Consider the following 57,085-nt stretch of genomic DNA (forward strand, 5'->3'; position numbering starts at 1 on the left):
TCTGCCGGGAGTGGCGCCGCTCCGCCAGTCGCAGCGGCGGGGTGGCGGGCATTCCAAGATCGACGGTCACGGTCTCACCTCGCGGGCCGCCGGGGTGGTCCGGCGGCTTCGGTTGAAAGTCGAAGGGCTGGGGGCGCCGCACCGGGCGCCGCGCAGGAGGCGGCCGGGCGCACCGGGACCGGGGGGACCCCCGGTTCTGGGAGAGCGGTGGCGCCGCCGTCCGCATGCGCTGACTAGGCTACCCTCCCCCGCGCGGGTGCGGGGCCACGGCGGCCGGGAGGCCGCGCGCCCGCCGCCCTCCGGTCACCCGCGCGTCACCCGGGGAGGCGCCCCCGGCGGCGTCACCGCGTCACTGCGTCACGCGCAGCGGGTTGACCACGTCGGCGATCAGCAGCATGGCGCTGAACACCAGGAAGCAGGCCACGACGACGTAGGCCACCGGCATCAGCTTGGCGACGTCGAAGGGGCCCGGGTCGGGGCGCTTGAACACCTTGGCGAAGGCGCGGCGCACCGACTCCCACAGGGCGCCGAGGATGTGCCCGCCGTCCAGCGGCAGGATCGGCAGCATGTTGAAGGCGAACAGGAAGAGGTTCACCCCGGCCAGCAGGTTGATCAGGAAGGACGCCCGCTCGACCAGCGGGATGGGCTGGGACAGCACCTCGCCGCCGATGCGGGAGGCCCCGACGATGCCCACCGGCGAGTCCATGGTGCGCTCCTCGCCCAGGAACGCCGCCCGGAAGACGTCGTCGACCTTGGTGGGCAGGGCCACCAGCGCCTCGCCCACGCCGACGATGGTGTCGCCCATGAAGGCGGCGGTCTCGCCCGGGCCCAGCGCCGTGCGCTCGTTCTGGAAGGTGATCCCCAGGAAGGCGGCCTTCTCGGTGTCGGGGATGCGGTAGCCCTGGTCGTCGGTGAGCGGCTCGCCGTCGGGGCCGGTCTTGAACCGGATCTCGCCGTCGGCGTCGCGCGCCACCACCGTGTTCTCGATGAGGTCGGCCTCCAGCTCGACCTCCTCGCCGCCGCGCTCGACGGTGAACGCGGTGGGGCCGGGCGACTCCCGGATGAGCCGGTTGGCGTCGTTCCAGCCGGCCACCCGCTCCCCGCCGACGGCCACGATCACGTCGCCGGGGCGGAACCCGGCCGCGGCGGCGGGCGTGGTCGGCGCGTCCTCGGGGCAGGCCGTGTCGGTGGCGTCGGCGGGGATCACGCACTCGCTCACCGCGTTCACGGTGGTGGAGGGCTGCGGGACGCCGATGCCCATGAGCAGGACGGCGAACAGGCCGACGGCCAGCACGAGGTTCATCGCGGGCCCACCGAACATGACGATGATCCGCTTCCACGGCGCGCGCTGGTAGAACTGGCGGTCCTCGTCGCCCGGCTCCACCTCTACGCTGCTCGCCTCGCGCGCGTCCTCGATCATCGCGCGGATGCGGCCCATCGGGCGCCCGGAGACGTCCGGGGCGGCCGGCGGGATCATGCCGACCATGCGGACGTAGCCGCCCAGCGGCACCCACTTGACGCCGTACTCGGTGTCCCCGATGCGTCTGGACCACACGGTGGGCCCGAAGCCCACCATGTACTGGGTGCAGCGGATGCCGAACATCTTGGCCGTGCCCAGGTGGCCCAGCTCGTGCCAGGCGATGGAGAAGAGGAGTCCCAGGAAGAAAAGGACGATCCCCGCGATCGTGAGCACTGCGGTCATGTACCTCTCCTCAGGCTGCCCGGGCGATCAGCTCCCGGGCGCGGCTCCGTGCCCGTTCGTCGGCCGCGCGGACGTCGTCGGGGGTGAGTTCCTCCGGTTCGTCCGTGCCGTGACGCTCTGAGACTACCTGGGCCACGGTGTCCACGATGGCGGGGAAGGACAGCCGCCCGTTCAGGAAGGCGTCCACGGCCTCCTCGTTGGCGGCGTTGTAGACGGCCGGGGCGGTGCCCCCGGCGGCGCCGACGTCGCAGGCCAGCCGGACGGCGGGAAATGCGTCGTGGTCGAGCGGCTCGAAGGTCCAGCTCTGCGCGCGGGTCCAGTCCACGGGGGGCGCCGCCGCGCCGACCCGGTGCGGCCAGGACATCCCGTAGGCGATCGGGATGCGCATGCTGGGCGGGCTGGCCTGGGCGAGCGTGGAGCCGTCGGTGTACTCGACCATGGAGTGCACGATCGACTGGGGGTGCACGACCACCTCGATGCGCTCCAGCGGGACGTCGAAGAGCAGGTGCGCCTCGATCACCTCCAGGCCCTTGTTGACCAGGGTGGCCGAGTTCACCGTGATCACCGGCCCCATGCTCCAGGTGGGGTGGTTCAGCGCGTCCTGGGGGCCGACCCCGGCCAGCTCGGCGCGGCCGCGGCCGCGGAAGGGGCCGCCGCTGGCGGTGATGACCAGCCGGCGCACGTCCTCGACGCGGGCGTCGACCTGCCCGGTGGCCAGGGCGGTCAGCTCGGCGGCGGGCACCCGCGGGTAGCACTGGGCCAGGGCGAAGTGCTCGGAGTCGACCGGCACGATCTGCCCGGGCTGGGCGGCGGCGCGCACAAGCGGCCCACCGATGATCAGCGACTCCTTGTTGGCCAGCGCCAGCAGGCGCCCGGCGCGCAGCGCGGCCAGGGTGGACTCCAGCCCCAGGGCCCCGGTGATGCCGTTGAGCACCACGTCGCAGTCCCAGGAGGCGGCCTCGGCGACCCCCTCGGGACCGGCGAGCACCTTGGCGCCGCTGCCGCGCTCGGCGAGCAGCCGCGCCACCTCGGCGGCGCGCCCGGCGTCGGCGACGGCGACGGCCTCGGCGCCGGTCTCGGCCGCCTGGTCGGCCAGCAGTGCGGCGCGGCCGCCCCCGGCGGCCAGCGCCCGCACCCGGAAGCGGCCCGGGTTCGCGCGCACGACCTCCATGGCCTGCGTTCCGATGGAGCCGGTGGAGCCGAGGAGGACGACCTCGCGGGTATCGGCGGGCCGGGAGCTCTGCAGGAGTCGTTCAGCGATTCGCACCCGGCCATTGTCGCGCATCGGGCGGGTGTCCACGGGGTACACGGCGCGACTGATCAGGTCCGGGCGGCGGCCCCCTTTACATCCACCCCCGTCGCGTCTAAGTTACCGGCCATGTAAGTTACCTCACAGTAGACTCCCGGTCCGCCGCCCCCGGCGGACCCGGCCCCGACGGGGGTCCGGCCGCCTCTGCGGCCGGGCACGGCGCGACCCCGGACGGGCCCCGCGGCACCGCCGCCGCATCCCCCCGCACCCCCGCACGCGGCCCGCCGAGGGCCGGAAACGAGGACGCCATGCGCCGACTCCGCACACTGTGCACCGCCGTGCTCGCATCGCTACTCATGGTGACCCTGGCCGTACCCCCCGCCCACGCCGAGACGGGCGTCCGGGTCACCGACGAGACGATCCCCGGCCACGGCGGCATCGACCTCCCCGCGAAGGTGATCACCCCCACCGGCCACGACGGGCCCCGTCCGCTGCTGGTCATGCCGACCGCCTGGGCCACCAACAACCTCCTGTACGTGGGTGCCGCCAAGAGGCTCGCCTACGAGTCCGGGTACCAGGTCGTCACCTACACCTCCCGCGGCTTCTGGGACTCCGGCGGCGCGATCGAGGTCGCCGGCCCCGAGGACGTGGGCGACGCCCGCGCCGTCATCGACTGGGCCCTGGAGAACACCGACGCCGACCCCGACCGCATCGGCATGGCCGGGATCTCCTACGGAGCCGGGATCAGCCTGCTCACCGCCGCCGAGGACGACCGGGTCAGGGCCGTGGGGGCGATGAGCGGCTGGGCCGACCTCGCCGAGTCGATCTACTCCCACGAGACGATCAGCTACCAGGCGGTGGAGCTGCTGCTGAACTCCGCCCACCTGACCGGCACGCCCGGCGAGAAACTGCTGGAGATGGAGCGCGAGTACCGCAGGGGCAACGTCCAGCCCGCCCTGGACCTGGCCCCCGAGCGGTCGGTCTCCACCAAGGTGGACGCGATCAACGCCAACGGCACCGCGGTGATGATCGGCCACGCCTGGAACGACGGCATCTTCCCGCCCGGCCAGCTCACCGACTTCTACGGGGAGCTGACCGGGCCCAAGCGCCTGATGCTCTCGGCCGGCGACCACGCCACCCCCGAGGCCTTCGGCGCCGTCGGCCTGCCCAACGAGACCTGGTCGGAGCTGGCCCGCTGGTTCGACCACCACCTCAAGGGCGCCGACAACGGCGTGGACGCCGAGGACCCGGTGCGGGTCAAGCCCAACAACGGCCGCGGCGGCTGGGCGTCCTTCCCCGACTGGGAGTCGGTCTCCGACGGCTCGCTCGACTACGGGCTGGGCGAGCCGGTTCGCTCCTGGGACAACTGGCAGTCCACCGGCGGGCTCGGCGAGGGGCCCGAGACCGGCTGGAGCTACGGCGTGGGCGCCGGGCGCGGGACCGTCGCCGAGAGCGGGACGCTGCTGCTCAGCGGCGCGCTCCAGCAGTTCGCCGACATCCCCACCGGGGTGTCCCTGCCGCTGGTGAACCGGTCCTACGCCGGGGTGTGGACCGGGCCGCGGCTGCCCGACGGCGCCCGGGTGAGCGGGTCGCCGGAGGTGGACCTGGTGGTCACCCCCACCGCCGCCGACCAGTCGCTGTACTTCTACCTGTACGCGGTGGACCGCTACGGCTCCGGTTCGCTGATCACCCACGAGCCCTACACGCTGCGCGGCGCCGAGCCCGGCGAGCCGGTCGAGGTGGGCCTGCGGATGGAGCCGGTGGTCTGGGACGTCGCCCCCGGGCAGCGACTGGCCCTGGTGGTGGACACCGAGGACTCCCGCTACACCGACTCGGGCGACCGCGGCGAGCGGGTGGAGTTCGGCTCCACCGAGGAGGCTCCGGCCGCGCTGTCGGTGCCCACCGGCCCGGCCCCCGGCGGCCGGGCCTGACGGCCGCGTCCTCGGCCTGAGGAACGGGGCCCAGTCGGCGCGCGCCGACCGGGCCCCGATTTTCGGCCCGACACTCCGCGACACGTCGTCCAACCGAAAGTGGGCACACGATCACCCTCCGTGTGGCATGATCGCGTCCCATGACACCGTCCCTCCTGCACGCTCTCGTCGCGCCCCTGGTCGCGGCCGCCGTGGCCGCGGGCGCCACGGGTGCCTCCGCCGCAACCGATCCGGTCGGCCCCGCACCCGCCCCGGGCGGCCCCGGCGCCGTCCGCCACACCTCCTCCGAGGAGCCCTCCTCGGTGCTGGACTACTGGACCGATGAGCGGATGGCCGCCGCCCGCCCGATCGGGCGGCTGCTCGGCGGCGCCGCCGGCGGGCTGCTCGACGCGCCGCCCGGATACGGCGCGACCGGCCGGGAGCACCAGGCCGACGACGGCACCGCGCCCGAGTGGACCGGCGGAGGCGCCGTCACCCGCACCACCGGGCGGGTCTTCCTGAGCATGGACGGGCGCGACTTCACGTGCACCGCGTCGGTCGTGCGCTCCCGCAACGCCTCCACGGTGGTCACCGCGGGCCACTGCATCAAGGACGGCACCGGGGCGTGGGCGTCCAAGTGGGTGTTCGTTCCGGGCTACGACGACGGCGAGGAGCCCTACGGGCGCTACACCGCCCGGGAGATGCTGGTGACGCCCGAGTGGGCGCGGCGCACCGACGACAGCCGCGACTTCGGGGCCGCCGTGCTGCGCGAAGGCGACGGCGGGCCGGTGCAGGAGGCCACCGGTGCCCAGCGCATCTCCTTCTCGGGCGACCACACCGGGCCGGTGCGGTCCTTCGGCTACCCGGCCCGCTCGCCCTACGACGGCCGGACGCTGCGCACCTGCAGCGGCCCCACCCACCCGGACCGGGGCGGCACCAGCGCGCGCGGCATGTCCTGCGACATGACCGAGGGCTCCAGCGGCGGGCCGTGGTTCGCCGGGTTCGACTCCGGGTCCGGCCGCGGCACCGTGGTGTCCGTGGTCAGCTTCAAGTACGCCTCGGACGCGGACACCCAGTACGGCCCGGTCCTGGGCTCCTCCGAGCGCCGCGTCTTCGACGAGGCCCAGAACGCCTGACTCCTGCGCCCCGCGGGACGGCGGGAACGCGTCGAGGGGGGAGGGGCGCCGTCGCCCCTCCCCCCTCGCGCCGTGCGGCCGGTCGTGACGGCCGGCCGGTCGGCCCCGGCTAGGACTCGACCGAAGCGCTCTCCTGGGCCGGGGCGGCGGCCCCGGCCCTGCGCTTGCGTCCGAACACGAACAGGCCCATGTACAGGCTGATCGCCAGGCCCACCGCCATGATGATCAGGAACGGCACCGCGCCCACGTGCGGGCTGATGATCAGCGGAATGGCCGCCGCGGTCACCAGGCCTCCGCCGAAGAACGGCTCGAACACCAGCTGCTTGTAGCCGAAGGCCGGGTAGGCGGGGGTCTTCAGCTCCGGGTCGACGATGCGCATGAGCACCAGGCCGGTGGCGGTGACGCCGAGGGACTGGCCGAAGTCGCCGATGCCGCGCTCGAACCAGTGCGAGGGCATCATCCGCGGGGCCAGGAACAGGAAGGCGCCGACCACCCACAGGATGCCGGCCGCCGCCAGCAGCAGGAACGGCAGCAGGTTCTCGGCGAGCACCTGCAGGGACAGGGTGGCCATGGCCGAGATGATGAGCATGTCCAGGGAGAAGCCCTGCACGCGCTCGATCATCATGGAGTCGACGATCGCGTTCTTGTCGAAGCGGTCGATGAGGATCTGCAGCAGGATGCCGCCGATCATGGCCAGCGGGAACAGCGGCACGTACTCGAAGATCTCGATGGTGTCGGCCCACAGCGCCTGCTCCACGGCCTGCATCCCGGACAGGATCAGCTGGCCGATGAGCACCGCGATGGCGATCAGGCCGAAGTGCAGCGCCAGCGGGTCCAGCGAGGAGGGGTGCACGGTCAGCATCGCGCCGGGGCCCCGCTTCTCGCCGACCAGGAGCCCGGCCTGCTCGGCGTCGGAGATCTCGGCCTTGGAGTCGAGCACGACGGTCTTGCGGCGCCGCACGCCCCAGTTGATCAGGGCGATGCCCAGCAGGATCCCGGCGAGCAGGCCGACGGTGGCCATGCCCACGGCCAGGTCCTGGCCCTCGGGGAACCCGGCCTTGTCGAAGGTGTCGCCGAGCCCGGCCGCGGTGCCGTGGCCGCCGACGAACCCGATCTCGATGAGCGCGCCGGTCAGCGCGGGCAGGTTGAAGACCGGGACCAGCACCAGCAGGGCGAGCAGCAGTCCGATGACGTACTGGCCGGTGCTCAGGGTCAGGCCGAAGGCCAGCTGCGGCCCGGCCAGCCGGGCGGCGTCCTTGAACCTCGGCAGCGGCTTGCCCAGGAACAGCCCGGCGAAGACCACCGAGATGAGCAGGCCCGGGAGCGCGGACCACACCTCGTACACGCCGGCCCCGAAGAGCCCTCCCTCGGTGAAGGAGTCGACGTCGACCAGGGTCATGGCGCGGCCGAAGATGTCCGGTCCCAGGAGCAGCGCGATGCCGCCCCCGATGATCGAGCTCGGCAGGAACAGCTTCTGCGTGAGCTTCCACTTGACCCGGACGAGCTTGGCGACCAGCAGCAACACCCCCAGGAGGAGGAGCGCGAGGCCAATGGTGTCGGGGGACATCTCTTACCTCTCCGTTGAAGCATGAGCGCACCCTCGGGGCGGGAGCGCACCGCGGAGCGGGCCTCGGTCGGGAGGCGGTACTCCGGGGCGCGCCCCCGTCGTCGGGCGCCGTGGCCGTACGGGCGCCGGGCCGCACCGGGCCCGCGCCGGGGCGCTCCGCACCGCGACGCGGCCGGGAATGCACCCAAAAAGCACTCAGACCGGTATAAACCCGGCCTAAGTGATCGTCAACGGAAAGTGTGCCATCGTCCCGATACCGCTAGGTAACCCCCGGGACACCGGACGGGGCGGCGCGCGGCGCCCCGGGGGACCGTCCAGGGGCCCCGTTCAGAAGCGGGTCCCCTGGTGTGCGGCGCTTCTCACGAGAGCCGCACCACTCCGTATGGCCCTGCTCACAGCTGCACGCCGGTGAGAACCATCACCCGCTCGTAGGTCAGGTCGTCCATCGCGGCGCGCACGCCCTCCTTGCCCACGCCGGACCTCTTGACCCCGCCGTAGGGCATCTGGTCGGCGCGGAAGGTCGGCACGTCGCCCACGACCACGCCGCCCACCTCCAGCTCCCGGTGGGCCCGGAAGGCGGTGGCGATGTCGGAGGTGAACACCCCGGCCTGCAGGCCGAAGTCGCTGTCGTTGACCGCGGCGAACGCCTCGTCGGTGCCCTCGACCCGCTGCAGCACCAGCACCGGGCCGAAGACCTCCTCGCGCACCACCTTGGCGTCGGCGGGGACCTCGGCGAGCACGGTCGGCTCCACCGTCACCCCGTCGCGGCCGCCCCCGGTGAGCACCTCGGCCCCGGCCCGCTCGGCCTCGGCGATCCAGCCGTGCACCCGCTCGGCCGCGGCCTCGTCGATCATCGGGCCGACCTGGGTGGCCGGGTCGGCGGGGTCGCCGGTGCCCAGCTCGCCGACGCGCTCGACCAGGCGGGAGGCGAAGTCGTCGTAGACCCGCGCGTCCACCACCACGCGCTGCACCCCGATGCACACCTGCCCGGCCTGGTTGTTGCCGAACAGGGCGATGCGGCGCGCGGCGTGGTCCAGGTCGGCGTCGGCCAGCACCACGGCCGCGGCGTTGCCGCCCAGCTCCAGGGTGACGTGCTTGTGCGGGGCCCGGCGCTGCAGCTCCCAGCCGAACTGGCCGCCGGTGAAGGAGATGACCGGCAGCCGCGGGTCGGTGATCAGGCCCGACGCGCGCTCGTTGGGCATGGGCAGCACGGAGAACGCCCCGCGCGGCAGGTCGGTCTCGGCCAGCACCTCGCCGAGCAGCAGCGCGGTGAGCGGGGTGCCCGGGGCGGGCTTGAGGATGATCGGCGCGCCGACCGCCAGCGCCGGGGCCACCTTGTGGGCGACCAGGTTGAGCGGGAAGTTGAACGGGGCGATGCCCAGGACCGGGCCCTTGGGGACGCGGCGCACCAGGGCGACGCGCCCGGTGCCGCCGGGGTCGGTGTCCAGGCGCTGCAGCTCGCCGCTGTCGCGCCGGGCCTCCTCGGCGGCCAGCCGGAAGACGGACACGGCCCGCCCGGCCTCGGCGCGCGACCAGGCGATGGGCTTGGCGCTCTCGGCGGTGATCAGCGCGGCGAACTCCTCGGCGCGCTCCTCGATGCGCCGCGAGACGTGCATGAGCGCCTCGGCGCGCGCGTGCGCCGGGAGCGCGGCGAGTCCGGCCGCGGCGGCGTCGGCCGCCGCGACCGCCTGCTCGATCTGCTCGGGCGAGGGCACGGCGGCGGACCCCGCGCTCCCACCGGTGTAGGGGTTGGTCACCTGGATCTCGGAGTCGCCGGTCGCGGCTTCCCCGGCCAGCCAGAACGGACGCGTAGACATGCCCGAGACGCTAGTGCCCCGGGCGGTGTGCGGCGTTGTCCGCATTGGCCAGACGGCCGGGGCCCGTTTGGCCATTCCGGCGCGGATGTCCGGTCCTGCGGTCGCGCGTGGGCCCTTTGGACCCTTCAGCCCCTCCGGCGCGCGCGTCGGCCGCTCCCCTGCCACCAGCGCAGCACCCGCACCAGCAGCGGGTCGGAGCCCTCCTCCCGCTCCGGGCCCGAGGACGGCGCGGTGGCCGCGGGCGCGGGCTCGGGATCGGGCAGCGGCTCGGCGGGCTCGAACTCCACCGGAAGCGCGGCCGGGCCCCGGTAGAACAGCGACGGCGCCCACCACAGCTCCTCGGGGGGCAGCGCCAGGCGCAGCCCGCCCAGCCGGGCGCGCAGCCGCTCCACCCCGATCTCCACGATCCGCTCGGCCACCGCCCGCGCCGGGCAGCGGTGCTCCCCGGCGCCCCAGATCAGGTGCGCCCGGTTGTGCCCGGAGGGGACGGCGCCCTCGTCCTGGTGCCCGCGCCGCAGCCGCGGGTCGGCGTGCGCGGCGGCCAGCCCGAACGCCAGCGGCTCGCCCTCGGCCACCCGGGTGCCGCCGACCACCGCCGGGCGGGTGGCGTAGCGGGCGGGCAGCACCTGCACCGGCGGCACCGTCCAGACCACGTGGTCGACGACCTCGTCGAGCAGCAGCCCGCCTCCAGCGAAGTCGCGGGCCAGGTCCTCGTCGGAGAGCAGCTCGCGCAGCACGTTGCCGAGCAGGTTGGCGGTGGGCAGGTGGGCGGCGGCCGCCATGGTCACCAGCTGGTCGGCGGTCTCCTGGCCGGTCGGGCCCGAGGCGTGGCCCAGCATCCAGCTGGTGATGTCCTCCCCCGGCTCGGCGCGCTTGTGCTGGACCAGCCCGGCGAAGTAGTCGCGCAGGCGCGCGCCGGCCTCGGCCGACCGGTCGCCGTCGTGCCCCCACATGGCGGTGGTCAGGTCGCCCAGGGCGTAGCCGAAGGCGTCGTCCAGGCCGAAGAGGCGGTTGAGCACCATGGACGGCAGCAGAGTGCAGTAGTCGGCCATCAGGTCGGCGCCGCCCTGGGCGCAGAAGTCGTCGATGAGGCGGTCGGCGGCCCGGGTGATGTCGGCGCGCACCCGGGTGTCGCTCAGCCGGGCCAGCGCGTCGGTGAGCGGGGCGATGAGGCGGGCGTGCTCGGCGCCGTCGGCGTACAGGGCGCTGCCGCTGTAGCCCATGCCGATGGGCAGGTCGTCGCCGGGCGAGCGCTTGCCGTCGCGCACGTCGCACCAGCGGCGGGTGTCCCGGGAGAAGCCGCCCCAGTCCCGCATGACCTCCAGGTTCTCCTCGTACCCCAGGAGCAGCCACACCGGCAGGCCGGGCTGCAGCTCGACCGGGGCCACCTGGCCGTAGCGTTCGCGCAGCGTCTCCCACACGCGCGCGACCTCGCCGTGCTCGGCGTACTTGTACAGCGGCACGGCGGCATCGTGCAGGGGGCATCCGGGTGCGGTGTCGGGGCGCTCGGTCACGGGTCCACTCGCAGACTGTCAGGGGGCGGTGACTGCGGTTCCACGAGGGTAGCGCCGCGCCCCGCGGGCCACCACCACCGTTCCCGCACCTTGTCGCGCCCGGGCACGGCGGCGGCGCCCGGCGGCGGCGCCCGGTTCCGGCCGCGCCTCTCGAACTCCGGGGGTGTGCCGGGGTAGCCTGCCTACGCACCGTCGCCCGGCCATCACCCGCGATCCCTGATCGCGCGTCGCCCTCCCGACCGACCTCTCCCCCACCCATCCCCCGTCGACCTGGAAGGGGCCCCGACCCGATGGCGATACTCCGACCCCGCGCGCTGCCGCGCGCCCGCCCCCTCGCGTACGCCTGCGCCGCGCCCCTCCTGGCCGCGGGCCTCGTCGCCGCGGCGGCCTCCCCCGCCGCCGCCGACGGCCCCGTGGACGACCTGCGCCGCGACATCGACGCCCTGCTGGAGGACCCTGCCCTGGAGGGGGCGGTGTCCGGGGTGGTGGTGCGCAGCGCCGACACCGGCGAGGAGCTGTACGGCCGCGAAGCGGACACCGCGCTGCTGCCCGCCTCCAACATGAAGCTGCTGACCTCGGCCGCGGCCCTGGAGGTGTTCGGCCCCGGCCACCGCTTCACCACGGGGGTGCGGGCCGACACCGCGCCGAACCGGGGCGGCGTGGTCCGCGGCGACCTGTACCTCGTCGGCGGGGCCGACCCCACGCTGACCGCGGACGCCTACGACGACCTGGCCGAAGAGGTGGCCGACGCCGGGGTCCGCAAGGTCACCGGGGACCTGGTCGCCGACGACACCCTCTTCGACGACGAGCGGCTGCACCCGGACTGGGAGGCCGACGACGAGCCGTACTACTACGCGGCGCAGATCTCCGCCCTGACCGTGGCCGCCAACGAGGACTACGACACCGGCGTCGTCACGGCCTCCGCCGAGCCCGGCGGCGCCGAAGGCGACCCCGTCGAGGTGGGCCTGGAGCCGATGGCCGACAACCTGGAGGTGCGCAACGAGGCCGCCACCGGCGCGCCGGACTCGGCGCCCTCGCTCACGGTCACGCGCGAGCCGGGCACCAACACCTTCACCTTCTCCGGCACACTCCCGGCCGGAGGCGAGGACTACGAGGCGCTGCGCACGGTCGACGACCCCACCGCGCACGCGGCGCACCTGTTCGCCGACGCCCTGGAGGACAACGGGGTCAAGGTGGTCGGCGGCGTCGGGCGCGGGGCCGCCCCCGAGGGCGCCGACGAGGTGGCCCACCGCTCCTCCGACGAGCTGGGCGACCTCCTGGTGCCCTTCATGAAGCTGTCCAACAACGGGCACGCCGAGATGCTGGTCAAGGCGATGGGGGCGGAGCGCGCGGGCTCCGGCTCCTGGAAGGCGGGCACCGCTGTGGTCGAGGAGGCCGCCGGGGACCTGGGGCTCGACACCTCCCTCTACGAGCAGGCGGACGGGTCGGGGCTGGCCCGCACCAACACGATGACCGCGAACGGGGTGGCCGACCTCCTGGAGGCTGCGCGCGGCGCGTCGTGGTGGCCCGAGTACGAGAACGCCCTGCCGCTGGCCGGGGCCGAGGACCGGATGGTCGGCGGGACGCTGCGGAACCGGATGCGCGACACGGCGGCCGAGGAGAACGTGCGGGCCAAGACCGGCACCCTGACCGGAGTGAGCGCGCTGTCGGGCTACGTGACCGGGGCGGACGGCGAGGAGCTGGTGTTCGTGGTGCTGAACAACGAGTACTCGGGGTCGGCGCCGCGCCACGTCCAGGATGCGATCGGCGTACGGCTGGCGGAGTTCTCCCGTGAGGGAACCCAGCGGATGGCGGACGGCGGCGCCCCGGAGGCCGCGCCCGCGGCGCTGGACGCCCCGGCGGCGGCGCTGGACGCCCCGGCGGCGGCGCTGGACGCCCCGGCGGCGGCCGGCGCACCGGCGGTGGGCCCCTCCGACCTGGAGTGCACCTGGGCCGGAACCTGCTGACACCGGACGCGCACGGCGGTGATCCCGACGAAAGTGCTGCCGTTCCGGCGGTTCTGCCGGCATGACCGTCGAGATCACCGCCGGCCTATCGGCCCTGTCCCGCGGCGTCCCGGATCGGGAGGGACGACTGGTGTGCGCGCTCCGGTTGGGCCAGAGTGGGGGACAGAGGCCCGAACACCGGCGCTTCGCAGGCCAGCGTCCGGCCCCCCGCGGGTCCGGCCCGACCGACCGGGAGAGAAGCAAGGGTGTCGCTCGTCTACCGCAGCATCGCCACCGTGGACCTGGACCGCGACATCACCGGCGAGGCCGCCGCCGCTCTCGCGGCCTGGCTGAGCCGCCGCGGTCCGGCCGGCGCGCGGGTGGACTTCTCCCGGTCGGGCTCCTATGAGCTCAGCAAGCGCTCCAGAGCCATGGTGGTGCGCCACGACAACCGCGAGGACCGGATCACCTTCCTCCGGCTCACCACCGAGTCGGACAAGGCCGACGGCCGCTGGCGCACCACCGCCACCATCGTCTCCGACCCCCAGCGCCTCCCCCACGGCTACAGCTGGGTGGACATGACCGCCGACCCCCGGCACGAGCTGTCCGGCACCGACCGGCTGGACATCGTGCCGCCCGACGCGGTGCGGCTGCTGCTGGAGCGGCTGCCCTGCCGGGACGGCGGGCAGCGGCTGGCCTCCGAGCCGGCCATCGTGCGCGGCCGCGACGCCGCCGCGGTCCAGGCGCTGGCCGACGCGATCGCCGACCCCGCCCGCCGCCTGGCCGTCGTCGTGTTCGGGCCCCCGGCCGACATGACCGTCGCGGCCTGGCGGGACGCCATGGCCGCGGTGCTGTCCCGCTCGGCCGGGATGTGCGCCGGGTACGTGCTCGACGCCGCCGCCCACGAGCGGCTGTCGGCGCTGCTCCCCCCGTCCGCGGACGTGCCCGCGGGCGGCGTGCGCACCTTCCTGCCCTGCGTCGACCCCGACGACTGGACCGACGCCCAGCGCCACCCCCGCATGTCGGCGCACACCCTGGACGCGGCCCGCGAGGGGGCGCGGGTGCGGCCGTGGGTGAGCAGGGCGCTGGCGCGGTCGGTGCGCGACACCGCGGTCGACTCGCCGCTGCCCGCCGAGCTGCGCGCCATCGATACCCTCCTCAACGAGGAGGAGCTCGACGCCTACCTGCGCGAGCAGGAGAACGGGGCGGCCGCCGCGCCGGTCGCCCCCGCCACCACCGGGCCGCACGGGACCGACCTCGTCCCGCTGCTCAAATCCCGGCTGGCCGACCAGGCCCGCGACGCCGAGCGGCTGCGCTCGGAGGCCAAGCGGCTCAGCGTGCGCAGCACCGAGCAGGCCAAGGAGCGCGAGCGGCTGGCGGCCGAGCTGGCCGACGCCACCGAGGAGCTGCACGACGCGCGGGCCGCCCTGCACGCGGTCACCGGGGAGCTGAAGTGGCTGCGCGAGCGGCTGCACGAGGAGGGGCTGCACCGGCTGGCCGTGGAGGAGCCCCCGCCGGACCGCCCTCTGGGGCCGCCGCGCACCGTGGAGGAGCTGCTGGAGCGGATCACCGACCGCAGCAACTTCCCGCACCTGTACTTCACCATCGAGGACCGCGACACCGTGCGGGAGCTGACCGGCAGCCGCAAGGAGAAGCTGTGGGTCACGCGCGCGTGGGAGGCGCTGCTGGCCCTGGACGACTACGCGCGCTACCAGCTGGCCAATCCGGGCTCGGGGCTGGGCTTCCACGACTACCTGAGGGAGCCGCCCAACGGCTACCGGGCGGTGCCGGTGAAGCGCCTGGCGTCCCGGGAGAGCGACACGGTGCGCAACCGGGACAAGCTCAGCGACAAGCGGGTGTTCAAGGTGCCCGAGGAGGTCTCCCCCACCCGCGAGGTGCCGATGTACGCGCACATCAAGCTGGACAGCGAGTACGGGATCTGCCCCCGCCTGTACTTCTACAGCGACCTCGGGCCGGGCACCACCAACCGCATCTACATCGGATACCTGGGGCGCCACCTGCCGGTTCAGGGCACCAACTGAGCGCTCGTACCCTCGGAGGCATGCAGACCCCGACGGAAGCGGGCACCCGCGCGCTCCCCGAGCAGGCGCCGCGCGTGCTGCCCGAGGAGGAGTGGCGCAGGCGCGAGGCCCGCCACCACGCGCGCGTGGACGCGCTCGTCTCCGCCCACCTGGAGCGCAGGGCGGCCGGTGTGAAGCACCCCGTCGAGGACTTCCTGTTCACCTACTACAGCCACAAGCCCGCGCAGCTCCGGCGCTGGCACCCGGGGGCAGGGGTGGCGCTCGCCGGAATGGACCCCGGAGGAGAGCGGTGGTACCGCGCCTCAGGGGAGGGCGGCGCCGCCGAGCTGGACGTCCCGGCGTTCCTGGAGAAGAAGGGCGCGACGGTCGCGTTCGTGCTACGGCTGCTGCGCGCCGTGCAGGGCCGCCCGGCCCACCTGGGGTGCTTCGGCCTGCACGAGTGGGCCATGGTGTACCGGCTGGGGCAGGAGCAGGTGCGGCACTCCGCGGTGCCGCTGCGCCTGGGGCGCGAGGGCACGGACGCGGTGGTGGAGTCGCACAGGATCACGTGCTCGCACTATGACGCGTTCCGGTTCTTCACCGACGAGGCGCGGCCCCTGAACCGGCTGCGGCCCACCCGGGAGGGCCAGGCCGACCTGGACCAGCCGGGGTGCCTGCACGCCAACATGGACCTGTACAAGTGGTCGTACAAGCTGTCCCCGCTGGTGCCGTCGGAGTTGGTCGCTGACTGCTTCGTGTTCGCCAAGGACATCCGGGTCCTGGACATGCGGGCGTCCCCGTACGACCTGGAGGCGCACGGGTACACCCCGGTCCGGATCGAGACGGCGGAGGGCAAGGCGGAGTACCTGGAGGCGCAGCGCTCCTTCGCCGAACGCGGCGCCGGGCTGCGGTCCCGCCTGCTGGAGGTGCTCGGAGCGGTCGAGCACCTGCTCCCGGAGGAGCCCCCCGGCGCGCCCCCTCGACGATGAACCCGACGGAGGTGCCCCATGGGGTCCTTCGACTTCGACACGGTAGGCCAGGAGCACTCGGACGGGGTGGCCTTCGGGTTGAACACCCGGCCCCGGCAGACGCCGGGGTGGGACACCCCGGCCCAGCGCCTGGCCGAGCCGGTCGTCCCGGGCCCCGCGCCCGGCCCGTGGTTGCACTCACCGGTCGACACCGCCGGCCGGAATGACGGCACCCTGTCGGGATCATCGCCGGGCCGCCCGTCCGGGCGGGCTCTCAGCCCTGCCCGGCGCGGACCAGGCCCGAGTCGTAGGCGGCGATCACCGCCTGCGTCCGGTCCCGCACGCCCAGCTTGGCCAGGATGTTGGAGACGTGGGTCTTCACCGTCTCCACGCCCACGAACGCCTCGGCCGCGATCTCGGCGTTCGACAGCCCCCGCGCCATCCGCTTCAACGTGTCGGCCTCGCGCTCGGTCAGCCCCGCGACCGCCCGCGCGGCCGGCCCCGCGCCGTCGGCGTGGACGGCCGCGAGGGACCGGATCGCCTCCGGGAACAGCAGCGAGTCGCCGGTGTGCACCACCCGCACCGCCGCCAGGATGTCCTCGGGCCTGCTGCGCTTGAGCAGGAAGCCCGCCGCGCCGGCCCGCAGGGCCCCGTAGACGTAGTCGTCGTTCTCGAAGGTGGTGACCACCAGGACCTTCGGCGGCCGGTCCCGGCGCACCAGCTCCGAGGTCGCCTGGATGCCGTCCAGGCGCGGCATGCGCACGTCCATGAGCACCACGTCCGGGCGGGTGCGCCGCACCAGGTCGAGGGCGGCGTCGCCGTCGTCCGCCTCGCCCGCCACCTCCATGTCGGGCTCGGCCCGTATGAGCGCGCTCAGCCCCGCCCGGACCAGCGCCTCGTCGTCGACCAGCGCAACCGAGATCATCGCCGTCCCGTCCCCCGTCCGTCCTCCGCCGCCCGGCCCTGCCCCGGCCGTCACCGGCCACTCTTCCACGGGATGTCCGCGACCAGCCGCCACACCCCGTCCTCGGCGCCCGCCCGCAGCTCGCCGCCCAGCAGGCGGACCCGCTCCCGGGCGCCCTCCAGCCCCCTGCCGCCTCCGCGGCGGCGCGGCCGGCGCGCGGTGCAGGGGTTGGCGACCTCCACGCGCACCGCGTCGTCGGAGGCGTCCACGCGCACCCGGACCGGGCCGCCCGTCCCGTGGCGCAGCGCGTTGGTGACCCCCTCCTGGCATATCCGGTAGAGCTCGCGCGCGACCACCGGCGGCACCTCCCCCACCGGGCCGCCGGCGGTGTACTCGGCCTCGGTCCCCGCCGCGCGGGCCGCCTCCACCAGGTGCGGGACGTCGGCCAGGGCGCGTTGCGGCGCCCGGTCGCCCGGGTTCTCGCGCAGCAGGCCGAGGACGTGGTCCAGCTCGGCCGTGGCGGTGCGCGCCTGCTCGGCGATGGCCTCCAGGGCGTCGCGGGCGAAGCCGGGGTCGCGGTCGATCACCCGGGAGGCCGCACCGGCCTGCAGCGCGACCACGGACAGGGCGTGGCCGATCGAGTCGTGCAGTTCGGCGGCCAGGCGGTTGCGCTCGCCGAGGTCGGCGGCGCGCGCCCGCACCGCGGCGAGCCGGTCGGCCGCCGAGGCGCCGAGGAGGGGGCGCGCCAGGCGGGCGGCGCCCGCGCCGATCAGCGCCACCGCGTAGATGAACAGCACCAGCAGCCCCGCGCCCGCGAAGGGGGCCGCCCACCGCTCGGCACCCGACGGGTTCCAGTCCACCAGGATGATGCGCTGGCCGAGGTCCGGCGCCTCGCCCAGGAGGGGGATCAGCGCGAGCGACGCCGCGTCGGTGAGCACCACCATGGTCGCGATGGACACGGCCAGCCCGGCCGCGAACAGCAGCGCCAGCCAGCAGGAGCCGCGGGCCCGGGTGCGCCAGTCGGCGCCCGCGAGCCGGGGCTCGTCGGCCAGCGGCCCGCCCAGCAGGCTGCGCGCGATCTGCGCCTGCACCGCGTGCACCCCGGGGACGAAGCCCGTCAGCCCGCCGAGGACCGCGGCCACGGCCGTCCCGATGAACCCCTCGGGGCCGAGGCCGCCCTGGTCCGCGGGCGTCGGCCCCCACGGCGTCACCAGGCTCATCAGGACCAGGACCGCGACGAAGAAGGGCATGAACAGCGCGCCGCCGAGCACCAGGTACACCCAGCGGGTGTAGGTGCGGGCGGAGGCGAGCGGCGCGGCGGCGGCGCGGAGTATCCCCACACCGTGATCGTTGCACGCGGCGGGGGACGGGCGCTTCCCTCGCCAGGGGGACGCGGTTCACCGCGCTGCGGGAGGCCCCGTGCGTGTTCTCCCGGGAGTGTCGGAGGTGGTCGGGGCACGGTGCGCCGGCCGGTGGACCACGGGACGGGGAGACGGCCATGGCGGTGGAGGCGCAGACGAGGAAGAGGGGCGCGGGGAGGTGGGCGTTCCCGGCGGCGCTGGCATGGTCGGCAGGGGTGGCGCTCCTGGCCCTGGCATGGGCGGCGGAGGTGCTCCCGCACCCGTTCTCCCGGGCGGGCGCGGTGAACATCGGGGCGGTGCTCAACGCGTTCGACCCGGTGGTGGGGTCGGCCTTCATGCTTGCGCTGGGGGCGCTCGGCACCGCCTGCGGGGCGGTGCTGGTCCGGGCCCCGGCCGGGGTGGCGGGGCGGGCGGCGTCCGTGACGGCGCTGCTCATCGCGGGGATGATCGTGCTGGTGCCGATGCAGGGCGCACTGCTGACCCTGCTGGGGTACACGCCGGTCGTCATCGTCGCGGGGTGGGCGATCCCCGGGCTCCCCTCGTCGTACGTGGAGTACGTGACGTCGGCGGAGAACCTGTTCCTGGTGTACTGCGCCCTGGGCGCGGTGTTGTGGGGCGTCAGCGGCCTGGTCGGGCTGCGGCTGCAGCGCGACGCCTGCACTTCGTGCGGACGGGCCGAGGGCCGCACCCGGGAGCACGAGGAGCGCGTCCGGGCGGCGGCGCTGCGCACCGGAAGGATCGCGGTGGCGGTGGCCGTGGCGTCGTCGCTGGTCTACCCGTCGATCCGCATCCCGTGGCTGTTCGGGTACTACCCCGGCCTGGGGGGCGAGGAGGGGTTCGCCCCCGACACCGGCACGCTGATCATCGGCATGGGGCTGGCCTCGGGCGCGATGGGCGGCGCGGTCCTGATGCTCGGTCTGGTGCAGCGGTGGGGCGTGCGCTTCCCCCGGTGGATGGTCGGCCTGGCGGGGCGGCGCGTGCCGGTGTCGCTGGCGGTGGTGCCCGCGACCCTGGTGGCACTGGCGCTGGTCTCGCTGGGCAAGGTGGTCCTGGCCGCGTGGCTGACGGGGCGGTTCTACACCGCGAGCGCGCCGGGCGGCGTGGACGCCGTGCACGAGGCGGCGTTCGGGTCGATGCTGGTCTGGGGCGCGGCCCTCGCGGTGGCGACCGGCGCCTACTGGATCCGCCGCCGCGCCGAGTGCACCACCTGCGGAGAGGGGTTCCCCGAGTCGTTCCGGTGAGCACGACCGGAACGCGGACGGGGGTGCGGCGACGCGAAAGGGCCTCGGGGCGGCGGATGGGCCGCTGCCCCGAGGCCCTGCCCGTGCGTGCGGTCAGCCTCTGCGGCCGGGCCCGCCGTTCGCGGTGCGGCGGAGCGTCAGGACCATGATCGCGGCCCCGGCGCACACCAGGGCGATCCCCGCGGCCGTCAGGTCCACACCCGTACCCGTCACCGGGAGGCTGCCGTTCCCGCCTGCGGCTCCGTCGCGTGGGCCGTCGCCGTCGCCATCACCGTTGCCGTTTCCGCCGTTGTCCCCGTTGCCATTGCCGTTGCCGTTGTCCCCGTTGTCTCCATTGTCTCCGTTGCCGTCATCGCCGTTCTCGCAGTCGACCCAGAAGACCTTCTGCTTGGCGTTGCCGTGCTCGCCCTCGAAGTTCCAGAACAGCTTGTAGTGGCCGTCCGGGAGCTCGTACACCTGGGTCTCACCGTTGCCGTCGTCCCCGATCGTCAGCCCGCCGGAGAGGACCTGCGTCCCCTTCTGCCCGCCCGGTGCCCACTCGTCGATCTCCCAGCTCACTTCCTGGGCCCTGTCGAACCCGGACCCGACGAGCTTGAAGGTGCACACATGCGGCTCGTTGGCGTTGCCCGTGGACGGGTCCTCCGGGTCGACCACCTTCACCGTGCCGTTGTCCCCTGGCGGATCGCCGGGGGTGTCCGCCGCGGCAGGGTGCACCGCCGTCCCCAGTGCGGCGATGATGGCCCCCGCCGCGAGCAGGGCGCCGAGGGCGGTACGGGCGGGCTTCGGGTGCGGCTCCGTCGTCAGGGAGATATCCACTGTGACTCCTTGTGATCAAATGTGCACAACAAGTCAAGGGTCCGGGGGACGCCCCTCCGTCACCGTGCTCGGACACGCCGCATGACGAACCCTTGACGGAACACCCCCGTGAAGGAGCACCCGGCGCACGAAGGAGGGGCGGTGCGGACCCCGCTCGGGTCCGCACCGCCCCCCGGCCGACGGATTCGGGCCGGTTACCCCTGGGCGCCTTCCCCGGGCGCGGCGGCCTTGCGCTTGCGCGCCAGGACCATCGCCGCCGCACCGCCGCCCACGGCCACGGCACCGGCGGCGACGATGCCGCCCAGCGCCGCGCCGGTCACCGGCAGACCGCCGGACGAACCGTCGTCACCGCCGGCGGAGGGAGCCGGGCCCTCCTCCTCGGGGGACGGGCTCGGGGCGTCGCCTTCCTCGGCGGGCGGGTTCTGCCGCTCGCCGTCCTCCTCCCCGGGAGCCCCGTCACCGGGCTCCTCGGCGCCGGGGGACTCCTCCGGCGCGGGCTCACCGGGCGTCTCGCCCTCCTCACCGGGGGTCTCCGGCTCCTCTGGGGCCTCCTCGCCCGGCTGCCCGGGCTCCTCGTCCCCGCAGTCGACCCAGAACACCTTCTGCTTGGCCCGGCCGTTCTCGCCGTCGAAGTTCCAGAACAGCTTGTAGTGGCCGTCGGGGAGCTCGTACTCCTCGGTCTCGCCGTGGCCCTCGCCGTCCAGGGCGAGGTCGCCCTCCAGGACGACGGGACGCTCCTTGGAGCCGTCCCCCGGGGGCCAGGTGCGGATCTTCCACCACACCTGCTGCTCGCCGTCGAAGTTGGAGCCGACCAGCGTGAAGGTGCACACGTGCGGCTCGTTGCGCATGTCCTCGGGCGGCGTCTGCGGGTCGTGGACCTTGACCGTGCCGTTGTCCCCGGGCGGGCCCGCGGTCTTCTCCGCCTCCTCGGGGAGGTCCGCCGGGTCAGCCGGGGCCGCGGACGCGGTTCCGGTCAGGGCCAGGGCCGCTCCGGCGAAGAGCAGCGCCCCGGCCGCGAAGCCGCCGACGCGCGTACGCAGAGCATGGTTCATCAGGAGACTCCTGAGAATCGGGGGATGTGGGAGAACGACGAATATAGCGGTTTCCCTGTGATCTGGGCCCTCTTTCGGGGGGCCGGAACGATAACGAATGGGGGACCCAGCGCCCGAAGGGGCCATCGCTACACTTGCCCCGATGGACTCCCTCTTCCCGATGCGCCCCGTTCCCCGGACAGGAGCGGAGCGCCCGATTATCATCGGGGATGAGGGCAGCGCCCCAGCGCCCCAGCGCCCCAGCGCCCCAGCGCCCCAGCGCCCCAGCGCCCCAGGCCGACGGCCGTCCGCTTCTGTGGGACCGGTCCGTTGACGAGATCGAGCGGTGGACCACCTGGAAGGGCCCCGTCCTCCTCGCCGTCGCGCGGACCCTGACCTCCACGGTCCGCCTGCTCGACGCCCTCACCCTGCTGCGCGGCGACCCCCGGGTACTGACCGTCTTCACCTGCGACGAAGGATCCGCCTTCAGCTCCCGCACCGAGCGGCTGCTGGCCGAATCGGGCGCCGCGTACGTCCCCTGGGAACGGGCCCACGGCGTGCCCGCCTCGCTCATCCTGACGGCCAGCGAGAACGTCGACCTCACCCGTCTCGGGGCCCCGGTGGTCGTCCTCCCGCACGGGATCGGCTTCCAGAAGTACGTGCCGGACTCCGAGAGCGGGGAGCGGCGCCTCTCCGGTGTCGTCCGCGAGGAGTTCGCCCACCGCCCGGACATCGTCACCGTGCTCTCCCACCCCTCCCAGCGCGAGCAGCTCCGCAAGGAGAGCGCCGTTCTCGCCGACTCGGCCGAGGCCGTCGGCGACCACGTGCACGACCGTGTGCGGGCGGGAACGCGCCGGCGCCCCCTCTACCGCGCGCGGCTGGGCACCGGCGCAGGCGACCGGCTCGTCGTCCTCACCTCGACCTGGGGCGACCAGGGCCTCCTTGGCAGCGAGCCGGACCTCCCCCGGCGCCTGCTCGCCGAACTCCCCCTGGACCGCTACCGGGTCGCCGCCGTCCTGCACCCCAACATCTGGACCGCACACGGCACCTGGGGCGTGCGGCAGGCGCTCGCCCCCGCGCTCGACGCCGGGTTGCTCCTCCTCCCGCCCGAGCAGGGATGGGAGGCGGCCCTCAGCGCCGCCGACTGCGTGATCGGGGACCACGGGTCCGTCACGCTCTACGCGGCGGCAGCCGACGTGCCCGTAGCGCTCGGCGCCTTCGGCGAGGAGTCCGTGCCGGAGACGGCGATCGGCACGCTGGCCCAGGGCGCGGCGAGGCTCGACCTGTCCAGCGCGCTGCGGCCGCAGGTGGAGGCCGTCATCGACGGTCACACTCCCGGGCTCCATTCCGATGCCGTGGAGCAGGCCTTCGCCTACCGGGGGGCGGCGGCGGACCGGCTCCGCGCGCTCCTGTACCGGGAGATCGGGCTGAGCGTTCCCGATACCCGGCGCGGCGCGCTGCGGGGGCCGGCCGAACCGGAGCCCGAGGCGCGGGAGGTCACGGCGTTCGAGGTGATGACGCATATCGAAGGCGTCGACGCTGCGCGGCCCGAACAGGGCGGGCGTGTCTCGGTGGAGCGCTTCCCTGCGGCGGTGCGCGACCCGGCGGAGCCCCCGGACGGATGGACGCGCCACCTCGCCGTCTCCGAGACCGAGCCCGACGAGGCGCTCGCGCGCTCGGCGTCGGTCATCCTTCGCGCGGACGGTACGCGCGGCACCGGAGACGCCGACGTCCCCGGCGGCCCCGGCGGAGCCGCCCGCTCCCAGACAGCAGATGTCATGTCTCCCGAAGGGTGGGCGACGGACGCGCTCAAGCGCTATCCCGGCGCGCTGATGGCCGTGGCCGACGCCGAGCCGACGGGCGGGTCCGGCGTCGTGGCCTTCCTCCGGGACGGCGGCACCGTGTCCGTCCGCGGCGACCGCCCGATCCCTCTGGAGATCACCGCGGCGCTCGCCTATGCGGTCGTTCGGAGCGCGTCCAAGGGCGGCGCCGCGGAGGACTGCATACCGAACGGCCCGGTCCGTGTGGCCTGCGAGGCCCAGGAGTGGTCGGCACGCGTCGATCGGCGGCGGCAGGCCCTGCCCTAGCGCTCGTGCCCCGCCGCCCCAGGGTCACGTGTCATCAGAAAGCCTCTGCTCCAGGTCCCGGGCTCGCGGAGAGCCTCCCTTCCGGTAGATCTCCAGGGCTCGCCGCAGGTGGCGTTCGGTTTCCGCGTCCAGGTTCAGCGCCGTCGAGGCCGCGGCGAGATCCTCCCTGACCTCGGCCTCGTGATACTCGCTCTGGCATTCCTCCAATGCGTCGGCGGCCTTGGCGAGCGTTCGGAGCGCCTCGGCGTGCCGTTCCGCCTTCAGGTGCAGCCGCCCCAGCGCCGCCTCCGCGCGGGCCGCCATACGCACGTCGGGATTCACCAGCCCGAGGAGCCGGGAATGCGCGTCCTCCAGATCCTTGCGGGCCGTCTCCATCCGCCCCGCATCCAGCCGCGCACGACCGCGGTAGAACGCGGCCAGCGCCGCCCCCCGACGCGCGTTGGCGTCGTCGCCGAGCGAGGCGCACAGATCCTCCGACCGGTTGAAAGCGGTGATCGCGGCGTCGATGTCGGTCTGCTGCAGCAAGCGGCCGTAGAACTCGTAAGCGGAGGCTTCCAGCATCACGTCGCCGACCTCGCGGGCGATCTCGAAGACGCGGTCCAGCTGGCGCAGTGCCTCGTCTCGGCGTCCGAGGTCGGCGAGGGGGCGGGAGACGGCGGTCCGCAGTCGCATCTCCGCGTCGGAACGACCGGCTCGCCCGGCCGCTGCGGCGCCCGCCAGGCCGGTCTCCACCCAGTCCTGGACGAATCGGACGTTCATGTAGAGCGCTGTGGCCATCTCCGCCACCTGCCAGGACACGTCGTCCAGCCCCAGGTCGGAGGACCGCATCACGAGTCCGGTGAGCGTCCGCCGCTCCCCTTCCAACCATTCCAGGGCGCGTGTCCTCGTCCGGCCGCCGTCCTGGAACGGGTCGTTCATCCCCTCGGTCAGCGCCCCGACGTCGGTGACCCGGGTGCGCGTTCCCATCACGGCCACGTCCGCGAAGGCCAGCCTCCCGAGGAAGCCGGCCGCCATCCGTCCCAGAGCGGCGCGGCGCACGTCGGCGGCGTCGGTCTCCGCTCCCCGCTTCCGCGCGTCGGCGACGAGGAGCGGGTGCCGGAAGCGGTACACGCCCTCCGAGGCGGGTTCCAGGACCCCGGCGTCGGCCAATTCCGCGAGCAGGGAATCGGCGCCGCCGTCGGGCACGAGCGCCTCGGCGACGTACCGGTCGAAGTGCTCGCCCGGCCACTCCCCCAGCGCCCGGTAGAGCGCGGCGGCCGGTCCGGACAGCCTCTTGTAGGTGGTGCCGAAGGTCGCGGACAAGGTGTGCCCCCTGTAGCCGATCGCCGCCAGTCTGCGCTTCTCACTCCCCAAGTCGGCCAGCAGCGCCGCGGTGTCGTCCTGTGCCCGGATCCGTGCCGCGACCATGACCAGGGCCAGCGGCAGGCCGTCACACGCCTCGATCAGTCGGGGGATCCCCGGGTCGCCGGGGTCGAGCCGGGGGCACTTCCGCTGCAAGAGCTCCCGCGCCTCCTCCTCGCCGAGCGGCTCGAGAACATGGTGTACGGCTCCTTGCGGGTCGAACACCAGCTCCGCGAGCGATGGCCCGTCCCCTGCGGCCAGCAGGGCGCCCCTGCCACCGGGGATCAGGGGGCGGACCTGCGCAGGCTCTTGTGCCCCGTCGACGACCACGAGGACCGGCGACCGCGCCGTGCGGGTCAGGAACTCGTCCACCCGCCCCCGGAAGGTCTCCGGCAGAAAGGCGTCCTTGACGCCCAGGGAGCGCAGGAAGTCGGTGACGGCCTGGTCGGGGTCGGGCCGCCTCCTCCCCTCCACGGGTGTGTAGTCGTAGTGGAGGACACCGCCCGGGAAACGTTCCTGGAGGCGCTCGGCGGCCTTCCGGAGCAACGAGGACTTTCCGACTCCCAGGGGCCCCTCGAAGACGAACACGCCCGTCCCGGTCGACTCGTGCAGGGTTCGGGCGATGCCGTCGAACACGTCGTTCCTATTGACGAAGACCAAGGGCGCCGCCGGTACGGTACTCGGCCGACCGCCGTCGCCGTCCGGCCCGCTCCCGAGTCCGCCATTGATCGTGAACCCCCCGTTCACGTTGCCGATCTGGAACACCGTGTTCGCCGCCCCAGAGAAGTCGTTGCTCACGCCGCCGCGGGTCTTCCCGTCCTCGGGCTCCTGCTCCTCGGGCTCTCGGTCCTCGCCGCCGAAGGGCTCGTCAGCTCCGTCCTCAGGCATGTCGTCCTCCTGGGGGGTGGGGCCTGGCACGGTAGGCGCAGGCGGGCTTGGGGAGGGCGCCCACCTTTGCGGCCCGGTCGGGCACATCGGCCGACGCCGGGGCGACCTTACCCCTCGGGGACACCTTGGTCGCGGCGCGTGACCACATCGCGCCAAGCTGCCGCCTGCCGCGCGCGCTGCGGGCATCACGACACCGACCGCTCCGCACACTCGGCGACCGACCCCGTGTGACGCCCCCACCCTCGCGCTCGCGAGGAGGCCGAGATGTCCCTGCTGCCCTCCGGCGCCCCCGCCTCCGCAACCGTGCCGCCCGCGCTGGACGGGCATGTCCTGCTCCAGGTCAAGACGCCTGGGCCCGCTCCGCTCGCCGACGTCTCCCCGGTCGACGGAGGACTCGTCTTCTGCGGGCAGAAGGCCGCCGACAACGCGGCCGAGGCCCTGCGCGGACGGGAGTTCACCGGCCCCGTCCTCATCGACCCGTCCGCCTACGAGAAGCACGTCGCCACCCCTGAGCGCCCCTTCATCACCGGGCAGGCGTCCCTCCTGGTCGAGGACGAGCTCGAAGAGGAACTGCAACGCCAGCGTGAGCGGAAGGCCACCATGGCCCTCACCCCCACGGCCTACCTGAGGGCCGGGGACCGCGCGTCGCTGGAGGCGGTCGCCGAACGCGCCGCGGACCTCCGAGGCGGCGACGTCCTGCTCACCCTGCCCCTCGACATGGGCTGGCTGCGGGGTTCGCGGCACGACGACCTGATCGCGCTGCTCCTTCAGATCCCGGTGCCCAAGGCACTCATCCTGTGCGCGCCGCGCGACCCGCTCGCGACCATGGGGGCGGCGCGCAGCCTCAGGGAGATCGTCTCCTCCGTCCCCGGGATCGGCCTGCTCCGCTCCGACATGGCGGCACTGGACGCGATGGTGCACGGTGCCGGGTTCGCCGCCGTCGGGGACTCCGCGTCCGCGCGCCACGGGCCGGTACCGGGAGGCGGGGGCGCCCCGCGCCCCAGACGCGACCCGGCCGTCCTCTTCCCGCGCGCGCTGAGCTACCACTACGGCGTAACGCTCGCCACCGCCTTCGAGGGCGCCGCCGAGGTCCCCCGCTGCCACTGCGGCCCGTGCCGGGAGTGGGGCGCCGAGAACGACACCGCCGACGGCCTGCGCCCGCTCACCGGGTTCACCGACTCCGCCGACAGGGCAGCCGCGCACCGGCACAACCACGCCGCCTGGTCGATGATCTGGGGCTACGTCATGGCGGCCCCGGACGAGACCGAGGCCCGAAGGCGCTGGAGCGGATGCTGCGCGCGCGCCCTGCCCACGCTCTCGGCGGCGAACGCGGTCGCTCGGCGCCCGGACAACCCCCTCAAGGCACCTCCGGCGCTACGGGTCTGGGCGCGGGGCGGGGCCCGCCCCCGGCGCCGCTGACGCCAGGACCCCCGCCTCCTCTGCCCCTGCCAGGACGAGTTCCGCGAACCTCCACGTCACCGCGGTGTGGCGGCGGAGTCCGGGCGAGGGGGCCACGAGAGGGCGCACGCTGCGCGCGCCGCCGTCCCCACCGCCGTCCCCAGCGGCGCCGTCATCGCACCGCGCCCCCAGGCCGATGCCGTAGAAGTCGGCCTCACAGGCGGCCACGGTGCCGTCCTTGGGCGGCCGACCGGCCACCGCGACGCGCGCGCTGGTCGGCGGGAAGCGACCGACACGGCGCAGGGCGGTGCGCCACGTGGGCGCCTCGACCACGACCATCTCCACCCGCAAGGGGACCGCGGCCAGGCGCACGACGTCAGGGCCGTCCCTGCGCAGGGCGGCATGGGGGGCCGCGCGCAGGAGGCACCGCTCCCGTTCGGTCAGGGTCCTCTCGGGGACGGGCTCCCCGAGGGGCAGGCCCATCAGGGCCTCCAGCGCGCCCATGCGCAGGATCGGGGGCTGCCCCGTCTCGGCACGCCTGCGCACCTCGGCCGGATCGGGCCGGAAGAGCAGCAGCGCGGGCACGCCGAGCACGCGGAGCCGGGCGTGGTGCACCCGGCCGTGCAGCTCGGTCCCGCCACCGCGGCCATCCTCCTGTGCGCCCACGAGCCGGCGGGCGAAAGCGAGGAGCGGGTCGGCGGGCACCTCACGGGTATCGACGTCACCATCTGTCCGCACCGGCCCCAGTCTGCCGGATCGGTTCCCCCGCGCGCGGGGATTCCGGCGAGCGCTCCGCACCCTCCGGTCGATCGCTGGTCGATCGCGGGGGCTGACGCCCCCACCGGGACGGCCCCAGGGGCCGTTCTCCCCGAGGTCGACGCGGTGTCGGGGTGGCCCCTGGGGCGGGGGCCGCCTAGCATTGCCGAAGGTACGGCCGGAACCGGCCGGGGAGCCGCCGATCGGCAGGCGGCCGCACCGCCCGTTCCGACCGTGACCGGCATCCGTTCCACCGCGCCGTCGCCCCGCCCGTGTCCCCACGGACGCGGACGGGTTCTACGGCCGCGGTCCCGTGCCGCATCCGGCACCGCGATCCCTGAGGCCCCGAGAACCCGTGACGCCCGCTCCCCAGTCCCACCCCGGCACCGGCTGGGACATCGCCGACGGCACCGGCCCCCCCGACGGCACCCCGGAGAACCCCGGCTCCGCCGTCCGGATCGGGTTCTTCCAGTTCGCCCCCGGGGCGCGCGCCGCCCGGGAGAACATCGCCGCGATCCTGGCCGGCCTGGAGGGGGTCCGGGACGCCGTCATCGTCCTGCCCGAGTTCTTCCTCGGCGCCTACCGGAGCCCCGGGGAGCACTTGCCCGAGGGCGGGCTGGCCGACCTGCTCCGCCCGCTCACCGCGGCCGCCGCCGACCGGCGCCTGCGCCTGGTCGGCAGCCTGCCCGTGCGGTGCTCCCGGGGTCGGGTCAACCGGGCGGTCGCCATCGGCCCGGACGGGCCGCGCGCCGTCCACGACAAGGTGCGGCTGTTCGGGACCGAGTGGGCCGCCCTCACCCCCGGGACCGCCGGGCACCGGGTCGTCGACGTCGCCGGCCTGCCCTGCACGGTGCAGATCTGCATGGACATCGCCGACCCGGGGCCGACGCGGGCGGCCGCGGCCGAGGGGGCCGCGGCCGTCCTGAGCCCGTCGGCGGTCTCCGTGGACCTGCTGCGCATCCTCCACCGGGCGCGCGCCGTGGAGAACCAGGTGGTCAGCGTCTTCTGCAACCGGCACGGGACCGACCCCGACGGCACCGTCTACCTGGGCCGCAGCGCGGTCTTCCTCCCCGACGGCACGGACGTCTCGGCCCCGGCCGGCGCCGACGCCCTGGTCCTGCACACCCTGCGGCCCGACCGGCTGCGCGCCTGGTCCCGGGCGCGCCGCTCCCTCATCGGCGCCCCGCCTATCCCGTCCGGCCGCGCCTGACCACCAGGCGGTCGGCCAGGACCAGGGCGTCCAGGTCCATCGCGAGGAAGGCCCGGCAGGCATCGTCCGGCGTCTCGACGAGCGGCTCGTGCCTGCGGTTGAAGGAGGTGTTGAGCAGCACCGGCACCCCGGTGTGCGCGGCGAAGCGCCGGAGCAGCAGGTGGCAGCGCTCGTCCTGGTCGCGGCGGACGGTCTGGACCCGGGCGCTGCCGTCGACGTGGGTGACCGCCGGGATCAGGGCGCGCCGCTCGGGCAGCACCGGGACCGCCAGCTCCATGAACGGGGTGGGCCGGTCCAGGTCGAAGAAGTCCGCGGCCCGCTCCTGGAGCACCATCGGCGCCGGCGGGCGGAACCATTCGCGCCGCTTCACCGACCCGTTGATGCGGTCGCGCATCCCCGGGCGGCGGGGGTCGGCCAGGATGCTGCGGTGCCCCAGCGCCCGGGGGCCCAGCTCCGACCGGCCCTGCCACCACCCGAGCACCTGGCCCTCCGCCAGCCGCTCGGCCGCCTCCTCGACCAGGGCGGCCTCGGAGAGCCGGGTGTGCCGCACGCGGTCGGCGAAGCGGACCAGCGCCTCCCCGACCGCCTCCGGCCCGTAGCGCGGCCCCAGGTAGGCGGTGCGCAGGGCGGTGTCGACCGGCAGGCGCCGCCGGTGCACCTCCAGCATGAGCTTGCCCAGGGCTTGGCCGTCGTCGCCCGGCGCGGGGCCCACGAACACCTCCGGGAACGGGCCCTCCCGGACGATCCGGGCGTTGGCCACGCAGTTGAGCGCGACCCCGCCGGCCAGGCAGAGCCGGTCGCCTCCGACCAGCCGGTGCGCCCGGCGCACCAGGCCGAGCAGGATCTCCTCCAGCACCGCCTGTCCGGCGTGCGCGATGCGCATCTCGTCCCTGCCGAACCGCCCGACCCCCGCGGGCCGCTCGCGCGCCGCGGCGAAGGCGTCCCACACCGCCTGCTCGCGCGGGGCGGGCGGGGCCCAGCCGAAGTACCACCGCCCCATCGTGTTGGCGAGCACCGCCCGGGTGAAGCGCGGGTCCACCCGGTAGGTGCCGTCCGGGGCGGTCCCGGCCCACTCGCGCACCAGCGCCGTGAAGCGGGACGGCCGCCCGTGGGCGGCCAGCGCCATGATGGTGCCCTCCTCGTGCAGCCGGCCCGCCCCCGCCAGCGCGCCGACGGCCGTGTAGAAGTGGCCGAGCGAGTCGGCGACGAACTCCCCGCCGGTGGTGGAGAGCCGCTCCACCGCCTCCAGGCCGTCTGGGCCCGCCCTCCACAGGGAGGTCCCGGTGAGCAGGCCGCCGCAGTCGCCCTGGCCGTCCACCACGAGGACCGCCGCATCCGGGAAGCCGGAGCCGTAGAAGCCGCTCGCGGCGTGGTAGAGGTGGTGCCCCTCGCGGACCAGTCCGCCGGAGTTGTCCACCGAACGGTCGCCCGGCCCCCCGAAGAGGCCCCGGTAGGCCGGGAGTGAGCGCAAGTGCCGGTAGGCCACGCGGGAGTCCCAGCAGTGCTTGCGCCGGTCGCCGACGCGCTCGGAGGCCAGCGCGGTGATCCCCCCGCCGGGCTCCAGCAGGGCCGCTCCCCCGTCGTGCCAGGAGCTGGCGTGGGTGTGCACCAGGACGGGCAGGGCCCGGCCCACGGCCGCCCCCTTCCCACCGCCGCTCAGGCGGTGAACCCCAGCGAGGCGACGAAGGTGAATTGCGGCGACTTGTTCTCCAGGCGGACGACGACGAAATCGTCGTACAGGCCCGGAGGGACCTCGGTGTCGACGCGCACGCGGACGCTCACCCGTGCCGGGAGCGCGGCACCGGAGAGGTCGACCGGGATATCGACCTTATTGTTGTCGGCACTCGTCAGCAGAGCGCTCGAAAGAATGGTCTCGGTGAAATGGTTGGGCTGGTCCTCCTCATAGAGGATCACGGTGATCGCGTGCCCCGGATATCCGCCGAAGGTGGCCACGTCCTGGGTCCTCAGGCGCAGCGTGGTGGTGTCGGGGCCGTTCGGGTCGGTCTTGGCCAGCGTGAGCGGAAGCTCCATTGCGAGACCGGAGTAGGCCGCGTCCCCGTAAACGCCCGGTTCATCGCCGAGATGAATCCTCCCCTGCCACACGAGTTCCGCTTGAGAGCTGTGCATGGACCCTCCTCGCCGATTCGCGGAGCCGTATCGTAGCACCGCGTATCCGAAGCGATTCCAGTGCCGTTCTTCCCGGTCGGTTCCTCCTTTTCCGGTCAGAAGGCGGCTCCGGCACCTTTCGTCGCGTCCCCCTCCGGCGGCGTGCCCCGCACCGGCCCCGGTGGCCGGCCCGCTGACCGGCCCGGTGGCCGGTTCGTGCCACGGGGGCGTGCGGGAAAGGTCGTCGGGCTGGGGCACCATGGTCGGTGACGTCCCCCATTCCGGTCCCCCCTTCTGGAAGGACGAGCCGTGCACGTCTCCGCCCTCCTCGAGTTCGACGCCGTCCCGCTGGACACCGGCGACGAGGTCGCGGTCCTGCTCGACATCACCGCCCCGGAGCGGAGCGGGGACGAGGAGCGCCCGCCGTCGACGCTGCAGGTGGTGCTGGACCGCAGCGGGTCGATGCACTCCGGCGGCCGGCTCGCCGGGGCGGTGCGGGCCCTGACCTCCCTGGTGGACCGGCTCGACCCGGCGGACCGGTTCGGGGTGGTGGTCTTCTCCGACCAGGCGCAGGCGCTGGTCCCGGCCGGCCCGCTCACCGACAAGGACGCCGTCAAGGAGCGCATCCGCGCGCTGCGCGCCGGCGGCTCCACCGACCTGTCCAGCGGGCTGATGCGCGGCGTCCAGGAGGCCCGGCGCGCCTCGGGCGACCAGGGGGCGACGCTGCTGCTCATCTCCGACGGGCACGCCAACCAGGGCGTGACCGACCCGGCCCGGCTGGCCGAGATCGCGCGGACGGCCTACGGGGCCGGGGTCGCCACCACCACCGTCGGGTACGGGCTGGGCTACGACGAGGCGCTGCTGGGCGCGGTGTCCGACGGCGGGGCGGGCGACGCCCTGTTCGCCGAGGACCCGGACACCGCCGTCGGGCTGCTGCAGGGCGAGGTCGAGCACCTGCTGGCCAAGACGGCGCAGGCGGCGTCGCTGCGGGTGCGCGTCGGCGCCCACGTGCGGTCGGTCGACCTGCTGGGCGGGCTCCCGGCGGACCGGCTGCCCGACGGGGACATCGTCGTGGAGCTGGGCGACTTCTACTCGGGCGAGCGCCGCCGCCTGATGCTGCGGCTGGACGTGGCGGGCATCTCCGATCTGGGCCCCGCGACCGTGGCCACCCTGGAGGTGACCTACGTCGACCCGGCCGAGCTGGACACCTACACGGTGACGATGCCGGTCCCGGTGAACGTCGTGCCCGGCGGCGAGGCGGCGCAGCGGATCGCCGACCCCGCCGTCAGCACCGAGAAGGCCTACCAGAAGGCGCAGGAGGCCAAGCGGCGCGCGAGCGAGGCCCTGCGGCGCGGCGACAGGGGCGCGGCCGCCGCCGAACTGGAGAACGCGCGGCAGGAGCTGAACACCCGCATCGGGGACGCCCCCGAGGACATGGCCCGGCAGGTGGCCGACCAGGTCGCCGAGCTGGACCTGCTGGCCCGGAGCGCGCGCACGGACGACGCGGCGCGCGCCGCCAAGGCGACGTACATGAGCGGGTACAGCCAGAGCAGGAAGCGCGGCTCCCGCCAGCAGGCGTACGGGACCGTCCTCCCGTCCCCGCCGGACGTCGCCGCACCCGGCGGAAGGACCTCGCGCGGGCGCCTGCGGGCGTCCCTCCTCGGGCTCTCGGTGGGCGACGGTTTCGGGGACTGGCACTTCTCCCCCGCCGTCGCGCGGAACGCCGGGCGGGAGCTGCCTCCGGCGCCCTGGCGGTGGACCGACGACACCCTTATGGCGTGCTCCGTCGCGGACGTGCTGCTGCGTTCGGGGCGCGTGGACTCCGACGCCCTGGCGCGGTCGTTCGCCGAGCACTTCGACTCCGGGCGCAAGTACGGGGCGGCCACGCTCGAACTGCTGGAGCGGGTCCGGCAGGGCGAGCACTGGAAGGAGCTGGCCGAGGCGCAGTTCGGCGGCGGGGGCTCCTGGGGCAACGGGGCGGCGATGCGGGTCGCGCCGCTGGGGGCCTACTTCGCCGGGGACCTCGCGCGCGCCCGGGACGAGGCGGCGCTGTCGGCCCGGGTGACGCACACCCACGAGGAGGGCGTCGCCGGGGCGGTCGCCGTGGCGGTCGCGGCGTCGGCGGCGGCCGGCATCCCGGACGCCACCGGGGAGCAGATGTTGGAGGCCTCGATCGAGCAGACGCCGGGGGGCCAGGTGCGCGAGGGGCTGATCCAGGCCAGGAACCTGATGCAGGCACCGTCGGACACCGCGGCCCGGACGCTCGGCACGGGGTCCAGGGTGAGCGCGCCGGACACGGTGCCGTTCGCGCTGTGGGCGGCGGCGACCCGGCTGGACGACTTCGCCGCGACGGTGCGCACCTGTGCGGAGGCCGGGGGCGACCGGGACACGACCTCGGCCATCGCCGGAGGCGTCGCGGCGGCGCGCACGGGCGCCGAGGGGATCCCCACCGAATGGCGCGCCCGCGTCGAGCCGCTCCCCGAGTGGGTCGGGCGCTGACCGGCCCGCCCCCTTCATCTACCCCCCACCACGGAAACGGAGCCCGCCATCCCCGTGACCGAGTCCTCCATCGCCATCATCGTCGCCGTCCTGGGGATCGCGGGCACGCTCGGGTCGGCCGTGTTCACCCAGCTGCTCGCGTCCCGGGCGCGCCAGGCGGAGATCGACCGGGAGGAGCGCGCCCGCGCGGCCGAGCACGCGCGCGTGCAGGCCGACGAGGCCCTGGCCACGCGCCGCGCGTGTTACATCGCCTTCAACGCGGCCGCCCGGCGCTTCCATGCCCAGGTCCGCCACTGCACGCACGCCCTGCGCGGCCAGGAGCGCCCGGACGACCCGTGGGCGGCGCTCGACGAGACGCGGACCGCGTTCGCGAACGACTACGCGGAGCTGCAGCTCACGGCGCCCGACCGGGTACTGACGGCCGCCCACGGGGTCAATTCCCGGCTGAACTGGCTGTACGGGATGGTCCGCCGGTTGAACGACGGCCGCGGGCACGAGGAGGAGTCCGTCGACCGCGCCCAGCGCGAGCTGGAGGCCCTGTGGGGCGACCTGGACGTCCTCCGCTCCCTGATGCGCCTGGACCTGGGGGTCGCGGCCGACCCGTCCGCAGAGGCCCCTCTGGAATTGCCCCGCCGCCGCGCATCGGTCACCGCGTCAACGCGATCGCCCGACGGGGAGCTCCCGACCGGCCCCTGAAGGGGGCGCCGCATCGGGAAGGGCCCAGACACCTCACTCCGATCATTCCGGGGCGGAAGGGCCGACACGAGGAGGGAACCGCTTCTCGTTGATGGCGGTCTTCTCCTTGAGGGCCGCCTCCAGGTCGACGTCGAGGACCGTGGCCATGCGCAGGAGGTAGCTCAGGACGTCGGCCATCTCCATCCGGACGGCGTGCGCCTTGTCCGGGTCGTCCATGACGCGGCGGGCCTCGTCCTGTTCGAGCCATTGGAACTCGGCCGCGAGCTCACCGGCCTCCCCGGCGAGGGCCATGGCGAGGTTCTTGGGCGTATGGAAGCGCCCCCAGTCCCGCCGCTCGGCGAAGTCGGCGAGGAGGTCCTGCATGGATGAGATGCTCACGCAGCCTTCTCTACCACCTCCGACACTCACCGAAGCCCACCGGGGACGGCCGTCGAATGACCGGCGACCGTCAGCCCTCGCGGACTCCTGCCAGGAAGGCGCTCCACTCAGAGGGCGGGAAGGCCAGGACAGCGGCCTCGGGAGACTTGGAGTCACGGGCCGCCATCGCCTCAGGAAGGCTGACCACCTCTACGCAGTTCTCCCGCCCACCGCTGTAGCTGCTCTTGCGCCACCCGCGCTGCTCAATCACTCGGCCCACTCTTCTAGGGATTCGATCACCCTGTCGATCAGGCTGAGTCCCCTCCGCCGATCCCGGCGTGGAACCGCCGCCCTTCGCATTAGCCTCGTGTCGTGGCCCGATTCCGCGGACACGTCCAACGCCTCCGCCCGGCCCCGGCCAGGTGACCGCGCACGCCGAGCTCGACGAGGCCAGCAGGGCATTCCCCCAGGGCGGGGGCGGGACCGAGGAATCGGGAACCCCCCGCCTCCGGCGGGCTGTCGACACGCTGGACGTGCTCGCCGGGCACGGCTACGAAAGAGGAGGGCGTCCAGCTCGCCGCTGACGCTCGGACGCTACGACGACGTCCTTCACCGCTATGAGGACGCGTTGAACGACCGGCGGTTCGCTGGTACCGACCGACCCAGGTCCAGCGGACACGGCCTGATGGTCCGCAGGACCGCGCCCCGCTGTAGGACCATTGGCTCCACCGCCACGGTGAAAGGACCACATTGGACACCGCCAAACACGCGGAGGTGACATGACCTCGGGCCCGACACCCTCCGCCACAGGGTTCGTCTCGCGCCTCCGCATCGACAACTACAAGTCGATCGCGCACTGCGACGTCTCGCTCGGCAGCCTCACCGTCCTCGCCGGGTACAACGCCGCAGGTAAAACGAACCTCCTCGATGCGCTCCGCTTCGTTCGGGATGCTCTTCTCCTCGGCCCGGGGCGCGCCATCTCCGAGCGTGGAGGGCTGGATTCCATCCTTTGGCGGGGAGCGCCTTCGCTGAAAGTCGGAGAAACACGCCCCGACTCCTTCACCATCTCGCTCGACCTCTCACTCCCCGGAGTCCCGTCGGGCAGCGCTCAATACACTCTCGAAATCGGACGGCCCTCCTCGGACGAGGCGTCTTTCGCCGTACTTCATGAGTCCTGTCGCCTCGATCTCGGCGAGGAGGCATCCTCATTGCGGACTGAAAGGGTGGAACCCGATGGGGAGCACCTGACCGTCCGCGGTGGGCCCCCCGGAATCGCCATCGCGGCCCACGAGCTCTTCCTTCCGATCATCGGCCGCCTGGAGCCGTTCCCGCTGCTTCTCAGCGCTCTGACCTCACCGCACTTCTATGACCCGGACACCGACGTCCTACGCGCTGTCGACGAGTCCTCGTCATGGAACCGGCGGCTCGGGGAACGCGGCGAACACCTCGGACGGCTCCTCGGACTCCTCGACGAGCACCACCCTGCCGAAAAGGAACGGCTGGACTCCTACCTTCGCGCGCTCATCCCCGCGTCTCTCGGGATGGACGAACGCCGGCAGGGCGATTTCTCCACCATCCAGGCGCGCTTCTGGGACGGCCCATACCCGGTCGCCTACTGGGACGCGGTGAACGCGGGCGCCACCGCCGCCGGCGACCCGCACGTCGCCCGATTCGAGCGCAAGCAGCTCTCCGAGGGAACGGTCCGCGCCGCCGCGGTTCTTGCCGCCCTGTTCCAGCCTGCCGCGCTGGACGCTTCGATTCCCCTCCTCGCCATCGAAGAGCCCGAGCTCGCCATCCACCCCGCGAGGGTCGGCGCGATGTACGAGGCGCTCCATGACGCCTCGCTCAACACCCAGATCCTGGTGACCACCCAGAGTTCGGAGCTGCTGGACGACGCATTCGTCCGCCCCGAGAACCTGCTCCTGGTCGAGATGGTGGACGGAGCCACCCGGGTCGGAGGCGTCGACGAGCACACCCGCCGGTATCTCGAGGAGAACCCCTCCCAGCTCGGTGACATGCACCGCCAAGGTCAGCTCCGGCCGTCCCCGTCGCCCCAGGAGGACTCGCGGTGAGCCCCTCCACCGGTCCCCGTCGCATCGCGACGATCGTCGAGGGCCATGGCGGGGTTGAGGCCGTGCCCGTCCTCCTGTGGCGTCTCGCCGCCGAGCTCGCTCCCGGAGCCTGGGTGGATTTCCCTTCTCCCCACAGGATCGGCCGGGACTCCCTGGTGAAGCCGGGCGGAATCGAGGCCGCCGTAGATCAGGCCGCCCGTCGGACCGCCGGAGTCTCCGGTGTGCTGGCCCTGTTCGACGCGGACGACGACTGCCCCGCCTCCCTCGGCCCGGAGTTGACCGCCCGGGGCGAATCCGCACTCTCGGGCATCCCCTGCGCGGTGGTGCTCGCCAAGCGCGAGTTCGAAGCATGGTTTCTCGCTTCCGCTTCGTCCCTACGCGGGCGCCAGGGCCTCCCCGACGACCTGGAGCCACCGGCCGCCCCGGAAGAACCACGGGACTGCAAGGGCTGGATCAGCGAGCACCGGACCGACGGACGCCCCTACAAGCCCAAGATCCACCAGCCCGGCCTGGCCGCCGCCATGAACCTGGCCGAAGCACGCGCCCATTCCCCGTCGTTCGACAAGTTCTGCCGCGACGTCGCCGCCCTGATCTCCCCGGAGTCCTGACCCCGGGGTACGAGGGCTCGCCCATCCCCCTCCACCACGAATCCGCTCTCGGCGACGCGATCGGCTCCCCTCTCCGACTCCTCGCACGGACTTCACGAAACTGTGAAGTACTACCCTCTCCACTTCCCGTCTCTGCGTCTCACCCCACGCCGCCAACACGAACCCTATTGGCGCTGACCTCGACAAACACAAACAGAGAGCGCTGCGCCCCCCTCGAGGTACCTGAGACCAACGCCGCAATCGCACCCGAACGCAGGGATGGACATTTTGTCGCAGTGAAGTGCGCACTTGGCCGGTAGACACTCGTGCCTCTACGGTGAGGCTCATCGCGCAACGGCGATGGCAGCAGACCGGCCGCGATCGACCCGCGTCGGCCGTGCCCCTTGCCGCACGAGACGGAGAGGATCCACGATGCCCCCCGCTGATGCGGAGATCTTCCTGACCAAGAGCCAGATCGCCCAGCTCTCGGAGGTCGCCCCCTCCGCCGTGGCGAACTGGAGAAACCGCCATTCGGACTTCCCCGAGCCGGTGCACCGCTCCGGAACCGCCCGCTTCCGTCTGCCGGACGTGCTCGACTGGCTGACGACCCGCACCATCCCGGCGAACCGCCGCCGTGGAGACGAGGATGGCCGCAGCACCTATGCCGACCGCGCACGGAGCAACCTGCACAGGTTCGGCATCCGCCAACAGGATGTCGAAGGGACTCCGCCGACCTCCGCCTCCGATGCCGAGGCCCCCGATGGGGACGATGTGGAAGCTGTGGTCGATCGGCTCCTCGACCACTACGGCCGCCGCGCCGCGGACCAGCTCCCGTTGCCGGACTACGTCTTGGTCGTGGGGTGCCTCCTGGCCTCCCGCCATCAGCCGAGAGCGTGGTCGGCGATCCGTGGCCGGTCCCGGAGCGCCTTCCCTCCACCCGGCCCGGAGACGATACAGGCGATCGACCAGGCCGCACTGGCCCTGATCACGAACGGTCATCAGGCTCCGCAATCGATCCTCGGCGGACGCGAGCTCGACGGCCGCCTCCTGAGCGAGCTCATCGGCATCGTCGACCGTCTCACCGTCGACTCCGTCAGTGACGTCTTCGACCTTCTTCTCGTCGGCTTCGCGAAACGCACGGGGCAGAGGAGCGGCGAGCAGGTCACCCCAAAGAGCATCACCACCCTCGCAGCCGCCCTCATCCTGGCGACCGGCGTGCCCGCCACCGTCTACGACCCCTATTGCCGGACCGGGGAGTTCCTCTCCGCCGTGACTGAAGACGCCGTCTCCTGGCGCGGCGGTGAGGGGCCAGTGGTCACCGCTCGGCACCCCCAAGGGGCGCTGGTACAGCTCGCCCGCCTCACCATGGCCTTTCGCGCGATGAGAGGACGCCTCGGGCAGGGACTCGATGCCCCGTGGACATCAGGGGAGCAGAGCAGGTTCGATGCCGTACTGACCAACCCGCCGTTCAACAACAGGACGACTGCCGGGCCACAGCGCCAGGATCCCGGGGTGTTCCCCTTCGGGCCACCCCCCGTCGGCGACGACAACATGGCATGGGTGCAGTACGCGGCTACGCGTCTCAAGCCGGAGGGCAGGGCGGTCGTCGTCATGCCGAACGCCGCCGCGTCCTCGTCCCATCCACAGAACCGCGCCACCCGAGAGAGGCTGATCGACTCCGGTGTCGTCGAGGCCGTCATCGCGCTCCCGGACCGGCTCTTCTTCGGCACAAACATCCCGGTGTGCCTGTGGGTCCTGCGTTCGGCGTACGGCCGGCCGCACCCCGGCGGGGTCGTGTTCATCGACGCGGGGGCGTTTGGCCGGATGGTCGACCGGACGCGCCGGGAGCTCACCCCCACGGACGTAGAGGAAGTGATCCGCCACTTCTGCATTCGGAGGTCGGCCGCCGAAAGCAGACAGGCCGCCTCCGCCCTCTCTTCCAACGTGAGTGTCGTGGCGACTTCGGAGCAGATCCGGGCGGAGAACTTCTCGCTCGTCCCGGCGACCTACGTCGTTCCTGAGCGGAGGAACCGTCCCGAGTCCGGCCGCCCCGACCCCGTCGAACTGGCCCACACCGTCGAGCGCGCCGCTTCGGACGCCGTTCCCGCAGACTTGGCGGCCGAGGCCGCGCTCTTCCAGAGAGCGGAGCCACTCGACATCGGTGACGTCGCGGGACCGTGGGAGAACGCCCCCCTCAACGAGCTGTGCGAGGTCCAATCGGGACCCTCGGGAAGCACTCTCAAGCAGTACAGGTCCGAATCCGGGACAGCCAACGCCGACTCTCCCGTTCGCCTCGTCCTCCCGAAGGCCGTCCGTGGACTGCGCATCGCCCCCGGGGCGACCGAGGGCCTGCCTGATGACCTGCCCGCCTCATTGCGCAGGTACCGGACCCAGCCCGGCGATCTGCTGATGGTGCGGATCGGAACCATCGGCCGCGTCGCCCTCGTCGAGTTCGACCAGGAGGACTGGCTGATCAGCACCAACCTCATCCGGATTCGCACGAAGGCCAACATCGACATCGACCCCGAGTTCCTCCTCGGCTACCTGTCCCACCCTGATGTCCAGGCGTGGATCGACAGGCACACGACGGGCAGTGCGATCCGGGGCATCTCAGGGCAGGCGCTCGGCAACCTGCGGATTCCGGTCCCGCCACCCGGTGTCCAGCGCCGCATCGGCGCTCTGATGAGGCGCTTCGAAGAGCAGATCCGGGTACAGCGGCGCGCCCTCCAGGTCGCTGAGCATGCGCGGAACGCGCTCGCGGAGTCCATCTTCGACCTGCGCTGACCCGCCGGCCACTCTCAACGGCAACGACCGCAGCACAACACGGAAAGGCAGCGATGACCACCTCTCAGACCACTGCTTCCGCATCCAAGGCCGTATGGATCGCGTTCGTCGTCTTGGTAGCGCTGAACATCGGTCAGGCCACGGGGACGTTCACTCACCTGCTGGACATCCCGATGCACCCGGCGATCGCGGGCGCGAGCATGGCCGGGGCCCTGGCCACACTCGGGTTGATCATGGTCCAGATCCTGTCCTCGTCCGGGCCGGGCGACCGCTGAACGTACCCGACCACTCGGCCCCCGCCTCGGCGGGGGCCTTCGCTGTGTGGAAGGCCGTCCTCGGTCAGCTCTCGCGGAGTCCGGCGAGGAAGACGCTCCACTCTGCGGGAGCGAAGGCCAGGACGGCGGCCCCGGGGGACTTGGAGTCGCGGACTACCGCGGCCCCAGGGAGATCGGCCAGTTCAACGCAGTTCTCACGGCCGCCGCTGTAGCTGCTCTTGCGCCAGGCCGCCATGGAGACCTCGACGCAGTTCTCGTTGGCGCCGCTGAAGCTGCTCTTGCGCCAAGTCTGCTTTTCGTTCACTCGTTTCACGCTTCCAAGGACTCTATGACGTCGCCGATGAACGTCAGTGACCGTCCCGGGCTCAGCGCGGCCCCCTGCGCTCCGGCGAAGAGGCTGTTGAGTTCAGAGACCTCAGCGGGGTCTTCGACGTACAGACTGGAGGTCGGCGTCTCGACGTAACCGATACCGGCGTCCATCGGGTCTATGTACTCCATGATGACAAAGCTCCCCATGGTCGCCGGATGGGCACCCTCATCGAACGGTAGTACCGAGATGTTGACGTTGTGGCGTGCGGCCATGTGCGTCAGGTGCCTCAACTGCTGGGCCATCACCTGGCGGGAGCCGACGGTCCGGCGGAGCACCGCCTCGTCGACGATGACCCAGTACTCCGGAGGGTCGACTCTGTTCAAGACCTCCTGTCGCTTCATGCGGCCTTCGAGACGCTTGGCGATCTCCTGATCACTCCGAACGAGGTTCGCCCGGAAGACGGCCTCGGCGTAGTCCGGGGTCTGCAGCAACCCCGGCACCACCTGGCACTCGTACGTCTTGATCACCGACGCCTCGACTTCGAAGTCGGGAAGCCCGCTCGGCAGCAGCTCGCGGTACCGCGCCCACCACCCCCGCTGATTACCGAGCCGGGCGCACTCGTGGAGCGCCTCTCGGACCTCAGGGCTGTGTTCCCCGTAGTAGTCGAGGAGGCCATCGAGTTCTTCGGGCGTGACCTTCTTGCGTTCCCCGGTCTCGATCTTGGACACCTTGGTCTGCTGCCACCCCAGGGCACGGGCCACCTGCCCGGTGGTCTCCCCCCTCTGCTCCCTGTACTTCCGGAGCCGCACGTTCAGGCGGCGTCGACGGACGCTCGGACCATAGGCGCGTTGCATGCGGGGCAGTCTAACCACTTCCTCAAATTCAGGTTAACCCTGATTTTTATCTTGACTTTGGGGATGCATAGGAACACTATGAGTGCAGCCTACTGATCCCAGCGTTACATGTCAGTGCTGGTCACATAGGAGGTTTGCCATGTCCGCTGAAACCCGCTCCCACCTGCTCACCCGCCTGCTCACCGCCGTTCGCGCACGCGGTGGCCGGGCGCTGCTCGCGCTCGGCTCCACCGACCACCCCGTCCTCTACGTACTGCACCGCGGGCGCACCGTCCCCGTGGTCGTCGTGGACGCTCCCTCCGGTGGCCGGTGGCTCATCTGGGGGCGCTCCTCGTTCATCGACGCCGGACTGGTGGACATCGCCGCCGACCACCTCACGGACGCCCCTGAGGCCCATGGCCGCCCCACGGCCGCCGCACCACGCCACCCCGCGCTGAAGGCGGTGGCATGACGTGTCCACCGCACCCGGGGAGCGGATCGCCACCGTCTCCGCCTTCTGGACACTGCCCGGCCAGATCTCCTACTGCCCGTGCGCACGCGCCCTGACCCGCGCCGCCCTCGGCGTCAACCCGCGCATCATCGACGACGCCGAACTCGTCGTCTCCGAGCTCTTCGCCAACGGCTGCCGCCACACCCGCAGCGGCTCGGCGAACGGCACGCTCGACATCGGCGTCAGCACCCTGTCCACCGGGCTCACACTCGTGTCCGTGGCCGACGAAGGGGCCGCGCCCCGGCCCGGTCTCATCGGCGGCCCTCAGGTCCCCCATCGGAAGAGTCGCGACCTGCTGAACGGCCGTACCGGGCGGGGCCTCCACCTCGTCGCCTCGGTCACCGATGACTGGGGATACGACCCGAACGACCGCGGCGGCACCACCGTCTGGGCCGTCTTCGAATCCCCGCTCTTTCCCAGGTCCACCTCTGACTGAGTGGGCCCCGCCTTCACCATCCCCTTCTTCCGGCCCCGCGGGCTTCTCCTCCGACCTCGCCCGAGAGCGCCCGCCCCCGCGCTACCCTCGCGCCGTGGCCCGATTCCGTCTCTCCCCCGAAGACCTCCGCTCGGCGGCCGACCCCGCGTGGTTCTCGCGCGGGCTGCGCTACTTCGAGTCCGGCCGCGTCCAGCGCCTCCGTCCTGGTCCCGGCCAGGTCACCGCGGTCGTTTCCGGTACCCGCCCGTACCGCGTCACCCTTCGGCCGACGGCCACAGGCCTGCCGCAAGAGGACTGCACGTGCCCGTTGGGCCGCGACGGCGCCCCCTGGTGCAAGCACGCCATCGCCACGGCCCTGGCATGGATCGATGCCGGACAACCCGAGCTTCCCGATTCTCCCGACGGAGGCACGGCGGGCACCGAATCGGCCCTCAAGGAGTTCCTGGCCGATCAAGAACACGACTGGCTCGTGGACCAGCTCCTCGACTTCGCCGATGACGATCCGACCGTGCTGGCACGCCTCCAGGCGGCAGGAGGCATGGCCGAGGCCCCGGAGACCGCGTACGCCGAGCTCGAAGCAGCCATCGTGGAATTCACCCCGGGCGGGGGCTGGGACACGGAAGAATCGGGAACCGAGCGCCTCCGACGGGCGATCGACACACTGGACGTGCTCGCCGACTACGGCTACGAGGAGGATGTCGTCCGGCTCGCCACTGAGGCCCTCGGACTCTACGACGACGTCCTCCACGGCTATGAGGACGCGTTGAGCGACCGGCTGCGGGAATTGTCCGACCCCGACGCGCTTTGACCGGGGAGGGCTCGGTCCTTCTCCACGGGAACGGCCGCCGGGGTTCGTCCTTGCAGGTGTGGCAGGGACTATGGATCCGCCCGGCGGCCGCAGGGAAACAGTAACGAATCTGCGGTGCGGGCGCTGGGGGATCGATGAGATCGGTCACCGTTTCCGGAAACCGGTGCCCCCGCGGGCGGGGATGGGCGGCCCGGGCCGCGTCGCGCGGCGGGTGGCAGTGGCGGGGCGTTCACGGTAGACCGGGGGCATGGCCGAGACGTCTTTGGACGGGGGCGACCGCGCCCCCGTGGTGATGGGCGGGGAGCCCGGCTCCTACGCCCGGAGCGTGCTCACCGAGCGGCACCCCGCGCTCATCTCCCGGGTCCGTGATGCCCACCCCTACACGCCGGCGCAGCGGGGCCGGCTCGACCTGCTGCTCGAGGAGATCACCTCCGGAAAGGTCCAGCCCCTGCGGCCCGAGGCGCACGACCGCGCGGTGTGGGAGTCCTGGGGGATGGACGAGCGGACCGGGGTCCCCTGGACCGCGCTGCCCTTCCTGTGGGCCGAGAGCTACTTCTACCGCCGCCTCCTCGGCGCCGTCGGGTACTTCGCCCCCGGGCCCTGGCAGGGGGTCGACCCGTTCGAGCCCTCCAAGACCTCCGAGCTGCGCTCCTCCGACGCCGATGAGGAGATGCAGGCCCTCGACACCGTCGCCCTCCTGCCCTCCGAGGAGCGGGACCGGGCCCTGCTGCTGTCCGCGCTGTGGGGCAACCGCGCGGACCTGGGGTTCGCCCTGTCGGAGCGGGGAGGGGCCCCGGAGAGCGCCCACGGCGCACCCGGACAACGCGGTGCGCCCGGCGGCGCGGGGGAAGGGCTGGTCGCCGACGAGAGCGGACGGCTGTGGGAGCTGCTCGGCGACGCCGAGCGGGTCTGCTTCGTCGCCGACAACGCCGCCCGCGAGCTGCTGCCCGACCTCGCCCTCATCGACCTGCTGCTCACCTCGCGGCGCGTCGGGTCGGTCGTGCTCCACGTCAAGCCGCACCCCTACTTCGTCTCCGACGCCACCATGGCCGACGTCCTGGCCGCCCTCCGCCGCCTGCGCGAGGCAGGAGGGGAGGCCGCCGCGTGCGGCGGACGCCTCCGCGAGGCGATGCGGGACGGCTCCCTCGCCGTCCGCGCCCACCCCTTCTCCTGCGCTCCCCTCCCCTATTCGGCCATGCCCGAGGACCTGGAGGCCGACTTCGCCGCCTCCTCCCTCACCGTCCTCAAGGGCGACCTGAACTACCGGCGCCTGGTCGGCGACCGCTGGTGGGACCCGGCCACGCCCTTCGCCGAGGCCGTCGGCGGCTTCCCCTCCCCCGTGGCCGCCCTGCGGACGGTCAAGTCCGACACCGTCACGGGCCTGGACCCGGTCGTCGCCGCCGAGCTGGAGGCGGGCGGCATCGGCTGGCGGACGAGCGGGCGCTGCGCGGTGGTCCAGGTCGCGGGGTGAGCGCGCCCCGCCGATGGGGTGGGCCCCGGCGCCGGTGCGACCGCGGGGTGCGGCCGCCCGTCACGGGCCCGCCCCCGCGGCGACCACCGCCGCCACCGCCTCGGTCAGGGCGCCGGGCCGCGCCAGGTCGTCCCAGGTGGGCCTGAGCACGGTCATCGGCCGCCGCGCCGCCTCCAGCTCCTCCTGCAGGCGCGGCGGGACGGCACCGACGGGGTCGACGATCAGCGCCCCCTTCCTCCACCACAGCGGTGCCCACACCGGCCGCCCCGGGAGCGGTCCCTTGCCGTCCACGAGCTCCTGCGGGTACAGGTCGTCGGGCGGGAGCCCCGCGTCGGTGCACAGCAGGCGGATCCGGGTCTCCAGCGGAGTGGAGGCCCGCGGATCGGCCAGCCCCCACCACGGCTCGGACGCCTCGGCGCCCGGGCGGCAGGCGTTGAGCGAGGGCTGGGCCAGCAGCTCGCGCCAGGTGAGCAGCCCCCGGTACAGCGCGGAGTCCATGAGGGCGACGGCGGTGGCCCGGTCCACGGTGGGCACCGTGTCCCGCAGGGTCCGCCCCGGGGATGTGAGCCGCAGCCGGTCCTTGCGGTCGGCCTCGTGCCGGCCGACGATCAGGGTGCTGGTGCGCACCCCGGGCAGGTCGGCACCGCGGCCGCAGGGGGCGGGCAGGGCGATGTGCACCTCCCGCCCGTCCCACCGGGGCAGCCCCTGGACGCCCCACAGCCGCGCGGCGGTCGGCCCGGAGGCCACGGCCGCGGGCCCCAGGGCGAGCTGGGCGGCCTTGACCGCGCGCCGCAGCCGGACCCCGTCCGCGCTCCGCGAGGAGTCGGTCCCGGCCGCGAGCGGCCGCACCGCGTAGACGTCGGGCAGGGCGCACACCCACTCCCGGCGGCGGAGCAGCCGGTGGATGCGGGTGTCGTCGAGCCCGCAGCACAGCGCCTGACGGTGGCTGATCAGGCCGTACTGGGAGGCGGCGGTACTCATGACTTGGCTGATCTCGCTGGGTCGCATTCGCATGCCACGACTGTGCGGCGGCCCCGGCCCCCGTGGCGGGACGATCCGGCGCCTGTGGACAACGCGGGCGGATCGGGGGCGAGGACGGGCACGGCATGACGTGGGCACCGTTCCCCCTCGGTCCCGCCCGTTCCCCGCCGACCCTGTCGTCGGCCCCGCCGCCGGCCGCGTCCCTTGTCCGCATCAGGCCGCTCCGCCCCGTCGCAGCGGGAGAACGCGGTGGAAACACCGGTGCACACGGGCGATAGCATCGCCGGGTCGCCCTTTTCCCTCCGACCGCGCCTCCGGGCGCCGGGGTCCGCCGTGCCCGGGACCGTGAGGGAGGGGACGGGGCCGGTGGGTACCACGAGAACCTCGGGATCACGGGAACGGACGTCACGACGCAGATGGAATCCGAAACGACCCAAATCATGAGCAGGACCGGCGAGTTCTCGACCGTCCTGAACTGGGAGGCCTCCACCCGGAACCGGCTCGCGGCCGCCATCGACCGCTTCTCCGGTCCCCTGGCCGACCTGGTGGAGCGCGACGCCAACGAGGGCGACACGCGGATGCTGGTCACCGACTTCCTCAGCTACGGGCTCAACTTCAGCAAGTACGAGGAGATGACCACCGAGTACCGCAACAGCGGCGACTCCATCGACTACGCCCTCAAGCTCGACGGCGCGCTCTTCGCCCCCATCGAGGTCAAGCGCTGCGGCCAGGACCTCGACGCGCGCAACATCCAGCAGGCGCGGCGCGTGGCCGCCGAAGAGGGCGCCGAGTGGATCATCCTCACCAACGGCCGCGTGTGGCAGGTCTACCACCTGCGCACGAACGGGGACGACGGGTCGACCTCCACCGTCCGCATCCTCGACGTCGACCTGATGGACGACTCCGAGGGCGCGCACGAGCGCAGCGTCGACGCGCTCTTCCACATCACCCATGAGGCGATCGAGCACGGCCGCCTGGAGGAGCTGCGCAAGTGGCGCGAGGCCGTGGAGCCCGCGCCGCTGGCGGAGGTCCTGGTCAGCGAGCCCGTGGTCGCGGCGATCCGGTCCCGCCTGCGGGAGCGCACCGGCCACGCGGGCCACATCGGCGACCTCGACGAGGTGCGCCGCGCCCTCGCCGAGGACGTCATCGCCCGGGCGCTGGCCGCGGTCGAACTCGACGAGCCGGACGAGGACGCCTAAAGGGGCGCCCGACGGGGCGGGCTCCGGCACACCACGGGGCCCGCCGGCGGGCGGTGGCCGACTCCGGCCCGGCGGCGAAGCCGGGCCGCGCCCGCCGGAGGGGCGCCGCGCCCGCGCCGATCGCCGAGTGGCCGGCCCTCAGCTGCCACGGCGGTTCCCGGGACCGGACACAGAGGGCTCCGGAACGGACGGGCCGGACCGCACCCCTGGACGGCGTCCGGACCCTTGGTCCCGTGCCCCGAAGGGCCCCACGGGTACGTTGGACCCCGGACCGATTCCCGGTGAGAGGACGACCATGCTCGACTCCGTTTCGCGCCGCAACGCGGCCGCAGAGGCCCAGAGCCGGGCCACCCCGACCCTGCACGTGCTCGGTCGGCTGATCGAGCAGACCGGGCGGCAGAGCGGCTCCTCGGCGGTCTTCGGCACCCCGATCGAGCACGACGGGGCGGTCGTCGTCCCGGTCGCCCGCACCCGCTTCTTCTCCGCCTTCGGCGCCGGGACCAGCCGCGCCTTCCGCATGGTCGGCGACGGCGGGGGCGGCCAGGGCTTCACGAGGTCCGACCCCGCCGGCTACCTCGTCCTCCGCGACGGGGACGCCGTGTTCCGCCCGATCCGCCAGCCCGCGAAGGCGCTCGTGGTGCCGCTGACGTTCATCGCCGCGGCGGCCGCCGTGCGGATCGTGCGCACGACCATGCGCCGCAAGCGCCGCGCCGAGACCGCCCGGGCCATGGCCGACGCCGCCCAGGCCCAGCTCGGCCGGGCCGGTGCCGGCTGCCGCTGCGGCAGCGCCCCGGAGGAGGACGGCGGCGGGTCCTGACACGGCGACGACGGATCGGCCCGGCCCCGTGTCGGTCTTCTCGGGGCCGTCGGCCTTGAGCGGACCGCCATAGGGCCGACGCCCCCGGGATCGGCGGCCGGGCGGCGCGGGTGCCGCCGCCCTACACCCACCTGGCGGCCCTGCGCTGGGCCGCCAGGACCTTCTGGTAGACGTCGACCAGCTCGTCCGAGCGGGTCGCGCAGCGCGCCCGCCAGGTCCATACCCGGTGCTCCTCCAGCAGGTCCGCGTGGGCGTGCAGGTCGCCCGGCGTCCACGGACGGCCGCGTTCGAGGAGGGTTCCCAGGCGGCGCAGCGCCACGTCCAGCCTGCCGCGCATGACCTCGCAGCGGTGGCGCTCCTCGGCCTCGGCCCTCCGGTGCGCCCACGCGGCGCCGCGTGCTCCCGCCGCCCGGATCCTGCCCCGGATGCGCGGTCCCAGCCGTTCCATACGCCGATTCTGCCCCCTGCGCGAACCCCGTAGCCGGAGCATGGCGCCGCCGGTCGGATGGTGTCCCGCAAAGGGGGCATTTCCGCCGGCCGCAACCGGCGGGCCGGCCCGGGCGGATGGCAGTGACACCGCTCCAGACACCGCTCCGAGGAACAGGACCGCCGGTCGCGCCGCCGACTCAGCCGAGCCAGGGGCCTCCGCCGTCGCCCAGGGCCGTCTCCACGAGGTCGGACGACCAGGACGCGGTCTCCGCCTCCGCCGCTGGCCGGGCCAGCGCCTCGGGCAGGTGCGCCCCGCCCTCCAGCGCCCCCGCCAACCCCAGCAGCCCCACCAGGCGCACGTCCCGAACCGCGTCAGGGACGCCGGACTCGTCGGCCTCCGCCAGCGCTTCGGCCCCCGCCCGTGTCACCGGTGCCAGCCGCTCGGGGCCTGCGACGCGGTCGGCGAGCAGGGCCGCCCCGAGGACGAAGAACAGCACCGCCATGCCGCCCGCGGGACCCTGCCACCAGGACGCCGCGCCCCCGGTCGCCGCCCCTGCGAACAGCAGCAGCACGGCCAGCGCACCCGCGACCGCCATACCGAGCCAGCCGACCCTCAGCGCCGACCGCCTCCGCGCCAGGGCCCACAACACCTGGTCCTCACCGAGGAAGAGCCCTCGTCCGGTCACCGCCGTGCGCGCGGGGAGGGCGATGCCTCCGGCCGCCAGGCGCCGCACGAGCGGTCCGAGCCGGGTCGGCCCCTCGCGCGCCAGCAGGGCCGCCACCGCGGACGCCTCTGCCGACTCCGGGGCCGCTGCGGCCGTACCCGCCTCCGCGGGCCGAACGGCGCCGTCCGGGTCGACGACCGCATGCCCCCCGAGCACGGCCTCGGCGACAGCCGTCTCGGCCACGCGCCGCCCTCCCCCCGCGAGGAACGCCGCCTCGTACGTCCCGAGAGGCTCGCGGGTCGCGGTTTCCGGGGCCCGGTCGCGCTCGCGCACCACGGTGTGCGCGCGTCGGACCAGTGCCAGCGCATAGCCCGCGTACACCAGCCCTGCCACGAGCATGAGACCGGGGTAGACGGCCGGTCCGAGCACGCCCCCACTCCCCTCCTGCCGGGTGCGCGGTCCGCACAGGGGCCGCACGGGTCCGCCAGGCTATCCGGTCGGGGCCGCCGGGGCCCACGTCACCGGGGGCCGACGACGCCCTTCGGCGTGATCTCTCCGGCCGCGATCTCCTCGGCGTAGTGGCACGCGACCCGGTGCCCCTCCCCCACCGTCCGCAGCTCCGGGCGCTCGGTGGCGCAGCGCTCCTCCTGCCGCCACGGGCACCGGGTGTGGAACCGGCACCCGGGCGGGGGGTCGGCGGGCGACGGCAGGTCCCCCGGGAGCAGGATCCGCTCCCGGGTGTCCTCCACGACGGGGTCGGGGACCGGGACCGCCGACACCAGCGCGCGCGTGTAGGGGTGCCGGGGGTCGGTATAGAGGGCGTCGCTACCCGCCTCCTCCACCAGCGCGCCGAGGTACATCACCCCCACCGTGTCACTGACGTGCCGCACCACGGCCAGGTCGTGGGCGATCATCAGGTAGGTCAGGCCGCGCTCCCGCTGCAGCTCCTCCAGCAGGTTGAGCACCTGCGCCTGGATCGACACGTCCAGCGCCGACACCGGTTCGTCGCAGATGATCAGGTCCGGTGCCAGGACGAGGGCCCGGGCGATGCCGATGCGCTGCCGCTGCCCGCCGGAGAACTCGTGCGGGTACCGGTTCAGCGCGCGCTCGGGCAGGCCGACCGCGTCCAGGGCGTCGAGCACCTGTCGGCGCCGCTCGCTCCTGCCTGCTCCGACACCGTGCACCTCCAGCCCTTCCATGAGCAGTGACTCGATGTTCTGCCTCGGGTCGAGGCTGCCGAGCGGGTCCTGGAAGACCATCTGCGCCTGCCTGCGGCTGCGCCGCATCTCCTCCTCGGGCAGGTGCGCGAGATCCACACCGTTGATCCACACCTCGCCGCCGGTCACCGGCACCAGGCGCAGCACCGCGCGCCCCAGTGTGGTCTTCCCGCACCCAGACTCCCCTACCAGCCCATAGGTGGTCCCCGCCTCGACCTCCAGGGAGACCCCGTCCACGGCGTACACGTGCCCGACCGTCCGGTCCACCAGGACACCGCTCTTGATCGGGAAGTGGACCTTGAGGTCCTTGATCTCCAGAAGGCTCATGCGTCCTCTCCCTGGGGCAGCGTCGGTTCGGGGGCGCGGCCGCGCACCGGGTGGACGCAGCGGAACCGGTGCCCCGTGCGCTCGGCGCGCATGTCGGGCGGACCGCCGAGGCAGTCCTCGGCGTAGTTGTCGCACCGGGGCGCGAACGCGCACCCGTCGTCCCACTCGATGGCGTCGTTGACGGTCCCCCGGATCGGGGTGAGCGGCTCCTCACGCGGGGCGTCCAGGCGCGGGATCGACTCCAGGAGCCCGGAGGTGTAGGGGTGGGTGGGCGCCCTGAAGAGCTCGTGGCGCGGCGCCCCCTCCACCACACGGCCCGCGTAGAGCACGTTGATCTCGTCGCACAGCCCGGCGACCACCCCCAGGTCGTGGGTGATCATCAGCAGGGCGGTCCCCTCCTCGGTGACCAGCTCCTTGAGGAGTTCGAGGATCTGCGCCTGGATGGTGACGTCGAGCGCGGTCGTGGGCTCGTCGGCGATCATCAGGCGGGGGCGGCAGGCCACCGCCATGGCGATGAGCGCGCGCTGGCGCATGCCGCCCGACAGCTCATGGGGGTACTCGCTGAGCCGCCGCCGGGGGTCGGGGATGCCGACGCGCTCCAGCAGCTCGGCGGCGGCCGACCGGGCGGCGGCGCCCTTGAGCCCGCGGTGGCGGACCAGGATCTCGGTGACCTGCCGCCCGATCGGCACGACCGGGTTGAGCGAGGACAGCGGGTCCTGGAAGACCATCGCCAGCTCCCTGCCGCGCAGGTCGCGCATCCGCCGGTTGGGCAGGGCCAACAGGTCCACCTCGGTGTTCCCGCCGTTCGGCCGGAACAGGGCCCGGCCCGACACCCGCACCCCGCGCGTGGGCAGCAGGCCCATCAGGGCCAGGGAGGTGACGCTCTTGCCGCACCCGGACTCGCCGACCAGGCCGACCACGCTCCCCTCGTCGAGCGAGAAGGAGATGCCGTCCACGGCCCGCACGTCCCGGCGCCGGCGCTGAGTGAAGGTGACCGCCAGGTCGTGCACGGCCAGAAGGGGTCCTGCGAGCATCTCACTTCCTCAGTCTCGGGTCGAGTGATTCGCGGAGCGCCTCGCCCATGAGGGTGAAGCCCAGGGCGGTCACGATGATCGCCAGTGCCGGGTAGACGGCGAGCTGAGGTGCGCCGCTCAGGAAGCGCTGGGCGTCGGCGAGCATGGTCCCCCACTCGGGCACCGAGGGGTCGGGGTTGCCCAGCCCCAGGTACGACAGGGCGGCCGCGTCGATGATGGCGGTCGCCAGGCTGAGGGTGAGCTGCACCAGGATCGGCCCCATGGAGTTGGGGAGGATGTGCGCCAGGGCGATGCGGCGGCGCCGTGCCCCCAGGGCGCGCGCGGCCAGCACGTAGTCGCGGCCGCCTTGGGCGATCATCGCTCCGCGCAGCAGGCGGGCGAAGATGGGCACCTGCGCGGTCCCCACGGCGACCATGACGGTGACCAGCCCCTGCCCCAGCAGGGCGGCGATGCTGACGGCCAGCAGCAGCGCGGGCAGGGCCAGCATCATGTCGACGAAGCGCATGAGCACGGCGTCGACGCGCCGCCCGGTCGCGCCGCCGAGCGTGTGCGCGGCGCCGGAGAGCCCGCCCAGCAGCGCCCCGGCGGTGAAGCCGAGCCCTGCGGCGACCACGCCCACCATGAGCGTCTGGCGGGCCCCGATCACCATCCGGGAGAACTGGTCGCGCCCGAGGTTGTCCAGGCCCAGCCAGTTCTCCGCGCGCGGCCCCACGAACACGTTGCGGTTGGGGAAGACCTCGTCGCCCCAGTTCTGCTCGGTCGGCCCGTAGGGCGCGATGAGGTCGCCGAGCACGGCCACCACGATGAAGACGGCCACCACGGCGGCGCCGGTGATCGCCATCGGGTTGCGGCTCATCCGGGCGAAGGCCTCGCGCCAGACGCCGCGGCCCTCGGCCTCCTCGCGCCGGGCCGCGGTCAGCTCGGCGAGCCGGTCGATGCGTTCGGTCCTGGCCGCCATCAGCTCACCCGCACTCTCGGGTCGAGGAGGCTGTAGGAGATGTCCACCAGCAGGTTGATGGCCACGTAGATCGCCGCGATGATCAGGATGAACCCGAGCAGCACGGGGTAGTCGCGGGTCTGGGTGGCCGAGTAGATGAACTGGCCGATGCCGCCGAAGGCGAACACGCTCTCGGTGAGCACCGCGCCCGCCAGCAGGCTGCCGCTGAGCAGCCCGATCGCGGTGACGACCGGCAGCATGGCGTTGCGCAGCACGTGGCGCCCGCGCACGGTGCGCCGGTGCAGCCCCTTGGCCTCGGCGGTGCGCACGTAGTCCTCGCCCAGCACCTCGATGACCCCGGCACGGGTCATCCGGACGATGACCGCCAGCGGGATGCTGGACAGCGCCAGCCCGGGGAGCACCAGGTGCATGAGGGCGTCCCAGGCGGCGTCCCACTCCCGGGTGGCGATGCCGTCCACGACGAACAGCCCGGTGATGCGGGTGGCGTCGATGCCGGGGGTCTGGCGGAACGCCGAGGGGAAGATCCCCATCTGCTCGGCGAGGAGGAGTTTGAGGACGAAGGCGAGGAAGAAGACGGGGGTGCAGATGCCCACCAGGGAGCCGCCGACGACCAGCGCGTCCAGCGGGCCGCCGCGGCGGCGGGCGGCCACGTAGCCCAGGGGCACGCCGACGGCCACCGCGATCAGCATCGCCATGACGGCCAGCTCGACGGTGGCGGGGAACTTCATGGCGAACTCGGTCAGCACCGGGCGGCCGGTCTGCAGCGACTCGCCCAGGTCGCCCTGGGCCAGCCGCCCCAGGAACGCCCCGTACTGGACGATGACCGGGTCGTCCAGGCCCATGGCCCGGCGCAGCGCGTCGCGCTGCTCGGCGGTGGCGTTCTCGGGGAGCAGCGCGTAGGCGGGCCCGCCGGGGAGGCTGCGGACCCAGATGAACAGCAGGATGGAGAGGCCGAAGAGGGTCGGAACGGCCTGCAGGACGCGTCTGACGATGAAGCGGAGCACCTCGGTAACCGCCTGGCTGTCCGGGCCCGGCCGGGCGGGGTCGCCGCCCCGGCCGGGCGCTTTCGGCTGAGGATCGCTGGGTGTCCTAGGGGTGCGTCACTTGAAGGACGCCTCCTGGAAGCGTTCCTGCGTCAGCGGGCTGGCGTTCGGGGGGTTGACGTCCGGGGAGAAGACGATCGACGGGGGCGAGTGCGAGATGGGCAGGCCCGGCAGGTAGTCCATGATGGTCTCGTTGGCGTCCTCGTAGAGGGCGACGCGCGCCTCGGGGTCGGGCTCGGAGGCCACGGCCTCCATCGCCTCGAACACCTCGTCGTCGCGGAAGCCCCAGGCGCTGTCGTAGGAGGCGAACCAGGTGCCGAGGAAGTTGTAGGCCTCGTTGAAGTCGCCGGTCCAGCCCAGCAGGTAGAGGCTGCAGTTGCCCGAGTCGGTGTGCGGGATGTACTCGTCCCAGGGCTTGGAGTCGGCCTCGACGGTGACCCCGGCCTCCTTCAGGTCGGCCTGGATGATGTCGAAGATGTCCTTGGGCGCGGGCATGTAGGGCCGGGTGACCTCGGTCGGGTAGCAGAAGTCGATGGTCAGGTCCTCCTGCCCGGCCTCCTCCAGCAGCTCCTTGGCGCGGTCGGGGTCGTGGTCGTAGGTGGCCACGTCGGACGACCACCCCTCGACGGTGTCGGGGATGAACTGCGTGGCGACCTGCCCGCCCTCGGGGAGGATGGTGTCGACGATGCGCTGGCGGTCCACCGCGTGCGCGAGCGCCTTGCGCACGTCGGGGTCCTCCAGCTCCTCGGAGGCCTCCTGGTTGTAGGCCATGTACAGGACGTTGAACACGTCGCGCTGGGGGACCTGGAAGCCCGCCTCCTTGAGCGGTTCGACGTCGGCCGGCGCGACGAGGTCGTAGCCGTGCACGTCCCCGGCCTCCAGGGCCTGGCGGCGGGCGCTCTCCTCGGAGATGGTCTTGATGATCACCGTCTTGACGCTGGCCGGCTCGCCCCAGTAGTCGTCGTTGCGCTCCAGGGTGACCTCCTGGGCGTCGTGGTCCCACTCGCCGTAGGTGTAGGGGCCCGTCCCGGCGATGTCCCCGGCCTGCTGGCTGTACTCGGGCAGGACCGGCGCGCCCTCCTCGCCGCCGACCTCCTGGTCGGCGACGGCCTCGATGGAGGCGGGGCTCATGATGCCGAAGGAGGACAGGGTGAAGCCGCCGGGGAAGGAGGCGGAGGACTCGGTGAGCGTGATGACCGGGGTCAGCTCGTCCTCGGCGGTGCAGGACTCGTAGATCGACTCGGGCAGGTCCTCGTCCTCGTTCTCGGCGAACCCGCCGAAGACGTTCTGCCAGTAGTAGGTCTGGTTGCTCGACTGGTAGTCGCCGGTGAAGTTGAACCAGCGGTCGAAGTTGGCGCAGACCGCCTCGGCGTTCAGGGGCTCGCCGTCGTGGAAGGTCACCCCCTCGCGCAGGTGGAAGGTCCACTCGGTGCCGTCCTCGGACTGCTCCCAGCTCTCGGCCAGCCCGCCCTGGATCTCGCTGCCGCCGGACTCGTGGACCAGCAGGGTCTCCATCACCTGCCGGGTGACGCGGAAGGTCTCCCCGTCGTTGGCGAGGGCGGGGTCGAGGGAGCGGGGGTCGCCCGTCCCTGCGAAGATCAGCGGCTGGGTCTCGTTGGGGTCGCCTCCGGTGTCCCGGTCGCTCTGGGCGCACCCGGCGGCCACGAGGGCGAGGGCCGCCGCGGCCGCCGCCGGAGCGATGAGCCGCCCGTTTCTCCTTTTGAACACTGTCCACCTCGTCTGGGGGGTCGGTGGCACTGCGCTTGCTGGCACGAACTTTATTGCTTTCGCCCCATATTTCAGATCCCGTAATGGATCGTCAACGGAACCGTGGCCGTTCCGCGCCCGCCGACGCCCTGCTCAGCGAAGTTCCCCACGTTTGCGGACCGGGAGTCGGAATTGCTTCCCCAGGGGCACGGGGGGCCATTGTTGCAGATGTTCGAATTCTTCCTGATTCTTCGCCGATAGGCCCGATCGCCCGATTGGCAGGGGCATGTGGGCCCCCGTCCGCCCCGGAGGGGGCCCACTCGGGGGCGCCCTCGGGCCGGAGGTGACGCCCGCGCGTACGGCCGTCGGATTTCCGCCGTCAGCAGGTAAAGGGATGGCAAAGTCCCCGGGCCGGTAAAGCGCGCGGGGCGCGCGGGAAAGCAGAATCTCTGTGTCAGGCGGCCGCATCCGGGCCGCCTCCCCGCTGACCGAGAGGACACAGATGGCAGTCCCCCGCGCATTCACCCTGCGTGCCGTCACCGCGGCCTGCGCCGCGGCCGTCACCCTCCCCCTGGCCGCCGCCCCCGCACAGGCCGACACCCTCCCGCCCGACGAGCTCCGGCGCGTCACCGACGCCTACGTCTTCGACTACGCCCTGGACGACTTCATCGCCGTCAGCGCGCAGCGGCCCCACGAGCCCCAGCTCGACTGGTCCAACGACGGCTGCAGCATGTCCCCCGACCAGCCCATCGGCTACGACTTCAAGCCCGGGTGCGTGCGCCACGACTTCGGCTACCGCAACTTCAAGCTCCAGCAGCGGTTCGACGAGGCCAACCGGCTGCGCATCGACAACGTCTTCCGCGACGACCTGTACGGGATCTGCGACGGCGACTGGGTGTGCCGCGGCGTCGCCGACATCTACTACGCGGCGGTGCGCGGCTTCGGCGGCTTCGCCTCCGACCTCGACGACGCCCTGGAGCGGGGCGACGTGGAGGAGAAGACCGAGCGGTTCCTCGCCACCGCGGAGAAGGTGGAGGACGCCGGCTCCGCCGAGGAGGCCGAGCGCCTCATGGCCGACTTCGAGCAGGAGACCGGCGTGGACCTGGACATCGAGTCGGTTCCGGCGGGCTGACCCGCCGCCTCACTTGGCCTGGCAGCCCGGGCACCAGTACAGGGTCCGGGCCGCCAGGTCCGCCGACCGGACCGGAGTGCCGCACACCCGGCAGGGCTCGCCGGTCCGGTAGCAGACGTAGAGCGTGTCGGGCCGGGGCACCGGCCGGGCCTGCGGGTCGGGCCGGTGCTCGGGGCGCGTGGTGATGATGAGGCCGTCGCGCACGCCGTCCCGCAGCAGGCCGCACAGGTCGGCCCAGAGGTCCTCCCATTCGCCGGGCGTGATGTCGCGGCCGGGGCGGTAGGGGTCGATCCCGGCCCGGAAGAGGGACTCGGCGCGGTAGATGTTGCCGATCCCGGCGACCACGTCCTGGCGCATCAGCAGGGTGGCGATGGGCGACCGGGAGCGCGCGACGATCCGCAGGGCCCGCTCGGGGTCGGCGTCGGCGCGCAGCGGGTCGGGCCCGAGCCGGGCCTGGACGGCGCGCTTGTCCCCCTCGGTGATCACCTCGCAGGCCGAGGCGCCGCGCAGGTCGGCCCAGCCGTGCGCGGTGACCAGGCGGGCGCGTACCGCACCGACGGGCGGCGGCGGGACGGCGAAGCCGTCGGCGTCGCGCTCCAGCGGGCGGCCGCCGGCCCCGGCGGCGCGCGGGGCGCCCAGGTGGCGTTCGCCGTCGGCGTCGCCGAAGGTCCAGGCGCCGTACAGGCCGAGGTGGACGCGGAGCCACTCGTCGCCGTCGAAGCCGAGGAAGAGCTGCTTGCCATGGGCCTCGGCGGTCTCCAGGGTGCGGCCGTCGATGCGGCGGGCCCCGTCGGCGAAGCGCCCCTGCGGGCTGGACGCCCGCACGGGCTCACCGCCGTAGTGCTCGCTGAAGTGCGCCGCCAGCCGGTGCAGCGTGTGGCCCTCGGGCACCCCGCCCCCTCGTGTCGCGTTCCGGGATTCCCGCGCGCGGCACGGCCGGGCGAGCCGGGGTGCGGGGCGCGAGAGGG

Annotated in this window: 48 protein-coding genes; 22 read left to right on the top strand and 26 right to left on the bottom strand. The window is 73.5% G+C overall.

Annotated features, from left to right (window positions below; genetic code table 11):
* Positions 1 to 349: 349 nt before the first annotated feature.
* A complete protein-coding gene (locus O4J56_RS13640) occupies positions 350 to 1,702 on the bottom strand; it encodes a M50 family metallopeptidase (protein ID WP_270686133.1) in 1,353 nt (450 codons plus the stop codon).
* Between the two features lie 10 nt (positions 1,703 to 1,712).
* A complete protein-coding gene (gene dxr / locus O4J56_RS13645) occupies positions 1,713 to 2,987 on the bottom strand; it encodes a 1-deoxy-D-xylulose-5-phosphate reductoisomerase (protein ID WP_270686134.1) in 1,275 nt (424 codons plus the stop codon).
* 272 nt (positions 2,988 to 3,259) lie between these two features.
* On the opposite strand from dxr, the gene O4J56_RS13650 reads away from it, so the two are divergent.
* Together O4J56_RS13650 and O4J56_RS13655 are read left to right on the top strand one after the other, a co-directional pair.
* Positions 3,260 to 4,882: a CocE/NonD family hydrolase gene (locus O4J56_RS13650; RefSeq protein WP_270686135.1), complete on the top strand. Its 1,623-nt coding sequence runs from the start codon at positions 3,260 to 3,262 to the stop codon at positions 4,880 to 4,882.
* A gap of 140 nt (positions 4,883 to 5,022) precedes the next feature.
* Positions 5,023 to 5,997: a trypsin-like serine peptidase gene (locus tag O4J56_RS13655; RefSeq protein ID WP_270686136.1), complete on the top strand. Its 975-nt coding sequence runs from the start codon at positions 5,023 to 5,025 to the stop codon at positions 5,995 to 5,997.
* A gap of 109 nt (positions 5,998 to 6,106) precedes the next feature.
* Here the strand turns inward: O4J56_RS13655 and O4J56_RS13660 are convergent, their stop codons facing one another.
* The 3 genes from O4J56_RS13660 to O4J56_RS13670 all read right to left on the bottom strand — a co-directional run bounded on the left by O4J56_RS13660 (position 6,107) and on the right by O4J56_RS13670 (position 10,895).
* Positions 6,107 to 7,564, bottom strand: a complete 1,458-nt coding sequence (locus O4J56_RS13660; RefSeq protein WP_270686137.1) for a sodium/glutamate symporter — start codon at positions 7,562 to 7,564, stop codon at positions 6,107 to 6,109.
* Positions 7,565 to 7,956: 392 nt separating this feature from the next.
* Positions 7,957 to 9,381 carry an aldehyde dehydrogenase family protein gene (locus O4J56_RS13665; RefSeq protein WP_270686138.1) on the bottom strand — a complete coding sequence of 475 codons (1,425 nt, stop codon included), beginning with the start codon at positions 9,379 to 9,381 and terminating at the stop codon, positions 7,957 to 7,959.
* A 125-nt stretch (positions 9,382 to 9,506) separates the two neighbouring features.
* On the bottom strand, positions 9,507 to 10,895 hold the full coding sequence (locus tag O4J56_RS13670; protein ID WP_270686139.1) for a cytochrome P450 family protein: 1,389 nt from the start codon (positions 10,893 to 10,895) through the stop codon (positions 9,507 to 9,509).
* A 290-nt stretch (positions 10,896 to 11,185) separates the two neighbouring features.
* Here O4J56_RS13670 and dacB point away from each other — a divergent pair, with 290 nt between their 5' ends.
* From dacB to O4J56_RS13685, 3 genes are all read left to right on the top strand, one after another.
* Positions 11,186 to 12,862 carry a D-alanyl-D-alanine carboxypeptidase/D-alanyl-D-alanine endopeptidase gene (gene dacB, locus O4J56_RS13675; RefSeq protein WP_270686140.1) on the top strand — a complete coding sequence of 559 codons (1,677 nt, stop codon included), beginning with the start codon at positions 11,186 to 11,188 and terminating at the stop codon, positions 12,860 to 12,862.
* A gap of 245 nt (positions 12,863 to 13,107) precedes the next feature.
* A complete protein-coding gene (locus O4J56_RS13680) occupies positions 13,108 to 14,883 on the top strand; it encodes a hypothetical protein (RefSeq protein WP_270686141.1) in 1,776 nt (591 codons plus the stop codon).
* A 20-nt stretch (positions 14,884 to 14,903) separates the two neighbouring features.
* Positions 14,904 to 15,851 (top strand): 3-methyladenine DNA glycosylase, encoded by a 948-nt coding sequence (locus O4J56_RS13685; protein ID WP_270686142.1) that lies wholly within the window; start codon positions 14,904 to 14,906, stop codon positions 15,849 to 15,851.
* 253 nt (positions 15,852 to 16,104) lie between these two features.
* Here O4J56_RS13685 and O4J56_RS13690 read toward each other — a convergent pair whose 3' ends face one another.
* Together O4J56_RS13690 and O4J56_RS13695 are read right to left on the bottom strand one after the other, a co-directional pair.
* Entirely contained in the window at positions 16,105 to 16,755 is a 651-nt protein-coding gene (locus tag O4J56_RS13690; RefSeq protein WP_270686143.1) for a response regulator transcription factor, read from the bottom strand.
* A gap of 50 nt (positions 16,756 to 16,805) precedes the next feature.
* Positions 16,806 to 18,074, bottom strand: a complete 1,269-nt coding sequence (locus tag O4J56_RS13695) for a sensor histidine kinase (protein ID WP_270686144.1) — start codon at positions 18,072 to 18,074, stop codon at positions 16,806 to 16,808.
* Positions 18,075 to 18,232: 158 nt separating this feature from the next.
* On the opposite strand from O4J56_RS13695, the gene O4J56_RS13700 reads away from it, so the two are divergent.
* Positions 18,233 to 19,336, top strand: a complete 1,104-nt coding sequence (locus O4J56_RS13700) for a hypothetical protein (RefSeq protein WP_270686145.1) — start codon at positions 18,233 to 18,235, stop codon at positions 19,334 to 19,336.
* Positions 19,337 to 19,429: 93 nt separating this feature from the next.
* On the opposite strand, the gene O4J56_RS13705 is transcribed toward O4J56_RS13700, so the two are convergent.
* Complete coding sequence (locus tag O4J56_RS13705; RefSeq protein ID WP_270686146.1) at positions 19,430 to 20,152, bottom strand: hypothetical protein; 723 nt, start codon at positions 20,150 to 20,152, stop codon at positions 19,430 to 19,432.
* Between the two features lie 194 nt (positions 20,153 to 20,346).
* A complete protein-coding gene (locus O4J56_RS13710; protein ID WP_270686147.1) occupies positions 20,347 to 21,204 on the bottom strand; it encodes a hypothetical protein in 858 nt (285 codons plus the stop codon).
* A 209-nt stretch (positions 21,205 to 21,413) separates the two neighbouring features.
* On the opposite strand from O4J56_RS13710, the gene O4J56_RS13715 reads away from it, so the two are divergent.
* A complete protein-coding gene (locus O4J56_RS13715) occupies positions 21,414 to 23,270 on the top strand; it encodes a hypothetical protein (RefSeq protein ID WP_270686148.1) in 1,857 nt (618 codons plus the stop codon).
* 24 nt (positions 23,271 to 23,294) lie between these two features.
* On the opposite strand, the gene O4J56_RS13720 is transcribed toward O4J56_RS13715, so the two are convergent.
* Entirely contained in the window at positions 23,295 to 25,499 is a 2,205-nt protein-coding gene (locus O4J56_RS13720) for an AAA family ATPase (RefSeq protein ID WP_270686149.1), read from the bottom strand.
* A 264-nt stretch (positions 25,500 to 25,763) separates the two neighbouring features.
* Here O4J56_RS13720 and O4J56_RS13725 point away from each other — a divergent pair, with 264 nt between their 5' ends.
* Positions 25,764 to 26,918, top strand: coding sequence for a hypothetical protein (locus O4J56_RS13725; RefSeq protein WP_270686150.1), 1,155 nt, complete (start codon positions 25,764 to 25,766; stop codon positions 26,916 to 26,918).
* On the opposite strand, the gene O4J56_RS13730 is transcribed toward O4J56_RS13725, so the two are convergent.
* Positions 26,874 to 27,635, bottom strand: a complete 762-nt coding sequence (locus O4J56_RS13730; protein WP_270686151.1) for a hypothetical protein — start codon at positions 27,633 to 27,635, stop codon at positions 26,874 to 26,876. The two genes, O4J56_RS13725 and O4J56_RS13730, sit on opposite strands and share 45 nt — an antisense overlap.
* Positions 27,636 to 28,008: 373 nt before the next feature.
* On the opposite strand from O4J56_RS13730, the gene O4J56_RS13735 reads away from it, so the two are divergent.
* Complete coding sequence (locus O4J56_RS13735) at positions 28,009 to 28,863, top strand: carbon-nitrogen hydrolase family protein (RefSeq protein WP_270686152.1); 855 nt, start codon at positions 28,009 to 28,011, stop codon at positions 28,861 to 28,863.
* Here O4J56_RS13735 and O4J56_RS13740 read toward each other — a convergent pair.
* Both O4J56_RS13740 and O4J56_RS13745 read right to left on the bottom strand, forming a co-directional pair.
* The gene (locus O4J56_RS13740; RefSeq protein WP_270686153.1) at positions 28,841 to 30,496 is read right to left on the bottom strand and encodes a carbamoyltransferase family protein; all 1,656 of its coding nucleotides are present in this window, start codon (positions 30,494 to 30,496) and stop codon (positions 28,841 to 28,843) included. The two genes, O4J56_RS13735 and O4J56_RS13740, sit on opposite strands and share 23 nt — an antisense overlap.
* Positions 30,497 to 30,519: 23 nt before the next feature.
* On the bottom strand, positions 30,520 to 30,990 hold the full coding sequence (locus tag O4J56_RS13745) for a hypothetical protein (RefSeq protein WP_270686154.1): 471 nt from the start codon (positions 30,988 to 30,990) through the stop codon (positions 30,520 to 30,522).
* Positions 30,991 to 31,278: 288 nt separating this feature from the next.
* Between O4J56_RS13745 and O4J56_RS13750 the strand changes: the two genes are divergently transcribed.
* Together O4J56_RS13750 and O4J56_RS13755 are read left to right on the top strand one after the other, a co-directional pair.
* Positions 31,279 to 33,468, top strand: coding sequence for an ADP-ribosylglycohydrolase family protein (locus tag O4J56_RS13750; protein ID WP_270686155.1), 2,190 nt, complete (start codon positions 31,279 to 31,281; stop codon positions 33,466 to 33,468).
* A gap of 54 nt (positions 33,469 to 33,522) precedes the next feature.
* The gene (locus O4J56_RS13755) at positions 33,523 to 34,164 is read left to right on the top strand and encodes a hypothetical protein (RefSeq protein WP_270686156.1); all 642 of its coding nucleotides are present in this window, start codon (positions 33,523 to 33,525) and stop codon (positions 34,162 to 34,164) included.
* A 42-nt stretch (positions 34,165 to 34,206) separates the two neighbouring features.
* On the opposite strand, the gene O4J56_RS13760 is transcribed toward O4J56_RS13755, so the two are convergent.
* Complete coding sequence (locus O4J56_RS13760; protein WP_270686181.1) at positions 34,207 to 34,527, bottom strand: nucleotide pyrophosphohydrolase; 321 nt, start codon at positions 34,525 to 34,527, stop codon at positions 34,207 to 34,209.
* A gap of 85 nt (positions 34,528 to 34,612) precedes the next feature.
* Positions 34,613 to 34,792 carry a DUF397 domain-containing protein gene (locus O4J56_RS13765; RefSeq protein ID WP_270686157.1) on the bottom strand — a complete coding sequence of 60 codons (180 nt, stop codon included), beginning with the start codon at positions 34,790 to 34,792 and terminating at the stop codon, positions 34,613 to 34,615.
* 508 nt (positions 34,793 to 35,300) lie between these two features.
* Between O4J56_RS13765 and O4J56_RS13770 the strand changes: the two genes are divergently transcribed.
* From O4J56_RS13770 to O4J56_RS13785, 4 genes are all read left to right on the top strand, one after another.
* Positions 35,301 to 36,593: an AAA family ATPase gene (locus tag O4J56_RS13770; RefSeq protein ID WP_270686158.1), complete on the top strand. Its 1,293-nt coding sequence runs from the start codon at positions 35,301 to 35,303 to the stop codon at positions 36,591 to 36,593.
* Positions 36,590 to 37,201 (top strand): DUF4276 family protein, encoded by a 612-nt coding sequence (locus tag O4J56_RS13775; protein ID WP_270686159.1) that lies wholly within the window; start codon positions 36,590 to 36,592, stop codon positions 37,199 to 37,201. The genes O4J56_RS13770 and O4J56_RS13775 overlap by 4 nt, the downstream gene beginning before the upstream one ends.
* Positions 37,202 to 37,612: 411 nt before the next feature.
* A complete protein-coding gene (locus tag O4J56_RS13780) occupies positions 37,613 to 39,964 on the top strand; it encodes an N-6 DNA methylase (RefSeq protein ID WP_270686160.1) in 2,352 nt (783 codons plus the stop codon).
* Positions 39,965 to 40,017: 53 nt separating this feature from the next.
* A complete protein-coding gene (locus O4J56_RS13785; RefSeq protein WP_270686161.1) occupies positions 40,018 to 40,239 on the top strand; it encodes a hypothetical protein in 222 nt (73 codons plus the stop codon).
* Between the two features lie 64 nt (positions 40,240 to 40,303).
* On the opposite strand, the gene O4J56_RS13790 is transcribed toward O4J56_RS13785, so the two are convergent.
* Both O4J56_RS13790 and O4J56_RS13795 read right to left on the bottom strand, forming a co-directional pair.
* A complete protein-coding gene (locus O4J56_RS13790; RefSeq protein WP_270686162.1) occupies positions 40,304 to 40,543 on the bottom strand; it encodes a DUF397 domain-containing protein in 240 nt (79 codons plus the stop codon).
* Between the two features lie 5 nt (positions 40,544 to 40,548).
* Entirely contained in the window at positions 40,549 to 41,403 is an 855-nt protein-coding gene (locus O4J56_RS13795) for a helix-turn-helix domain-containing protein (protein ID WP_270686163.1), read from the bottom strand.
* A 139-nt stretch (positions 41,404 to 41,542) separates the two neighbouring features.
* Between O4J56_RS13795 and O4J56_RS13800 the strand changes: the two genes are divergently transcribed.
* The 4 genes from O4J56_RS13800 (at position 41,543) to O4J56_RS13815 (ending at position 44,608) form a co-directional block, all read left to right on the top strand.
* Complete coding sequence (locus O4J56_RS13800; RefSeq protein WP_270686164.1) at positions 41,543 to 41,854, top strand: hypothetical protein; 312 nt, start codon at positions 41,543 to 41,545, stop codon at positions 41,852 to 41,854.
* A gap of 1 nt (position 41,855) precedes the next feature.
* Complete coding sequence (locus O4J56_RS13805; RefSeq protein ID WP_270686165.1) at positions 41,856 to 42,329, top strand: ATP-binding protein; 474 nt, start codon at positions 41,856 to 41,858, stop codon at positions 42,327 to 42,329.
* 94 nt (positions 42,330 to 42,423) lie between these two features.
* On the top strand, positions 42,424 to 43,137 hold the full coding sequence (locus O4J56_RS13810; protein ID WP_270686166.1) for an SWIM zinc finger family protein: 714 nt from the start codon (positions 42,424 to 42,426) through the stop codon (positions 43,135 to 43,137).
* 247 nt (positions 43,138 to 43,384) lie between these two features.
* Positions 43,385 to 44,608, top strand: coding sequence for a damage-control phosphatase ARMT1 family protein (locus tag O4J56_RS13815; protein WP_270686167.1), 1,224 nt, complete (start codon positions 43,385 to 43,387; stop codon positions 44,606 to 44,608).
* Positions 44,609 to 44,668: 60 nt separating this feature from the next.
* Here the strand turns inward: O4J56_RS13815 and O4J56_RS13820 are convergent, their stop codons facing one another.
* Positions 44,669 to 45,622: a transcriptional regulator gene (locus tag O4J56_RS13820; RefSeq protein WP_270686168.1), complete on the bottom strand. Its 954-nt coding sequence runs from the start codon at positions 45,620 to 45,622 to the stop codon at positions 44,669 to 44,671.
* A 407-nt stretch (positions 45,623 to 46,029) separates the two neighbouring features.
* Here O4J56_RS13820 and O4J56_RS13825 point away from each other — a divergent pair, with 407 nt between their 5' ends.
* Complete coding sequence (locus O4J56_RS13825; RefSeq protein WP_270686169.1) at positions 46,030 to 46,788, top strand: hypothetical protein; 759 nt, start codon at positions 46,030 to 46,032, stop codon at positions 46,786 to 46,788.
* 295 nt (positions 46,789 to 47,083) lie between these two features.
* The gene (locus O4J56_RS13830; protein ID WP_270686170.1) at positions 47,084 to 47,605 is read left to right on the top strand and encodes a hypothetical protein; all 522 of its coding nucleotides are present in this window, start codon (positions 47,084 to 47,086) and stop codon (positions 47,603 to 47,605) included.
* A 121-nt stretch (positions 47,606 to 47,726) separates the two neighbouring features.
* Here O4J56_RS13830 and O4J56_RS13835 read toward each other — a convergent pair whose 3' ends face one another.
* From O4J56_RS13835 to O4J56_RS13865, 7 genes are all read right to left on the bottom strand, one after another.
* On the bottom strand, positions 47,727 to 48,053 hold the full coding sequence (locus O4J56_RS13835; protein ID WP_270686171.1) for a hypothetical protein: 327 nt from the start codon (positions 48,051 to 48,053) through the stop codon (positions 47,727 to 47,729).
* A 178-nt stretch (positions 48,054 to 48,231) separates the two neighbouring features.
* Positions 48,232 to 49,128 carry a hypothetical protein gene (locus tag O4J56_RS13840; RefSeq protein ID WP_270686172.1) on the bottom strand — a complete coding sequence of 299 codons (897 nt, stop codon included), beginning with the start codon at positions 49,126 to 49,128 and terminating at the stop codon, positions 48,232 to 48,234.
* An 89-nt stretch (positions 49,129 to 49,217) separates the two neighbouring features.
* Positions 49,218 to 50,243: an ABC transporter ATP-binding protein gene (locus tag O4J56_RS13845; protein WP_270686173.1), complete on the bottom strand. Its 1,026-nt coding sequence runs from the start codon at positions 50,241 to 50,243 to the stop codon at positions 49,218 to 49,220.
* A complete protein-coding gene (locus O4J56_RS13850; RefSeq protein ID WP_270686174.1) occupies positions 50,240 to 51,277 on the bottom strand; it encodes an ABC transporter ATP-binding protein in 1,038 nt (345 codons plus the stop codon). Before O4J56_RS13850 ends, O4J56_RS13845 begins: the two co-directional genes overlap by 4 nt.
* Before the next feature lies 1 nt (position 51,278).
* Positions 51,279 to 52,235, bottom strand: a complete 957-nt coding sequence (locus O4J56_RS13855) for an ABC transporter permease (protein ID WP_270686175.1) — start codon at positions 52,233 to 52,235, stop codon at positions 51,279 to 51,281.
* Positions 52,235 to 53,239: an ABC transporter permease gene (locus O4J56_RS13860; protein ID WP_270686176.1), complete on the bottom strand. Its 1,005-nt coding sequence runs from the start codon at positions 53,237 to 53,239 to the stop codon at positions 52,235 to 52,237. The genes O4J56_RS13855 and O4J56_RS13860 overlap by 1 nt, the downstream gene beginning before the upstream one ends.
* 96 nt (positions 53,240 to 53,335) lie before the next feature.
* Positions 53,336 to 55,006, bottom strand: a complete 1,671-nt coding sequence (locus O4J56_RS13865) for an ABC transporter substrate-binding protein (protein WP_270686177.1) — start codon at positions 55,004 to 55,006, stop codon at positions 53,336 to 53,338.
* Positions 55,007 to 55,487: 481 nt separating this feature from the next.
* On the opposite strand from O4J56_RS13865, the gene O4J56_RS13870 reads away from it, so the two are divergent.
* Positions 55,488 to 56,117 carry a phospholipase gene (locus tag O4J56_RS13870; protein WP_270686178.1) on the top strand — a complete coding sequence of 210 codons (630 nt, stop codon included), beginning with the start codon at positions 55,488 to 55,490 and terminating at the stop codon, positions 56,115 to 56,117.
* Between the two features lie 9 nt (positions 56,118 to 56,126).
* On the opposite strand, the gene O4J56_RS13875 is transcribed toward O4J56_RS13870, so the two are convergent.
* Positions 56,127 to 57,008, bottom strand: coding sequence for an Fpg/Nei family DNA glycosylase (locus O4J56_RS13875; RefSeq protein ID WP_270686179.1), 882 nt, complete (start codon positions 57,006 to 57,008; stop codon positions 56,127 to 56,129).
* Positions 57,009 to 57,085: the final 77 nt, after the last annotated feature.

Origin of the sequence: Nocardiopsis endophytica (assembly GCF_027706725.1) — a bacterium.
Lineage (GTDB): Bacteria > Actinomycetota > Actinomycetes > Streptosporangiales > Streptosporangiaceae > Nocardiopsis_A > Nocardiopsis_A endophytica.

Excerpts from the sequence above, each read along its gene's own strand:
- O4J56_RS13640 (WP_270686133.1), bottom strand. The coding sequence starts at position 1,702 with ATGACCGCAGTGCTCACGATCGCGGGGATCGTCCTTTTCTTCCTGGGA.
- dxr (WP_270686134.1), bottom strand. The coding sequence starts at position 2,987 with ATGCGCGACAATGGCCGGGTGCGAATCGCTGAACGACTCCTGCAGAGC.
- O4J56_RS13650 (WP_270686135.1), top strand. The coding sequence starts at position 3,260 with ATGCGCCGACTCCGCACACTGTGCACCGCCGTGCTCGCATCGCTACTC.
- O4J56_RS13655 (WP_270686136.1), top strand. The coding sequence starts at position 5,023 with ATGACACCGTCCCTCCTGCACGCTCTCGTCGCGCCCCTGGTCGCGGCC.
- O4J56_RS13660 (WP_270686137.1), bottom strand. The coding sequence starts at position 7,564 with ATGTCCCCCGACACCATTGGCCTCGCGCTCCTCCTCCTGGGGGTGTTG.
- O4J56_RS13665 (WP_270686138.1), bottom strand. The coding sequence starts at position 9,381 with ATGTCTACGCGTCCGTTCTGGCTGGCCGGGGAAGCCGCGACCGGCGAC.
- dacB (WP_270686140.1), top strand. The coding sequence starts at position 11,186 with ATGGCGATACTCCGACCCCGCGCGCTGCCGCGCGCCCGCCCCCTCGCG.
- O4J56_RS13685 (WP_270686142.1), top strand. The coding sequence starts at position 14,904 with ATGCAGACCCCGACGGAAGCGGGCACCCGCGCGCTCCCCGAGCAGGCG.
- O4J56_RS13690 (WP_270686143.1), bottom strand. The coding sequence starts at position 16,755 with ATGATCTCGGTTGCGCTGGTCGACGACGAGGCGCTGGTCCGGGCGGGG.
- O4J56_RS13700 (WP_270686145.1), top strand. The coding sequence starts at position 18,233 with ATGGCGGTGGAGGCGCAGACGAGGAAGAGGGGCGCGGGGAGGTGGGCG.
- O4J56_RS13710 (WP_270686147.1), bottom strand. The coding sequence starts at position 21,204 with ATGAACCATGCTCTGCGTACGCGCGTCGGCGGCTTCGCGGCCGGGGCG.
- O4J56_RS13715 (WP_270686148.1), top strand. The coding sequence starts at position 21,414 with ATGAGGGCAGCGCCCCAGCGCCCCAGCGCCCCAGCGCCCCAGCGCCCC.
- O4J56_RS13720 (WP_270686149.1), bottom strand. The coding sequence starts at position 25,499 with ATGCCTGAGGACGGAGCTGACGAGCCCTTCGGCGGCGAGGACCGAGAG.
- O4J56_RS13725 (WP_270686150.1), top strand. The coding sequence starts at position 25,764 with ATGTCCCTGCTGCCCTCCGGCGCCCCCGCCTCCGCAACCGTGCCGCCC.
- O4J56_RS13745 (WP_270686154.1), bottom strand. The coding sequence starts at position 30,990 with ATGCACAGCTCTCAAGCGGAACTCGTGTGGCAGGGGAGGATTCATCTC.
- O4J56_RS13760 (WP_270686181.1), bottom strand. The coding sequence starts at position 34,527 with ATGCAGGACCTCCTCGCCGACTTCGCCGAGCGGCGGGACTGGGGGCGC.
- O4J56_RS13770 (WP_270686158.1), top strand. The coding sequence starts at position 35,301 with ATGACCTCGGGCCCGACACCCTCCGCCACAGGGTTCGTCTCGCGCCTC.
- O4J56_RS13780 (WP_270686160.1), top strand. The coding sequence starts at position 37,613 with ATGCCCCCCGCTGATGCGGAGATCTTCCTGACCAAGAGCCAGATCGCC.
- O4J56_RS13785 (WP_270686161.1), top strand. The coding sequence starts at position 40,018 with ATGACCACCTCTCAGACCACTGCTTCCGCATCCAAGGCCGTATGGATC.
- O4J56_RS13795 (WP_270686163.1), bottom strand. The coding sequence starts at position 41,403 with ATGCAACGCGCCTATGGTCCGAGCGTCCGTCGACGCCGCCTGAACGTG.
- O4J56_RS13800 (WP_270686164.1), top strand. The coding sequence starts at position 41,543 with ATGTCCGCTGAAACCCGCTCCCACCTGCTCACCCGCCTGCTCACCGCC.
- O4J56_RS13815 (WP_270686167.1), top strand. The coding sequence starts at position 43,385 with ATGGCCGAGACGTCTTTGGACGGGGGCGACCGCGCCCCCGTGGTGATG.
- O4J56_RS13820 (WP_270686168.1), bottom strand. The coding sequence starts at position 45,622 with ATGCGAATGCGACCCAGCGAGATCAGCCAAGTCATGAGTACCGCCGCC.
- O4J56_RS13825 (WP_270686169.1), top strand. The coding sequence starts at position 46,030 with ATGAGCAGGACCGGCGAGTTCTCGACCGTCCTGAACTGGGAGGCCTCC.
- O4J56_RS13830 (WP_270686170.1), top strand. The coding sequence starts at position 47,084 with ATGCTCGACTCCGTTTCGCGCCGCAACGCGGCCGCAGAGGCCCAGAGC.
- O4J56_RS13835 (WP_270686171.1), bottom strand. The coding sequence starts at position 48,053 with ATGGAACGGCTGGGACCGCGCATCCGGGGCAGGATCCGGGCGGCGGGA.
- O4J56_RS13845 (WP_270686173.1), bottom strand. The coding sequence starts at position 50,243 with ATGAGCCTTCTGGAGATCAAGGACCTCAAGGTCCACTTCCCGATCAAG.
- O4J56_RS13850 (WP_270686174.1), bottom strand. The coding sequence starts at position 51,277 with ATGCTCGCAGGACCCCTTCTGGCCGTGCACGACCTGGCGGTCACCTTC.
- O4J56_RS13855 (WP_270686175.1), bottom strand. The coding sequence starts at position 52,235 with ATGGCGGCCAGGACCGAACGCATCGACCGGCTCGCCGAGCTGACCGCG.
- O4J56_RS13870 (WP_270686178.1), top strand. The coding sequence starts at position 55,488 with ATGGCAGTCCCCCGCGCATTCACCCTGCGTGCCGTCACCGCGGCCTGC.